Here is a 56,788-nt window from a genome sequence, read left to right on the forward strand (position 1 = left end):
TGGTTGTCTAATCGCATCCCGTTAGTCAAGGTGGCCTGGGCAAGCGACATCGTCCGATCGTGTCCGCCAGGTGGTGTGTAGCTCGGTGGTAGCGAAGCCGCTCGCGAGCGCGCCCCCAAAAGCGCCGTAGGGAGCGGGCGGCGTAGCGGGCGGTCATATGGCGCGTTCTCGGTGTTCGCTCAGTGCTTCATTTTGACGTGAGGCAATCGTATGTCGGGAACATGGTTGTCTCCGCGGTCGGTACAAGCCCGCCGCATCATGGTCCTCGCAGGCAAGGTCTTCCTATGTTTTATGCGCAGTCTCTAGGAGCTGCCGCCACGTGAACGGAATGACCCGACCTACGTCCACGACAGGGACGCCTCGTCGCGTCAGAAGGATGACGCGCTGAGAGAGTCATCGGCTGTCAGAGCTTCATTATACGATGGCGCTGGCCGATGGGTTGAAGATTTCCCCTGTCTTGAGCATGGTATGCATGATGACCGCGAGTTTCCTGGCGACAGCCACTGCGGCGCGCTTGAAGCCAAGCCGTTCGCGCAACTTGAGCCCCCAGTCTTTGAGGCGGCTTTCAGTCCTGGCGCCGGTTCGTGTCAGCATCACGGTCGCGGCTTCGTAAAGCAGCGCGCGCAAATGGTTGTCGCCTCTCCGTGAGATATGACCATCATAATCGACCTCGCCCGACTGATAGCGGCGTGTGGTCAGCCCGAGCCAGGCGCCGACTGAACGCGAAGTCCGGAAGTTTTGCGGATGCTCGATGGCAGCGACGTAAGAGATCGCCGTGATGGCACCTATGCCGGGAATTGTCGTCAACAGCTTCGCCGACTGGCTCTGCCGCGCCGCTGCGAGCAGTTGGCGATCAAGAATTGCAGCACGCTTGCGGATGTCGCGCCACGCATCGAGCAGCGGCAAAATGATCCGTGCAAGGTTGTCATTCCCAGCGACAAGCTCTCTCACATTGCCATCGAATATCCGACCTTTTCCTTCGGGGACAATGAAACCGAACGTCTTCATGACACCCCGGATCTGATTGCCGAGTTGCGTTGAGATGTGCACGAGCTTATCGCGGGCCGCCACCAAGGCGCGGGTCGTCATGGCGTCGAACGACTTGACGCGAACCGCTTTGTAGAAGCCGGCTTCGGCCAACTGGGCCAAGCCATCCGCATCATTGGCGTCAGTCTTGTTGAGCGTCTCGTTCAATACCTTTTGCGCGTGCCGCGCTTCTATGCAGATCGCCGGAATCCCCTCGTTCGTTAGCGCATGATAGAACCAAGTCGACAACGGCCCTGTTTCGAAGACGACACGCCTGGCATGCGGCGCATGCTTACGGATCGTCTCTGCCAGGAGCTTCGGGTCCGAAGGACACTTTCCCCGCCAGATCCGCTTTCCGTCCTCTCGGATCGAAATCGCGGTATCTTTCAATGAAACATCAAGCCCGATATATTGATTCATGGTTGCTCTCCGTTTGATGTTGGGCCCGGTTCGAATCGAGAGCCCGTTTTTCCATCTTATCGGGGGCAACCACCCCAGCCAGCCATCATCTATAGAAATAGCCTGGGACGATCGCGCCGCGATTACCCCATGTTCTATCATGCACTGATGGCCGAAGGGGTTCCCGCGATCTGCATCGAAGCGCGGCACGCGCAAAAGATATTGCACGAGACGCTCAACAAGACGGATGCCAATGATGCGGATGGCCTGGCCCAGATGGCCGAAGCCGGCTTCTACAAGGCGGTCCGGGTAAAGGCGTTTGACAGCATGCTGACGCGCACCCTGGTGGCGGCCCGCAACCAGCTTTTGAGCATCTCGACCCAGCTCAGCAACCAGATCCGCGGCCTGATGAAAACATTCGGCCTCATTGTTTCCAACGGAAAGGGTAGGGTGTTTGATGGCAAAGTGAGGGAGCTATTAGCTGGGAATGACGACCTTGCAGCGATCATATTGCCCCTGCTTGATGCGTGGCGTGACATCCGCAAGCGCGCGGCCGATCTGGATCGCCAGCTGCTCGCAGTGGCACGGCAGAGTCAGCCGACGAAGCTCCTGATGACGATCCCGGGTATCGGCGCCGTTACGGCCGTCTCCTATGTTGCCGCGATTGAAGATCCAGAAAACTTCAAAACGTCGCGCTCAGTTGGTGCCTGGCTTGGGCTGACAACACGGCGCTACCAGTCAGGTGAGGTCGACTATGACGGCCACATCTCGCGAGGAGGCGACAGCCATCTGCGGGGACTGCAGTATGAAGCGGCAACGGTCCTCCTCACGAGGACCAGACCCGGCAACGAAAGCAGTCTCAGGAGCTGGGGGCTGAAGCTGCGCGAGCGGTTGGGCTTCAAACGCACTGCGGTGGCGGTCGCCCGGAAGCTTGCGGTTATCATGCACAGCATGCTCAGGACAGGAGAAGTGTTCAACGCCTCGGCTGACGCCGCCGCTTAAGCGACAACCAGCCTTCCTCCCTCAGCGCGTCAAACCTGATTTGAGGCACTGAGCGTCCGTGCTGCGGACGTAGGTTGGATCATTCCGTATCGTTCCCTGCAACGTAATAGAGATTGCGCCGTTCACATAAGGAAGATCCTACCTGCGAATACCCATCATGCGGCGACATTTGTCGACCGCGAAGACAACCCTGCTCCCAGCACCGGACAGCTCTTAAGGACATGGCCGCTGAGGGCCAAACCGACAATTCGGATTGCGCCGCGTTGCCTTCCTTCAACCCGGTGAGGATACCGCATGCTCAACCCCTCTTGACGGACGGAATGCGATTATACAACGGAACCATGTTCCATGGTCGCTCAACTTGCCGCCGCCGACATGGCCCTGTCGTCTTGGCAACAGAGAGCCCGTTTCACGCTTCAGGATAACAAGGTTATTCACAAACCGAGGCGACACACGGAAATGCCGAGACGCCTCGCGATGGGTGTTACCNTCTTCAACGAACGCAACAACACGGGAACGCAACTCGATCGGATGTGATTTGCCCATGACCGGTCTCCTTCCAGCTACGAAGGAATCACAAATCGGCCGATTCGAGAACCTGAATCAAAAAACGGGCGACGCGCTTTAGAGTTTCAATGGACGATCTGAATGCGGATCTGTTCCTTCGCCGCGTATTCGTGGCAATCGCCGGCAGCATCGCCGACGAAGATCACATCGCCATCGGAATCGAACAGGCCCCAGCAGGCTTCGTCGTCGAGGTAGACTTTTCTGACATAGCCGAAGGGTTCGGCATCGAGGACGACGCTGGGTGCATCAGGAACAGCCGCAAGTGTTCGCATGGATAACTCCATTGAGTCGTTTCTGTTTTAGTGCAAGCTTATATTGCACTTTGAAGCTGACCTGGGGCTATCCTTAGAAATCGGGATGGGAAACTGAGGTTGACGAGCGGACGGATTGGAGTCGACCGAATCACCCGAGTGGTCTGTTTCCGCCCCTTCGCCGGAGCTGAAGCGCATTGCCGCGGGCAATCAAAATCCTTATCTAGCACAGGCTGTCATCACCAAAGGATTTTCTCATGGCCGCCGATCTCAAGGCTCGTCCCCGTCCCGTTGGAGCAACCGCCGTTCTTGGTCGCACCGGCTTTCCACATGTCACCTCGGCCACCAAGGGTGAGCTCGATATCGTCACCGGCACCTCGCAACCTGGCTTCAATCCGCTCGACCTCCTCTATGCGTCGCTGTCAGCCTGCCTGGTCCTGAGCGCGCGCATTGCCGCAAGCCAGATGGGCATGCTCGACCGGATCACGGAGATCACGGCCGACGTTACTGGCGAGAAGGCAAGCGAAGGCCCGTCGCGTGTCCAAACATTCAACATCGCCTTCTCGATCAAGGGCGACCTCGATGAAGAGACGCGCCTGAAGATCGCCCATGCGGCGGAAGAAATCTGCACGGTCAGCAACACAATTCGCGGGGCGCCTGAATTCTCGACCGTCATTTCCGGCTGATAGGCTCGGTGCTGCAAATTCGCATCGGCGGGCAATAAGATTGCGCTTTTGCCTGCCCCTGTCGCTCCTCGGCTATCACGACACCATCGCTTCTGATAGGTCCGTTGCTCGCCGCCGGTCGTCAGGCGGTCAGAACGCATCGAGAGCTAATGTCGCAGGCCGCTTCCACCGTCGCAGAAACCCCCGCATCCAACCGTTTTCCCCTCGCCGCCCTGATCCTCGGCGGCGCGGCGATCGGCGGCTCGCCGATCTTCGTGCGGCTGTCGGAAGTCGGGCCGATGGCGACGGCCTTCTGGCGCGTCGCCCTGGCGCTGATCCCGATCTTCATATTCTCGCTTGCGAAGGGCAAGGATGCCGGCTCGAAGCCTGAAAAGCTATCCGACTATGCCCTGCTGGTCGTGCCGGGTGTCCTGCTCGCCATGGATCTCGCGGCCTGGCACCTCTCCATCACCATGACGTCGGTGGCCAATGCGACGCTGCTTGCCAATCTGGCTCCCGTCTTTGTCACGGTGATCGGGCTTCTGTTTTTCGGCGCAGTCGTTACCCGTGTCTTCGTTCTCGGGCTGGTATTGGCGCTTTCTGGCGTGGTTGTCCTGAAGGGCGGTCCTGCGGCGCTTGGCAATGGCGACCTCAGCGGCGATGGCGTCGCGGTCATCGCAGCCGTGTTCTATGCCGGCTACATCCTGGCAATCGGCAAGCTGCGCAGCCGGTTCGATACGGTCCGCATCATGCTCTGGAGCACGGCGTCGGCTGCTGTCTGCATCTTCCCGATCGGCTTCTTCTACGAAGGCCACATGCTACCGCCGACGGCCTATGGCTGGGCGATCGTCTTCGGTCTTGCCTTCGTCAGCCACGCGGGCGGGCAGGTGGCGATTGCCTATGCGCTCGCCTATCTGCCGGCCGCCTTCTCCTCACTGACGCTGCTGCTGCAGCCGGTCGTGGCGGCAATCCTCGCCTGGGTTCTGCTCAGCGAACCGATCGGCCCGATGCAGGCGATCGGCGGGGCAGTGGTGCTCGCCGGGATTCTGGTTGCCCGGCGAGGCTGATCTCAAATCAGGCGGCGGCCGCACGGGCGACGCGACGCGCATCGAGGATGGCGAGCGCCTCGTCGACCGTTGAGGCAAGCTCCGCCTTGTCGCTGTTGCAGGTGCCCCAGGCCTCGATGAAGCTGCTCGTCTTGCCGTAGCTGTTGTCGAGAACGCAGTGATCGGCGCCCAAGAGCACGCACATGATATGCCCGTGCATGCGATCGGTGATGACCTGGCGCGCCGAGCTCAGCAGGGCGACGCCACGGTCGAAACGCTGCTGCGCCCGTTCGCGATAGGCAAGCTCCGTCATCCGCGCGCGGCCGCCGATACGGCCGGTCAGAAGGCCCTTCAGGATCGCGGCGTGCTTCGTCTGGCGCTGGAAATCGGCAGGCTCGTCGGGCCAGTCCGATTTCACGGTACCCGGACGCAAGGTTGCTGCCGTCAGGTCCTGTGCGGTGCCGACTTCCTGGTCCTCACGCAGATTGAGCAGCAGCTCGTGCTGCGGCGTCGGTCGAGTGACCGGACCGATGCAGAAGGCCATGTCCGGGCAAAGCCGCGTTTCGCACTGGAACCAGCGCTGGGCAAATTCCAGGCTTCGCTGGTCGCGAACGAGAAGCGTGAACTGACCGTGGCGCTCGATCGCACGCGCGGTGCTGTCGACATTTGCCTGCTCCTTGAAATGGATCGTCTGCGGCATCTGGACGATCGGGCGGCCCTTGTGCTTGTCGAGCAGGCCTTCGCGGAACTGGCGGTAGCCGGCCCAGATGTCACCGAAATTGCCGCCGCCGTGCAGGAAAATGCGACCGCTGCTGATCGCGCCGAGCATCCGGTCTTCATCATAGGTCGGGATCTCGGTCACGTAGGTCGGGCGCGTACGTTTCTTGTCGAAATAGGCAAGCTCACCGAGCCAGATGGCGCTGTCGCCAATATTGTAGTGGTTCGGGAAGTCGAGAAGCGCAAAACGCTCGGACGGATCAAAGAGGTCGGAAAGGCAATTGGCGATCACGCCCTGCAGGCGGTTGATGATCGTAATATTGGATTCCATGAAATGCTCCTTGTTTACGGACACTCGGGTCCATGCAAGCGGCTAGGCTTCGGCCTGTTTGCGGAATGGGTTGAGGGACATGGCAAGCGCGATGTAAGGGCGGATGACCGAGCGGCCGAAGATCGGCAGGAACGCCAGGTAAATCAGTCCGCCCAGGCCGATGCTAAGGCCAAGCGCGAGCCAGCGGTTTTGAATGTGCTCTACGATGACCGGATGCGCGAACCACACGCAGACGGCCATCAGTGTCGCGCCGCAGAAGGGCAGGGCGACGGCCTTCAGCGTGCTTTTGGCGTCTATATGCGCGTATCGCTGAAGCACATATTGCTGATAGGGCATCGTCAGCCAGGCACGCAGCGTATAGCCCGCAGCAACGGCGACAACGCCGTAGGGGACGAGCAGCCAGGTGAGGATCAGCGTCGTCACGAGCTGCAGGGCGGCGACGGACAGGATCGATTCCGCCCGGTTGACGGCCGAGAGCGCCGACGAGGCAAAGAAGTTCGTGACGAAGGGAACCGCCATCAGCACGAGGACGGTGGCGATATCGCCGGCATTGCCCCACTTGTTGCCGAAGAGCAGCGCGATCATGTCGTTCGACAGGGCGCCGAAGCCGAGCAGCAGCGGGATGGTTCCGAGCGCGGCTGCACCGACGATCTTGTTGTAGGCGTTGCGGAAGGCCGTGTGGTCGTTCTGCAGGCGCGACAGCGTGACGAGCGATACGCTGCCGATCGGGGCCAGCACCGCTTGGCCGATCAGCTCGATCAGCCGCCAGGCAATGCGATAGCGGCCGACTTCGACCGGGCCGAACCAGCGCGAAATGAAGATATCCTGCACGCGGGCGAGCAGCATCCACATCAGCTGGGTCACGACAAGGCTGATGCTGAAGAGGAAAACGGACCGGAACATCGGCACATTGAAGCGAAACTTCGGCATCCAGGGATAGTAGAACCAGCCGAGGAGCACGGTCACGGCGGCGTTGACCGCGGTCTGCGCAACGAGCGCCCAGACGCCCCAGCCGAGAAAGGCGCAGACGACTGCGGTAATGCCTGAGAGCAGGCTGGCGGCGATTGCCTGCCCGGCGAGGCTCTTGTGGCCGAATTCACGGGCAAGGCGCGCATTGTGGATGACGGCCAGCGACGAAATCGGAAGCAGTGGTGCCAGCCAGCGCAGAATGCCTGAAACCGATGGATCGCGCACCAGATCGCCGTAGTAGGGCGCGAAGAAGAACACCAGCGAGGCAACGATGGCGCTGAAGGCGATCGTCGCCCAGAAGGCGGTATCGGCAAGCTCCTCGTCGAGATCAAGCTGGCGCGTGACCGCATCGCCGAGGCCTGCATAGGCAAGCACGCGGCCGATTTCCACGAAGAGGCTCGCAAGCGCGAAGGTACCGAAATCGCCGGGCCCGAGAATGCGTGCGAGGATGACGAAGATCACGAAGGTCGCGATTGTGCTCCAGGCCACGCGAATGACCGACCAGAGGACGGAAAGTGCGGTTTTCTTCTTAAGCTCGGCGTGCGCAATTGCCGTATCGGCCATGCATTATCCAATCGAATTTGGCTCGCGAAGAGTCGCGCGGTGATTCTGTTGGCGGCGAAGCGAAACCTCAGGCGGGCTGCTTTGCCTTCGGCGCTCGCCAGTAAGCGAGCATGCCGGTCAGGTTGTCACGAAGCTGGCTGCGGTAGGTCAGGCCAAGTTCCTCGTTGAGTTTTCGGCGCCCGATGGCCTCCATGAGCGCCTGGCGGATTTCCCAGCGCAGCATGCCGCGCATGTTCGAGCGGCGATCGAAGAGATATTTGGCGTACAGCGCTCCGTTGCCGAAGGCGTAGCCGGTCTGGAGACGTTTGATATCCGCGAGTTCACGCCGTCCATGGAAGTGTTTGACGGCAAAATCCGGCAGATATTCGACACGCACGCCGGCATTGAAGGCGCGGTGCACGTAGTCGGTGTCCTCACCGGAGCGGAAAGGGGAGCCCGCCCCGAAGCGAGTATCGAAAAAGCCGATCTTCTCGACCAGCCCATGGGGAAACGCCATGTTCGCGCCATGAATGAAGCCGCCGGCATGCAGCTCGCTGCTCAATACCGCAGGTTCCATCTCGGGCTTGATCGTGACCGGCAGGTCGCGTGTGTCGCCGAGCTCGATCCGCCCGCCGCGCATGACCATCTCGGTATCCGAGCTGAAAAGCGCTGCGAGCGTGCTGAAATAGTCGGGGAAAATCTCACAGTCGTCGTCGGTAAAGGCGAGGACACGGCCTCTCGCGGCGTTGAGGCCCGTGTTGCGGGCGATGGCGAGGCCGGGTTTCGCTTCATAGATCAAGTTGGTCTTGATCGGCGCGGTCGACGCCCATTGGCGGACGACGTCCGACGTCTCGTCCGTGGAGCCATTGTCCACGAAGACCAGTTCAAGTCTCAGATAGTCTGCCTGGCGGGCGGCAATAGAAACGGCATCCAGGCAGTTCGTTAGTCCATAGGCCCGATTTCTCGACGAGATGATCAGGCTGATGTCCACGGGCCGAGGAGGCATGCAAATTCCCCTTCTGCGATCGATGTCGAGGCGAGGATAGGGCTGGGACCCCGCTTCGGCAAGGAGCATTTTGCGCTGCAGCAAAATAGAACAGTTGGAGCAGTTCGCAGACGAATGTGGTAATTTCTTGCCTTCTGTATCGCTTAAGGCAATCTAAATATAGATTTAAAAGATAAATGCTGAATTCTGGGGATAATGTAAGTGGAAATAATTCGTAGAAATTCATAATTCTAGTTTCAAAAATATATAGTATGATCAAATTGAGAAAAGATATGTAAAGATGTCGATGTATATTGTATAAAAAAATACAGCAGCGTCGAAATATATTTACACCGTATAAGTGTTGCAAACAGTCATGGCATTGCTTTCAATTTCTGGAAAAGAGACGGGCACGTCTTCATGAATAACAAATAACCGAGGGCCTTTGCGCAGTGGCGTTCATTGTTGACGTTTAGCACGAAGCAGAAAGGTACAACCGTCGGGAACAGCAGACCTTTGTTCGCTATCGTCAAGCGCGAGTTTGTGAAGGCTTGTTTGTCTTTGCTTTGAAACGTTGCTTCCGAACGCCGCAAAAGGACGGAATTGCAGGCGTGTCCGCGCGCGTCGGTGCATGAATGCAGGGGAACGCAGGGCCGGTGCCGCCCCTGCGAAAAAGCCCTTCCGAGCTAGTTGATCTGCTGTGCCAGCCATTTCTGGATGATCGAAACATCAGCGTCGCCGAGATCGTGTCCGCCGGCGATGACATCAGAGTCGACGGTCGCTCCCGATTGTTTCAGCCGGGTTTCGAGGTCGCTGGCATATTTGCCGTAAGCATCCGTCTTGCCGCTGATGACCAAGAGATCCGTGCCTTTGAGATCGGCGTGCGGATAGTCCTTCAGGACCGGCATGGAGCGCAACAGCACAGCTTTGTGCACCAAATTCGGATGCAGATAGAGGAGCGAGTTGAGCAGGTTCGCGCCGTTGGAATAGCCGACATAGACGATCTTCTTCGGATCCAGGCCGTAGGACGATACGGCTCCCTCGATGAAGGCGGCAAAGGCCTCGGCTTCGTTCTTGATATCGTCCTGGTCGAAGGAGAACGGCGTGATGCGCTTGTACCAGCGCGGAATGCCTTCCTCCGTCGCCCGTCCGCGCACGCCAAGCAGCGTGGCACGCGGGGCAGCCTCGTGCAGCAGGGGCATCAACGTCGTTTCGTTGCCGCCTGAGCCGTGCAACAGCACGAAGACGCTGCCGTCAGGATCCGGCGGCGTATAAAAGCGGTGCACGAAGGGCAGGTCGCGGTAGTTGATGCGGGGCTCGCCGGGCATCGAAAATTGCGGCAGTACGACCTTCAGATCCTTGAGATCGGTGATTGGGTCCTTGGGAACGAAAAGCTTGGTGCCGAGCGTGGCCCGCGGCTCGTCCACCATCATGCCGGGCTTGTCTGTCGCCAATTCGATCAGTGTGCCGCCTGGCTCGCGGGCATAGAGCGATTCGAAATACTTGCGATCGTGCAGGTTCGTCGCCGACGCGCCGCTTTCCTTCAGGGCATCGTGCACCTTGTGAAGTTGCTTCTCGTCTACGGCGCGGAAGGCGACGTGATCGGCCGTCCCGGTACCGGGCGCGCCGGACCAGAATCCCTGGGCATTCCTGATGTCGACAATATCGCCCGATTCCGAGACAAGCCGGTCGATATTGCCGCGCGTTTCCTGGAAGCGGTAGCCGAAATGACGCTCCGCGAAGTCACGGCTTTCGGCCGGTTTCTCGGTGAGCATGGTGACGCCGCGTACCCGCTGAATGGCGTGTTCGACCGGAACACCCGCGCCGTCCCAGGTAGCGGGCGACTTCAGATCACGGGCGCCGGCGAGCTTGACGATGATATTGTCGGGGTCCTTCAGCCGCAGCACAGGTTCGCCAAACTCATCGGCCGGGCCTTCAGAGCGAAGTCCGAAACTCATGCAGCGGGTGAGCCAATAGCCGATGCTCGATGGATCGATCGCAAGCGACAGCTCACCGATCTGGCTGTGGCCGACGCGGCCGGGTGAACCGTCTTCCCATACAAGGAAGGTCACCAACGAGCCGGGGCTGCCAACGCCGTCCCCGTAGAAGAGATGAAGCTGCGTGGCGTCTTCGAATCCGGCGGTCTGCTTGACCAGCCGCATGCCGAGAAAACCCGCGTAGAAATCCACGTTTGCCTGCACCTTTCGGGTCAGGAGGGTCACGTGATGGATGCCAGATACCATTGAATACAGTCCGGATGGATTGGGAGGCGTCGCCATCGCCAGCATTAGTGCAAGTATAAACGTCATGCCGTTATAATTGGGGTTTGCCTCGAAGGTTCCGCATAAAGAACTAAGCTATCTCCACGCGCCTGCAAATTCAAACTGTCCAGTCCGTCCAACACTTCGCGGAATTGCTGAAGGGTCGGCGGCTTGAGCATGCAGGTGGATGCTGCCATCGAGCGCGCGCAGGTTTTGCTCGCGCGGCCGTGAGGCCAAGCCCCGCGCCGGCGGGTCGCCCTGCCTGCGGCAGCTTCCAGAAGGCGTCGAAGATCTTGTCCTGATAGGTGGGGTCGGTACCAGGCCCGGCTCTTCAACTGGTCGCCGTCAAGCTTGCCGGCCAAGTCGTCGAGCAGGATTTCCGCGTACATCGCGATGTCTCGCGGCGGCGATTGCAGATCGTGCGAGGCGATTGCCAGGAAGCGCCGAATGCGCTCCTCGTTTTCAGTCGATTCAATCGGTTGCTCGGACGACATGCTGCAGAACCTCCCAGTCGGGCGAGAATAGAAAGAGGGCGCCGGTTCCGCAACCGGCGCCCTCATTTCGTTTCATCTCACTAGCACTCAGCCGGCGGTCTTGCGCGGCTGGCCCTCTTCCGGAGGGATGATTTCTGCTTCGGGCTCGGCCGCAGCAATGGCCTTGCCGTGGCGACGACGCCAGTCGCCGAGGAAGAGCAGGATCGGTGCTGCGATGAAGACCGACGACGCGCCGGCAACGAGAATGCCGAAGACCATCGGGATCGCGAAGCTTGAGACCGCGCTGCCGCCCCAGATCGCCATCGGCAGCAAGGCAAGAAACGCCGTCGCGTTGGTGTAGAGGCTTCGTGCGAGCGTCTCGTTGATCGACCGGTCGATGATCTCGCGCAGCGGCATCGACTTGTAGAGGCGCATGTTTTCACGCATGCGGTCATAGACCACGACCTTGTCGTTCACCGAATAGCCGACGAGCGTCAGGATGGCTGCGATGGCTGTCAGGTTGAAGTCGAGGCCGGTCAGCGCGAAGAAACCGATCGCCTTGGTCACGTCGAGGATAAGCGTGACGATAGCGCCGACAGCGAATGGCCATTCGAAGCGATACCAGATGTAGAAAAGCATCGCCAAGCTTGCGATGACGACCGACAGAATGCCGGCCCAGGCGAGCTCGCCGCTGACCTTCGGACCGATGACATCGGTGCCGGTAACGGTTGCCGACGGGTCGATCTTGACGATCTCGGCCTTCAGCTTTTCAACGGCTGCCGTCTGGGCTTCTTCCCCACCTTCCTGACGCTGCGCACGCACCGCCATGGTGTTGTTGTCGCCGTAGGTCTGGAGGGAGACTTCGCCGAGGCCAAGGCTGTTCAAGCCTTCGCGGAAGCGGCCGAGATCGGCGGCCTCCTGCGTCTTGACCGACATCTGGATCCCGCCGCGGAAGTCGACGCCGTAGTTGAGACCCGGATGGATGAAGAGGACGACCGAGGCGATCGACAGAAGCGCCGAGACCGTCACGCCGAAGAAGCGAGCCTTCATGAACTGGATATGGCGGCCGTAAGGGTTGAACATCATCGGGATCATCGGCTTGATGTTCAGGACCTTCAGCTTACGACGGCGTGTGATCTCGATCATCGTGACGCGAACAAAGGCGACAGACGTGAACATCGAGATGATCAGGCCAAGCGCCATGGTCACAGCGAAGCCGCGGACCGGGCCGGTGCCGAACCAGAACAGGATGGCCGCTGCGATCAGCGCCGTCATGTTGCCGTCGATAATCGTCGAATAAGCGCGGCGGAAGCCGGTATCGATGGCAGCGAACGCGCTCTTGCCCTTGCGCGTCTCTTCGCGGATGCGCTCGTTGATGAGAACGTTCGCGTCGACCGCAAGACCGATACCGAGGACGACACCCGCGATACCTGGCAGCGTCAGCGTTGCTCCGACAAGCGTCAGGGCCGAGAAGGTCAGGATCGTGTGGATGAGCAGCGCGAAGTTCGCGAGGAAGCCCCACGTGCCATACAGGATGAAAATGAAGGCTGCGACAAGCGCGAAGCCGACGAGACCCGAATAGATACCCATGCGGATAGCGTCCGCGCCGAGGTCGGCACCGACGGTGCGTTCTTCGATGACGGTCAGCTTGGCAGGCAGGGCGCCGGCGCGCAGCATGGCGGCGAGCGTTGTTGCGCTGTCAGCCGAGAAGTTGCCCGAAATCTGGCCGGAGCCGCCGGTGATCGGTTCGCGGATGACAGGTGCGCTCAGCACCTTGTCGTCGAGAACGATGGCGAACGGATTGCCGACGTTCTGACGGGTGATGTCGGCGAATCGGGTTGCGCCGGCGCTGTCGAAGCGGAAGCTGACGACGGGCTCATGCGTATTCGGATCGAAGCTGACGCGCGCATCCGAAAGACGGTCACCCGAAATCTCGACGCGGTCGAGAACTGCAAAGCTGTTGCCCTGCTCATCCTTCAGCATCGTCACGCCCGGTCCCGGAGCGTTGTTCGGAGAAAGCATGTGGAAGGACATCTTCGCGGTCGAGCCGAGAAGCTGGCGAAGGCGAGACGGGTCCTGTGCGCCCGGGAGCTGCACGAGCACGCGGTTTCCGCCGATGCGCTGGATCGTCGGTTCGGCGACGCCGACCTGGTCGACGCGCTGGCGAATGACTTCAAGGCTCTGCTGGACCGCGGAATCGACATTGGCTGCAATGCCGGCCGGCGAGAAGGCGACGAGGATATTGCTGCCGCTGGTCGTAACCGAGAGATCGGACTGGCCGGCGCTGAGGCCGGTGGCAATCGCATTGCCGAGCGTCTTCAGCTGTGTGACCGCATCGTCCGTCTGTGCCGTATCCGTCAGGGTCACGACGATCTGGTTCTGATTGCGAACGACTGATTTCGTCTGGATGTTCTTCTCGCGAAGGACGCGGCGGGCATCCTGCAGGAGCGACTGCAGGCGCTCGCGGGTCAGGTCCGCTTCGTCAACTTCGAGAACGAGGTGCGAGCCCCCGCGAAGGTCGAGACCGAGCGAAACCTGGTTATGCGGCAGCCACGAGGGCAGACGCGCGAGGGTGGATTGCGGCAGTGCGTTCGGCAGAGCGATCAGAATGCCGAGGAGAATGATCACCGTATAGGTGAACACCAGCCATGGTGAATTACGCATGTTGTTGTTTATCCTTGATAACGCTTGAGCCTGCGCTCCTCGCGCTGGCGGCGTGTCTTAAAAGCAATGGAAAGCGCCGGACCGGCGCGCATTCATGCCGAGGCCGCAGGCGGGCCGTGCGAGTCGTAAGCCCTCGCATCGGCGGCGCGAAGCGCGGGATGGAAGGTTGCGAGGGGCTGCTCACCGCCAAGGCGGAGCTCGATATCAGGCGTCGCGCCAATGGCTGCTGCGCCGGGGTCGTAAGGGACATGTTTGGGAGCCGCCTTGCGCTCGGCGGTCAAAATGCCGCGGACGGTATCGCGAGCGCTCAGCTGCAGCGGCTGGCCGTCCTTGGCGGACGAGGAGACCGAGTTCGCACCGCGGCTGGGGACGATGACCAGATTGCCGCCGAACAGAAGGCCAAGATAGGCGAAGACGGCAATGACCAGCGAGATCGCAACACGACTGCCCATGCGGCGTGCGTCGAGCCTCATCTCGTGATCATCTGGATTTTCAACCTCGTACCGGCTCAACGGCGCAAAAGTCTCTCATTCTTTATCGGGAGAAGGCGTGTCCTCGACTGCAATTGTAGCAGTGTCGGCCTCATCTTCATAGCGCACACTGTCATGATGCACTTGGGCGAGCCGGTCAACCATGCCCATGGCGATTTCGCGTTCGCCCATGATAACAGTGTCTGCACCGTACTCCAGCAATTCATCCACTTCGGCGTCGGAATGCGCGCGGGCGACGATCAGGAGCGAAGGGTTGATGGTGCGCCCTTGGTCGGCAACCCTGCACGCCTCGAATGCGTTGGGGATGGCGATGACGAGACTGCGGGCGCCGGCGATGTTTGCGAGGTCGAGCAGCTCGCGCGAGGCGGCATTGCCGCTGATCGCTTCGATCCCCTGATCCCGCAGTTCGCCGATGCGGTTGCTCGAGTCCTCGATGACAAGGAAGGGCGTGCCCGATGATTTGAGGTTTTGACCGACGATGCTGCCGACACGGCCGTAACCGACAATGATTGCATGCCCGCGAAGCGCCGTCGGCTGCCTGTTCTCCTCTTCCTCTGGCTCGGGCTCTTTAGCAGGCTCTGGCACATTCGTCGCTATCGGCTCTTCGCGCTTTGTCCGCTCCAGCACGCGGCGCAACCGATCGCAGGCGTAGAACAGCAGAGGGTTGAGGATGATCGAGATCAGCGCGCCGGCAAGGATGAGGTCGCGCCCCTCCTCGGGCAGCAGACCGAGCGAGACGCCGAGTGCGGCCAGGATGAAGGAGAATTCGCCGATCTGCCCAAGGCTCGCCGAAATCGTCAGCGCCGTGCCGACAGGTTTGCGGAACAGTCGTACGATCAGGAAGGCGGCGATCGACTTGCCGACCACGATAATGAGAACGGTGGCCAACACTGGCAGCGGTTTATCGATCAGGATGTTCGGATCGAACAGCATGCCGACCGAGACGAAGAAGAGGACCGTGAAGGCATCGCGGAGCGGCAAGCTTTCCTGGGCGGCGCGCTGGCTGAGTTCGCTCTCGGCCAGAACCATGCCGGCAAAGAAGGCGCCGAGCGCCAGCGACACGCCAAACAGCTTCGAGGCACCGAAGGCAACGCCGAGCGCGATCGCAAGCACGCCGAGGCGGAACAGTTCGCGGGATCCAGTGTGCGCGATGCGGTGCATCGTCCAGGGAATGAGGCGGCCCCCGAAAACCAGCATCACCCCGACGAATATCACGACCTTGACCAGGGTCATGACGATGATGCCGCCCATGCCAAGGTCGAGGCCGAGGAGCCGGCTGATCGCGGCTGAAAGCGGCTCTGCCGTCGCATGCTCTCCACCGCCGATGCTGGCGGCTGCCGGGATCAGAACGAGCGCCAGGACCATTGCGAGGTCCTCGACGATCAACCAACCGACCGCGATCCTGCCGCGATCGCTATCGATCAGCCGTCGCTCCTGCAGTGCCTTCAAGAGGACGACTGTCGAAGCGACGGAAAGAGCGAGTCCGAAGACAAGGCTCCCTCCCGTCGGCCATCCCATGAGCGCCCCCAGTCCCCAGCCGAGTAGCGTGGCAAATCCAATCTGCACGATGGCGCCGGGTACCGCAATGCCGCGAACGGAGAGGAGGTCTTTCAGGGAGAAGTGCAGTCCGACGCCGAACATCAGCAGGATGACGCCGATCTCGGCCAGTTCAGGCGCAAGGCTTTGGTCGGCAACAAAGCCCGGCGTATGCGGGCCGGCGAGAACGCCTGCGACGAGATAGCCGACCAGAGGCGGCATTCGGAGCCTGTGGGCGAGCGTGCCGAGAATGAACGCAAGCACGAGGCCTCCGACGATTGTCGAAATCAAAGGCGTATCGTGCGGCATCATTCTCTCCCGAACTGGAAATCCCGTTTAAAACATGACATATATGGCCTATATCAACCAATATGGGTGGTTTGACATTATGGGTCAAGGCGCAAAGGAAACAATTCTGACCCCGGCATTGTGCCGGGCCGCTCGCGGATTGCTTGGCTGGACGCAGCTCGACCTCGCGGAACAGGCCGCCGTGTCGCGCAGCACCATCCGTGACTACGAAGGAAAGCATCACGATATCCATCGTGCAACCGAGGCGCAGTTGCGTCTCGCCTTCGAGCGAGGGGGCGTCGTGTTTGTGGAGGTGGAGGGGACGGGAACATGCCTTGGCCTCCCGTCTACCCCGAAGTGAGGTCCTATTTGCCGGTCAGGCAGGCCGGCGAAATCCTGTAGGAAAAGATAGTCTTGCCGCGGTAGTAGCCTTCCGTCGGCTGCCAGCTGCGGACCAGCTCAGGCGTTTGGGCGCACTCGACCGGGTGTGTCGTCACAAAAAGCACGTCGTCTGCAACGTCGCTCGGCAGCGCAAAGGTCTGCTCGTAATAGTTGTCAGGCGCGTCGACGGGCGGCTGCGCGTAGATACGGACAGGATCGTTCCTCAGCGTGTGGAACATGTCCGCCAGGAGATCGCGGCTGTCGCTGACAATGATCGAGGTGCCGGACTGCCGCGCCAGCTCGCCAGCCTCGCGGCTGATCGCGCTACGGCCGAGATAGCGCTTCATGATCTCGCTGCCGTTCGGCAGCACCAGCTGGTGCGCAAAGATCGCGGCAAGAGGAAACAGAAAACTCGCCGTGCCATTTATGGCAAGCGACAGGCGCAGGCCCTTGGGCCAGAGGCGGTCAAGCAACCACACGGCAAGGATCGTTCCCGCGATATAGGCCGTCACGCCCCAGTTGGCATAAGCCTTGGCCACCAGCGCCTGGAAGGTGATCAGCACAACGACAGGGATAGACAGCCAGATCAGCAGCTTTTCCCTAGGCTCGCTCTTGCCCTTGAGTGCGCGGACAACGGCCCAGAGCATCGCGGAGAATACGATCGGCCCGACGACGCCGAATTGCGCCGCGAAGAATTCCAGGCCGCCGGCCACATTGACGCCGAGCTTGCTCCAATGCGCGATGTTGGTGGTGTGACGGACCGTTGTTCCGTCATGGGCAAGATTCCACCAGAGATTTGGCGCAGCAACGACAAGCGCAACGATGACGGCTGTGAAAAAATCGCGCCAGGCGATGCGTGCGCTCGGAAGCAGAATGAGCGCGATCAACCCGCCGGGAACGACAAAGAGGATCGCGTACTTCGAGAGGAAGGCGCAGCCGACGGCAAATCCCATGAGGATGGAGAGGCCGACGGAACGCTTCTCGGTCAGGCCGAAATAGGCCCATAGTGCCATCGTCAGGAAAAAGAGAAGCACGACATCGGTCGAGAAGAACACAGATGACAGGGCAACGCCGGGCAGGGTGATGAAGGTCGCGCCGGTCCACCCTTCAATCCTCGGTCCGACAAAGCGGTTGGCCGTCTTCATCAGCATGATCGCGGTCGCCATGTAGATCAGCGGTCCGCTCACCCTGATCCAGTAGATCGACGTCGATCCTGCAAGCTCCGTCATGGCTCGAATGACCCAGGCGATCATCGGCGGCTTCGAGTAGTAGCCGAAATCGAGATTCTGCGACCAGAACCAGTATTGCGCCTCGTCGACGAACAGATCGGTCGTGTCGAAATGGAGGGTGATGACTCGCCAGAGCGTCACGCCAAGAACGATGAGGAGACCAAGTCTGGCAGACATGAATGCAATTCCCGCTGAACTCAAATACCGCAGTAAAGCCAAAGATTAACGCACCGGCATGCCGGTGCGTTTGACCACTCGTTACAATCTGGTTGTGGAATTTTAAAGGACGCGCAGGGCAACCTGACTGCGGGTCGCTTCGATACGGTCAAGCAGCGCAACGGCTGCGAGAACAGCGATCGAAAGAACGCACGACCCCAATCCGAAAACAATCATTGCCCAATCCTTCTGACGTCATGTCACGGTTATTTCTGGGCATATACCACAAAGCTTGCCTAGGACTGTAGCAGCGCCGCAACGCAAGCCCAGTAATTCATAGATGGTTATTGGGGCCTGCTGGAAAGTCGACATTCATAAAATACGCATTAACCTTCAGGCAAGGAATTAACCATAAACATTGCATGACACGTCGGAATGGGAAAACTTACTCGTTCCCACCAGGCATGACGCCGCACCGCCGTACCGGTCGATCCGGAATCCATCTCATCAAGCAGCTCCGAAGCAGAATCGACTGATCGGGAGGCTTCACGCCGCCGGCTGCAGCCGAGGCAAGCCACCAATCAGCAGCGTGCACGCTGCGCGGAGCAATAGTTTAATGACGGGCAAGCGCCCGGCATGTGGTTGGGGACAGGTGTTGGGGCAGGAAATGCCATCAGATCAGGCTCGAGGAGCGCAGGCAGGCAGCTTGCATGAGAGGCTGCGCTTTGCCGGTCTCGACGCCGAACACTGTGATTTGGTCCGGCGCCACCGTCTCGACCTTCAGCAGCATCTGACCGCCGGTCTGCGTGACCTTTTTCAGCGTTTTCAATCGTTTCCAGACGCGGCGCGGAATTTCGAGAGCGAACGTCAGGTCGAGCGCCTCCACGACCTGCAGGCCTCCCACTGGGATGTTCTGACCGATGCGCGCTTTGACAGCCTTTATGCTGAGCGTGTGAAGGTTCTGTCTGATTCCGAAAGCAAGATGGGTCTCGACCCGCGCTGGCATGTCGCGGGTCATGGCGTTGTTCTCGAGCATATCATCGGCGGCCTCGCAACCGAGTTGGCCGGTCGCTCCTTCCTGCCGAGCAGCCGTCGTCGGGCCAAGGAAATCTCCGACCTCATGTCGGCGATCATTCGCCTCGTGATGGTGGATGTCGAGATTGCCGTATCCTTGCGTTTCAATGCCTTGCGGGCCACCCAGCAGCGTGCGCTTGCCGATCAGCGCGCCAGTGACAAGGCGGACGTCGCACGCGTATTCGCCGATGTTATCAATGGCCTTGCCACGCGCGACCTCACGGTTCGTGCGACCATCGAGGAAGACGGCGCCCATCGGGATATCGCGCAGGCGCTCAACGGTGCGCTCGATGCCGTCCAGGCCGAATTTCAGGCGATCGCCGAAAAGACGGCGGTTGCCGGAACCTCCGTCCAGACGCTTGGCGATGCGTCGAAGCAATTCGCCGGAAACGCGTCCGTTCATGCCCAGCAGTTGCTCTCCTCTGCAGCTGCGCTTGCCGATCTGTCGGAAAGCGTTCGCCACGGCGCCGCGGGTAGCCGGGCTGCCGAGCAGGCGGCGGCCACGACCCGCGCCGCGGCCGAAGAAAGCGGCCAGGTTGTCGGGCGCGCGATTGCTGCGATGGCGGATATCGAACAGTCTGCCGAGCGGATCGGACAAATCATCGGCGCAATCGACGAGATTGCTTTCCAAACCAATCTGCTGGCGCTGAATGCTGGCATCGAAGCCGCGCGCGCCGGCGATTCCGGACGTGGTTTTGCCGTGGTCGCGCAGGAAGTACGTGCGCTAGCGCAACGCTCGGCGGACGCGGCGCGCGAGATAAAGACGCTAGTGAGCACCACCAAGTCGCAGGTGGATGCCGGCGTCCAGATGGTTGGACGTACGCAGGATTCGATTGGCAGCATCGTTCGCCAGGTCAGTGAGATCAACACGGCGATCGCGATGGTCGCTAATCAGGCCAGCGAACACGCTGCGAACCTCGATGTCGTGACAGCTGACGTGAAGGGCCTCGGCGCCCAGATGACCGATAACGCGGCTTCCGCATCGCGTTCAGCCGAAGGCGCCGACTACCTGCACAGTGTCATCGTCGAACTCGGCCAAACGATCCGCGAGTTTCGTATTGCCCGGCAGAACGCCGAGCCCGCGCGCCCCCCGCCGGTGTTCTCCCCGGCGATCGGCATCAGGCGGACCGCCGATGTCGTGGCTGACGACGAGGACTTCGGATTTGTGCAGCCGGTCGCCTCGGCCGGAGGGCGGATTGTTTACTAACGGACCGGTATATGAGCGCCGCTCACATACGTTGAGCAGTAACCAGGAGACAAGGAAGAGCTGATGGCGGCAAGGAAAACTGGGAAAACGCTGAACCTGTCAGCGGTGCTTGATCTGAACGAAGCAACCATGCTTCGCGACAAGCTCGTCTCGTTGCGCGGCAATGATCTGGCCATCGACGCGTCCGCGGTCGAACGCGTCGGAGCCCTGAGCGCGCAGGTCCTGATGGCAGCCGCCAAGACCTGGGACCAGGACAAGCTCGCCTTCACGTTCAGCAAGGTTTCGGACGCATTTCAGAAAACCATGCAGCTGATTGGTGTCGATATCCATCTGCTCGCCAAGGAGATCCGGCAATGAAGAAAAAAGTGCTTACCGTGGATGATTCACGGACCATAAGGAACATGCTTCTCGTGACCCTCAACAATGCGGGCTTCGAGACGATCCAGGCTGAAGACGGCGTCGAGGGCCTCGAGGTTCTGGAAGAATCCAATCCTGATGTCATCGTCACCGACATCAACATGCCGCGCCTTGACGGTTTCGGCTTTATCGAGGGCGTTCGCCGCAACGACAAGTATCGTGCGATCCCGATCCTGGTCCTGACGACCGAAAGCGATGCGGAAAAGAAGAACCGCGCGCGCCAGGCCGGCGCCACCGGCTGGATCGTCAAGCCTTTCGACCCTGCCAAGCTGATCGATGCCATTGAGCGTGTAACCGCTTAAACCCAGGATTTTCTCCTATGGATATGAACGAAATCAAAGAGATCTTCTTCCAGGAGTGCGAGGAGCAGCTCGCCGAACTGGAATCCGGTCTTCTGAAAATGAATGATGGCGATCGCGATCCGGAAACCGTCAATGCGGTGTTCCGTGCCGTCCATTCGATCAAGGGTGGCGCTGGCGCCTTCGGTCTGGATGATCTCGTCGCTTTCGCGCATGTCTTCGAGACCACACTTGATTGCGTTCGTTCCAACAAGCTTGAGCCGACACAGGATGTCCTGAAGGTCATGTTGAAGTCGGCTGACGTGCTGGCCGACCTGACCAATGCCGCCCGCGACGGCGGCAGCGTCGATGAAAGCCGCAGCCGCGGTCTGGTGAAGGAACTGGAAGCGCTCGCCAACGGCGAGCTGCCTACCCCGTCCGCTGGCGTGGAAGCTCCGGTGGCTAAGCCAGCGCCTGTCGCCGCCACTCCGGCCCCCAAGCCGACCGATGACAGCGGCTTCCAGCCGATCCCCTTCTCCTTCGACGATTTCAGCGGCGAGGAAGAGGTCGGCTCCGATCTGCCGACTTACGAAATCACCTTCAAGCCGCGTTCGGACCTCTATTCCAAAGGCAACGACGCGACCTTGCTGCTGCGCGATCTCTCCCGCCTCGGCGAGATGAGCGTCTACTGCAACATGGATGCGCTGCCGGGTCTCGACGAGCTCGATGCGGAAGCTGCCTACTTCTATTGGAACATCACGCTCAAGACAGACAAGGGCGAAGATGCGATCCGCACGGTCTTCGAATTTGCCGAGTGGGATTGCGACCTGCAGATCACCGCAGGCGAGGAAAAGGTGACTGCCCCCGACGCCGAAGAACTGCCGATGATCCCAGTGCCCTTCGACCTGTCGATCCTCGATGATGGCGCGACCGAGGCACCGGCCGAGCAGCCGAAGGCCGACGTGGCCGCTGCGGTTACTGCCGCCGAGACTGCTTCCAACGTCACGCAGATGGCCGCCGCCGCTGCTCGTGTCGAGAAGAAGGAATCGGCTGCCGCCGCTGCCGCAAGTGCAGCTGTCGCCGCCCAGAACAACGCCGCTGCCGGCGCTGGTCAGACCATCCGCGTCGATCTCGACCGCGTCGATCGCCTGATCAACCTCGTCGGCGAGCTCGTCATCAACCAGGCGATGCTTTCGCAGAGCGTCATCGAAAACGACACGACCGGAACGTCATCCATCAACATGGGCCTCGAGGAGCTGCAGCAGCTCACCCGCGAGATCCAGGATTCGGTCATGGCGATCCGCGCCCAGCCGGTAAAGCCGGTCTTCCAGCGCATGTCGCGCATCGTTCGCGAAATCGCCGACATGACGGGCAAGACGATTCGCCTGATCACCGAAGGTGAAAACACCGAAGTCGACAAGACGGTCATCGACAAGCTGGCCGAGCCGCTGACGCACATGATCCGCAACGCCGTTGACCACGGTATCGAAACGCCCGAAAAGCGCGCCGCCGCCGGCAAGAACGTCGAAGGCACGGTTCGCCTGACGGCGAAGCACCGCTCTGGCCGCATCCTGATCGAGCTCGCCGATGACGGCGCCGGCATCAACCGCGAGAAGGTCAAGCAGAAGGCCATCGCCAACGAGCTGATCCCGGCTGACGCCAACCTGACCGACGAAGAAATCGACAACCTGATCTTCTTGCCGGGCTTCTCCACCGCCGACAAGATTTCCGACATTTCCGGTCGCGGCGTCGGCATGGACGTCGTCAAGCGCTCGATTCAGGCGCTCGGCGGCCGCATCAACATCACCTCGAAGCCAGGGCAGGGCTCCGTCTTCACGATGAGCCTGCCGCTGACCCTTGCCGTTCTCGACGGCATGGTCGTCACGGTTGCCGGCCAGACGCTGGTTGTCCCGTTGACGGCGATCGTTGAGACGCTGCAACCGGAAGCCGCCGCGATTCATTCCTTTGGTGCAAACCATCGCCTGATCTCGATCCGTAACAGCTTCTGCCCGCTGGTCGATGTCGGTCGCATCCTGAACTTCCGTGCCACGCAGGCTAATCCTGTCGAAGGAGTCGCTCTTCTCGTCGAATCGGAAGGCGGCGGTCAGCGCGCGCTCATGGTCGATGCGATCCAGGGGCAGCGCCAGGTCGTCATCAAGAGCCTTGAGGCGAACTACACGCACGTTCCGGGTATCGCTGCGGCGACCATCCTCGGCGACGGTCGCGTGGCTCTCATCCTGGATGTCGACGCGGTCGTGGGAGCTTCCCGCGGTCAAGCGTTGAGGCAGGAAGTGTCGCTGGCAGCTGTGGGGTAAGCTATGTCGTATGCCGTAAAAAGTCTGAAGGATGGGGACCGCGAGTTGATCGCGTTCCGCATCGGGGATCAGGAATTTTGCGTGAATGTCATGTCGGTGCGCGAGATCCGCGGATGGACGCCGGCAACGGCGATGCCGCACTCGCCCGGCTATATGAAGGGCGTCATCAATTTGCGCGGTGCGGTGCTGCCGATTATCGATCTGTCGGCTCGCCTCGGCATGCCGGCGACTGTGCCGACGGCGCGACACGTCATCATCGTAGCGCAGGTGCACCGCAAGGTCGTCGGTCTGTTGGTCGATGCCGTGTCCGACATTCTGACCGTCACTGAAGACAATGTGCAGCCGACACCGGAAATCGCATCTGAGCTGCAACGTCAGTTCGCGCGCGGCATCCTGGCGATCGACAAACGCATGATCTGCCTGCTCGAGCTCGAAGCCATTTTCCCCGAAACGGAAAGCGAAGCCGCATGAATGTTCTGAGTGCAAAAGACATGCGGCAGGGAAACCCTGACGAGGTGTTGGCAAGCGGAGAGTACCCGCTGACGCGCCGCGACCTCACGGAAATCGCTGCGATGATCTACTCGGATGCAGGCATCTTCCTGAACGAGACCAAGGCCTCGCTGGTCTACTCGCGGCTGTCGAAGCATATCCGCAATCTGGGCCTTTCCGGATTTCGGGAGTATTGCGCGCTCGTTTCTTCACCGGCGGGTGCGGCGCCGCGCCGCGAGATGCTGTCGCATCTGACGACGAACTTCACGCGCTTCTTCCGCGAGAACCACCACTTCGAGCACCTTCGGGACCATGTGCTGCCAGAACTGCTGCATCGCGCGAAGATGGGCGGTCGGGTTCGTATCTGGTCGGCTGCCTCGTCGGATGGCCAGGAACCCTATTCCATCGCGCTCACCGTCCTGTCGATGATGCCCAACGTCGCCGACTACGATTTCAAGATCCTGGCGACCGATATCGATCCGAAGATTCTGGCGATCGCCCGTGCCGGTGCCTATGACGAGAGCGCGCTCGAAACCGTGTCGCCCGCCATGCGCAAGCAGTGGTTCAGCGAGGTCGAGGTCCAGGGGCGGCGCAAGTTCCAGGTCGACGACCGCGTCAAGCGTCTGATCACCTACAACGAGCTGAACCTGATGGCGCAGTGGCCGTTCAAGGGCAAGTTCGACGTCATCTTCTGTCGGAATGTGGTGATCTACTTCGACGAGCCGACGCAGATGAAGATCTGGTCACGCTTTGCCGAATTGCTGCCTGAGGGCGGCCATCTCTATATCGGCCATTCCGAACGCGTCTCCGGCGACGCCAAGCATGTCTTCGACAATATCGGCATCACCACCTATCGCTACACGACCAAGGGCGTTGGGAGGAAGGCATGAGCGCACCGGCCAAGGTTCTCGTCGTCGACGACTCCGCCACGATGCGCGGCCTGATTACCGCTGTTCTCAGCGCCGATCCCGAGGTCAGCGTCATCGGTCAGGCAGGCGATGCGCTTGAGGCCCGCGAGGCGATCAAGAAGCTCAATCCTGATGTCGTAACGCTCGATATCGAGATGCCGAACATGAACGGTCTCGACTTCCTCGAGAAGATCATGCGGCTCCGCCCGATGCCTGTCATCATGGTCTCGACGTTGACCCATCGCGGCGCCGATGCCTCTCTGGCGGCGCTTGAGATCGGCGCGTTCGACTGCGTCGGCAAGCCGCTCCCGGGCGATGCGCGTCCCTTTGGAGATCTTGCCGAGAAGGTGAAGGCTGCCGCCCGCTCGCAGCGACGCCAGTACGCTCAGCCGGCTCCGGTTGCTCCGCCACCTGCTGTCGCTGACTTCCGCGTCGGCCGCAAGATCGTCGCGATCGGTTCGTCGACCGGCGGCGTCGAGGCGTTGATTGCGGTGCTGCAGAAGTTCCCGGCAAACTGCCCGCCGACGGTTATCACGCAGCACATGCCGCCGACCTTCACCAAGAGCTTCGCGGAACGCCTCAACCGGCTTTGCGCGCCCGTCGTGCAGGAAGCGACCGACGGTGCGCGCCTGGAGATCGGGAAAATCTATCTTGCACCAGGCGGCGAGCGCCACCTGCAGGTTGCCAACGTCCATGCGCCATGCTGCCGCCTCATCGAACGCGATCCGGTGAACGGTCACCGGCCATCCGTCGACGTGCTGTTTGACTCGGTTGCCGAACTGGCAGGCCGCAACGCGGTCGGTGTGATCTTGACCGGCATGGGACGCGACGGTGCCGCCGGCCTCTTGAAGATGCGCCACGCCGGCGCGCGTACGCTCGGCCAGAACGAAAAGACCTCAGTGGTCTACGGCATGCCGAGGGTTGCCTACGAGCTCGGCGCCGTCGAGCAGCAACTGCCCCTCAATGCCATCGGCGAAGAAATTTTGAAAATGACAGCCGCCCGAAAGGAAGGAACTGACTAATGTCTATCGCAGAGAAAATCAAAGTTCTGATCGTCGACGATCAGGTCACGAGCCGTCTGCTGCTCAGCGACGCTCTGACCCAGCTCGGCTTCAAGCAGATTACGGCCGCCGGCGATGGTGAGCAGGGCTTGAAGATCATGACCCAGCAGCCGCATCATCTTGTCATCTCCGATTTCAACATGCCGAAGATGGATGGCCTCGGCTTCCTGCAGGCTGTTCGCGCCAACCCGGCGACGAAGAAAGCCGCCTTCATCATCCTGACGGCGCAGGGTGACCGCGCACTCGTGACGAAAGCGGCCCAGCTTGGTGCCAACAACGTTCTCGCCAAGCCCTTCACGATCGAGAAGATGAAGGCGGCTATCGAGGCCGTATTTGGAGCATTGAAATGAACCTCGATGTTGCGGCCCGCCGCGTTCATATCATCCAGGGCGAATGGAAGGTCCTGAATGATCCGAGCGCGGTACTGACGACCATCCTTGGCTCGTGTGTGGCTGCATGCCTGCGAGATCCCGTGGCAGGCGTTGGAGGAATGAATCACTTCCTTCTGCCAGGGACAGGAAATATGCCGATGACGGGCGCAGACGCCACGCGATATGGCGTCCACCTGATGGAATTGCTGATCAACGGTCTACTGAAGCAAGGGGCGCGTCGCGACCGCCTGGAGGCCAAGATCTTCGGCGGGGCGAAGACGATCTCGACATTCTCGAATGTCGGCGAACAGAACGCCGCCTTTGCGGTGCAGTTCCTGAAGGATGAAGGCATACCGGTCGTCGGCTCCAGCACCGGCGGGGAGCACGGGCGCAAGCTCGAGTACTGGCCGGTCTCGGGACGCGCTCGGCAGTATCCGCTCACCGGTGCGGAAACGCAGAGAACCGTTGCGCTTGAGCAGCGTCCGGTCGCTCCGCAGAAACCCGTCGAAAACAGCATCGAATTCTTCTGAGGGCAAGGACCTTACTAATGACTGTGAATGCCATGACAGAGCAGCCGTCGCCCGCCGAAGCCCTGCCTGATGTCCTGATGCGTATCGTCGCGGAGTTGCACGACGTCGCGTACCTGATCGAGCGCATCGAACCACAGCTCCTCGACGTCGGGGGCGGCGAACTGCTGAACTCGCCGGAAAGCATGAAGGTGATGCAGGGAATTGATCTTGCCGTGCAGAAGACGCGCGGTCTTGCCGAGTTCATAGATACCATCACGGGCGAGATTCCGCAGGACTGGTCTGTCGATGTCGCAACGGCCCTGAGCCTGGTGAAGCTCAGTGAAATGCAGCGCGCTCTGAGCGGGGCGGCGCGCTATAGCAGTGTTCAGCCGCTGGCGAAGGCAGCCGGAGACTTCGACTTCTTCTGATCCGGCCTGCTCGCACCCTCCGAAACGTTCGCACAAGTTTCGGCACCTATTGTCCACATGAGGCAACAAGCCTGCTTTGTCTGGATGGTCGTGCGAGAACAGAATGAATCTGTTAAATCAATTAGTTCAAATTTTTAAGAACTTCAGTTCGCTAGGACGGAATCGCTTGCTGGCGTTGGCCGGCGTGGGTGTCGTTTCCGTGGTACTCATCCTGGCGGCGGCCTTTTTGGTCAATAAGCCGGCCCAGGAAACGCTTTATGTCGGGCTTGATACGCCCGATCTGAACCAGATCAGCATTGCGCTCGCCGAGGCAAATATCGGTTTCCAGGTCGGAACGGATGGCTCCAGCATCACAGTTCCCGCCGGTATGACCGGCAAGGCGCGTCTCCTGCTCGCCGAGCGCGGCCTCCCGAACAGCGCCAACGCCGGCTATGAACTCTTTGACAACGTGGGCTCTCTCGGCCTGACGTCGTTCATGCAGGAAGTCACGCGGGTTCGCGCGCTCGAAGGTGAAATTGGCCGCACGATCCAGTCGATCTCCGGCATTACGGCAGCACGCGTCCATATTGTCATGCCCGAGGTCGGCAACTTCCGCAAAGCCGAACAGAAGCCGACCGCTTCCGTCATGATTCGCGCAAGTGTCGCGGCCGGCCGCACCGCGGCGACTTCGATCCGCCACCTTGTTGCGTCTGCCGTTCCCGGCCTCGATGTCGCCGATGTTACCATCCTCGACTCCGCAGGCCAGTTGCTCGCTTCGGGCGACGAGGCCAGCAACAGCTCGCTGAACCGTTCTCTGAACATCGTCCAGAACGTCCAGGGCGAAGTTGAAACCAACATCGACAAGGCACTCGCGCCCTTCCTCGGCATGGATAACTTCCGCTCCAGCGTCACCGCGGAATTGAATACCGATAGCCAGCAGATCCAGGAAACTGTCTACGATCCGGAATCGAAGGTCGAGCGCTCGATCCGCACGACCAAGGAAGCCTCTCAGTCGCTGCAGAAGCAGTCCGACAACGCGACGACGGTCGAGCAGAACATCCCGCAGGCGGCACCGGACTCGGGCGGACCCAACGGTCCCGAATCGCAAGACAAGTCCGACAAGAAAGAAGAGCAGACCAACTACGAGATCAACAGCAAGACCACTGCCACGACGCGCAACAGCTACAAGATCGAAAAGCTCTCCGTTGCAGTCGTCGTTAACAAGGGGCGCATTGCTCAGATGGTCGGCGAGCCGGCGGACCAGGCAAAGATCGATGCCTATCTCGCGGAGATGCAGAAGATCGTGGCATCCGCCGCTGGCATCAACAACAATCGCGGCGACATGGTGACCGTTACGGCCATGGACTTCCTGGAGAACCAGCTTCTCGAGGAAACCGGCGGCGGCGTCCGTGTCATGGATATGCTGAGCCGCAATCTCGCAGGCATCATCAACTCGCTCGCTTTCGTCGCAGTTGCCTTCCTTGTGGTCTGGATGGGCGTCCGCCCGATGATCCGCAGCGTGACCGGCAACGGCGCCGCGGTCATCGGCGACACGTCGCCGGAAAGCGCCGGCCTCGAACTTCCCGATTTCGCTCCGGCGGGTGGCGTGGGCACCGGTGCTGCGCTCATGGATGGCTTCGGTTCGGACTTCGGGTTCGACAGCACTGAGGACCTGCTCAGCCTCGGCGACGACGACGGCAACTTCAATCGTCGCGTCAAGGAAGGCCCGGAACGCAAACTGGCGCGCATGGTCGAGATCAACGAGGAGCGCGCCGCGAAAATCCTCAGAAAATGGGCGGTCGACAACGCCGCGTAATGAAAGGCCGGGCAACCGGCCTTTTTCTTTTGCCCGTCTACTGCACCGCGATCGGCACAGTTTTGCCATCGCTCGGGCGCGCACGCGAAGATTTCTGAGGATAGGCTTGACACTGGGCTGAAATAGCTGCGCGTTTTACGCGAATCGTATTGTCAGGATTCCCCGAATCACTTTAATTTTAGAATTCATTAACAAGCGGAATTTCCGTGCGAATCAACGCACAAAGTGCGGGCGATGTAAATCCCGAGAACTCGGAGATGGCGAAGTTTACCACCTAGTGTAGTGTTGGATGGTTCGCGGAGGGGGCGCAATTTGCTCAAGGGCCGCGGATCGGGTTTCTGTCGTAGTGGTTCGCGGCCGCGGGGTTTTTGCCAATGGATATGCAGATATTGCAGGCTCTGAAGAGCGACACGCAGAAGGCAAACTTCGTTGGCATCGCAGCGACAAACCTGTCTTCGCGTGACGAACTGATCGCGCAGCTCTGCGAGATTTCGAGCACGGGGCGGTTGCAACCCGGCCTGCGCGCCCTGACCGACTATGTCGGCGCCTCGCACTACCTCCTGGCGCGGGCGGATCTGGTTCAGGAAGCGGGGCTCGATTTCGTGGTCTCGTCTGACTGGCCGTTCGATCTTGTCACCAATCTGGCGCATACCTTCGTTGGCGGCTTTGCCCGTGCGACGGAGATCGAAAAGTGTATGCAGCTGTTCCAGCCGCATTTCGCGCTCCTGCCGGATTCCGCGGATGCGCCAGACGGCGCCAGCCGCCAGTACTGTTCGTTGATGTTCAACATCGGACGCTCGCGCCTGGTGCTGATGTTCCTGTTCGATGACGGTTTCATTCTGTCGCAGGAGCGCTTGCGCGACGTGGGGCTCTTGTCCGCCTATTTCACGAGTTTCCTGCAGTGCGGCGCCGCCAAGGCCGACCGGGACTTCGAGCTGACCGATCGCGAACTGGAATGCCTTTTCTGGATCGCCGAGGGCAAAACGAGCGATGAGATTGCGATGATCCTCGGCATCTCTCGCAACACCATCAACAACTACATCACCAGTGTCATGCGAAAGACGGCGACGAAGACTCGTTCCGAGGCCATCGCATTCGCGGTCAGGAACAATCTCGTCTAAGGGGACGGCGTTATGGGGCAGTCGTCCGGTCGATCGATAGGAAATTCGGAAACAATGCGCGGCGTGCGGGTCAGCAAGGTCGCTAGTCGGTCCGACCTGTTTCCGCGTCTCATCGGCATGCAGAAGCTCGCCGACGCCCAGAATTTCGCTGTCTATCGAATCAGCGGTGCCGGCGTCCCGGGAAAGCAGCGTTTGGTCTGCGAACTGGAAAACTGGGGATCGGTGAACAGCGGCTTCAGTGGCGCATTCCTCGACGCTCATGGCGAGGCGCTACTTGATCATATCGAGAAGTCGCTTCTTCCAGTCGTATGGGCTGGCGGGCTTGATCGCGCCGCTCCGGGGCCGGCAAGCATTGCACCTTTCATGACGCGCCTGAAGGGCGGCCTGGCTCCCTTTTCCGGCATGGCGTTTCCGGTGCGCCTCGGCGCCGTTGGCAACGGCTTCGTTGTCTTTACGGGCGATGATCTCGAGCCGGCCAGCGATATGATCGTCGAACTGCACGTGAGATCGTGCCAGATCATGATCGACCTGCTTTCGCTCGACGAGCGCCGCGTGGCGGCTGCCGAAGCTCTCAGCGAACGCGAAATTGCCTGCCTGCAGCTTGCTGGAGACGGGCGCATCAGCGAAGAGATTGCAGAGAAGCTTGGTCTCTCGGTGCATACCGTCAACGCCTATCTCGGTTCGGCAACGATCAAGCTGGATTCGGTCAATCGAATCCAGGCGATCGCAAAGGCCATCCGTCTTGGATATATCAGCTGACGAGAAGCCGTGTGGGCTTTAGCCCGCCAAAGCCTGCAATGGTTCGACGTTATAGCGTGCGTCGCGCAGGCTTTGCTCGAGGAAAACAGTGTTTTCGTCGGGATCCGCCGAAGGGTTCTGGAACGCGATGTGGTTGATCTCGATGCCGGCGTGCGCCTCTGCAAGCATCAGCTGCGCATAGATCGTGACGCCGCGCGGCTTGATCTCAAGGTCGATGACCACTTCGGGCTTGCCGCCCCACTCTAGCGTGTAGCTGCCGCCATGGCCGAAATTGACCGTGCCGGGGTGGAAGAAGAGCTCGGCCGCTGACGATACGAGATCGGAAAGATTGCCGTAATACTCGAAGCGCAGAAGAGAGATGAGATCCGAGGCGTCCAGAAGCCGCAATTCCGTGGCAACGGGGCTGATGGCTTCAGCCAGGATTTTTTCACGCTGGGCAGAGTAGGGGCATTTTTTCATTCGGCTATCTTACCCGTTTGTTCTTGGCTTGCGCCGCGTAAACCCGATGGATGAGTTCCGCGACTGCCTTATAGAATACAGACGGTATGACACTATCGACCGAGACTTGCGCAAACATGGAGCGCGCGAGCGGCGGGTCTTCGAAAACGGGGATCCCATTCTTTTCCGCGATCTCCCTGATTTTCAATGCAATTAGGTCTTGCCCCTTGGCGACGACGACAGGCGCGTCGTTTTCCTCACGCACATAGCGCAGGGCGACGGCAAAGTGAGTCGGGTTGGCGATTACGAGCGTCGCGCGATCGACATTGGCAATCATGCGGCGGCGGGCACGGTCACGCATGAGCGAGCGCTGGCGGCTCTTGACGAAGGGGTCACCCTGCGACTGCTTGTTCTCTTCCTTGACCTCGTGCCGCGTCATCTTCAGTTCGGTGAACCAGTGGTAGCGCGTCCAGAAGAAGTCGGCGATGGCGACGACGGCTGTGGCGATCAGGACGACGATGGTGATCTTTTGCATCGACGTCATCATCCGCGTGAAGATCGTTTGCGGATCGGAGAACATCGCATCGATCGCGCTGAAGTATTCGCTCTTCAGCGCAAAGAACATGACGACGCCGACGATCACAATCTTCGTCAGCGATTTGCCGAACTCGATGAGGCCAGGCAGGCTGAACAGCCGCGACCATCCCTTGGCGATCGAAATGCGCGAAAACTGCGGCCGTATGCGCTCGAGCACCGGCGTTGGCAGGTTCTGCGAGATGGACGCGGCAACGCCAAACGCCATGAACAGGATGAAGGCGGGCGCGAGGAAGGCCGCCGAAACCCAGGCGAGGTGAACGAACAGGGAGAGCGCGTCCGGCCCGGTTTCGAGTTTCCATTGGTCGGGCTGCTCGAAAATGTCCTTCAGCGCCTCGCCGACCTTGCTGAGCCCACTCGGCAGGAAGAAGATGATATAGACGAAGGTGGCAAGCACGGTGGCAAACAGTGGCACCTCGCGCGAGAACGGCACGTTGCCTTTCTCGGCAGCGTCGCTTTTCTTCTTCGCTGTCGGGTCTTCTGTTTTGCTGTCCTTGTCGTCGTCGGCCAAGGCCGAAGCCCTCCATCAAAAAGAAACGGCCGCGCCAGGGCGCGGCCTTTCCTAGAAGGTATCTCCCTTTCGCCGCGGCGATCAACCGCAGCGGCCGGGAAGAGGTGCTTCGTACACAACAACAGCGGCTTAGGCCGCGGCCGAGCCTTCGCCTTCGGTCTCCTTGAGCTGGATTTGCCCGGAGTTTGCCAGGCGAATCGCTTCCTGGGCGATGGCGCGCCGGGCGATTGCGATTTCGCGCGGATTGATGCCAACGGTGCCGCTCTGCAGATCCGATTCGATCATGCGGCGCTGGCGCGGGCTGATCGATGCGAGGACGGCCTCGCGCATGTCGGCAGACGAGCCGCGCAACGCCATGGTCAGGATGTCGGACGAGATATCGTTCATGAGCATGACGCGGCTGCGCTGCGGCATGAGCATGAGGTCGTCGAAGAGGAAGATCTTCGGACGGACCTTGTTGACCGATTCGCGGCTGATCGATTCGAGCGAGGTGAGCAGGGTATCGACCTGCGGCTTGTCCATCTCGTTCATCAGTTCCGCAACCTTCGTCGAGCCGATCGAATTCTTCTCGGCGTCGATCTCTGCCAGCAGGCTTAGCACCTGCTTTTCGATGATCTGCGCGGCCTTGGGGCTGACGGCCTTGAGGTTGACGGTACGGTTCATGATGTCCGCGCGGCGGCCGTCCGGAATCTGCATCAGAACCTTGGCGCCGAATGAGGAGGGCATCATGGAGAGAATATAGGCGACAGTCTGCGGATGTTCGCGCAGGAGGAACTTGCCGATGAAGGCCGGGTCGCCTTCGCCGAGGCGATCCCAGATCGACGTCTCGTATGCCTGGAAGGTGGTGCGACGGCCAAGCAGGCTGTCGACTTCGTCGGGCGTGAGACCCTCTTCAAGGATGCTCTCGATCGCCTTGGCATTATCCATGAGGCCTGCACCCTCGGTGAACAGGTCCTCGAATTCGGCGACAAGTCCGAGCAATTCATCCGGCGGGATCGCACGCAGCGTTTGCGCCGAGCCGATGATCGTCTGCAGCTCGGCCTGCGTGAAATATTTCAACAGCCTGCCGGCGACCCCTTTCCCCATGGCGAGGAGAACGGCCGCCGCCTTTTCAGCCTGGGTCAACGGTTTCTCGGCTAGCGCGCCGCCGAAATCGTCAAAGTCCATCATGGTCTAACCTCTCCGTCCCTGCACCGGGATCAGGTTTTCTTTGTACTCAGAACTTCTATCAGTTTGACGCCGAAACGCGTGTCGTCGTTTTCCAGAACGGTGATCTCGCCGCGAGCGATCTTGCGGCCGTTCACCATGATTTCGACCGGCTCACCGATCTTCTTGTCGAGCGCGATGGTTGCGCCCTCGTTAAGGTTCATCAGGCCGGCGACCTGCATGCGGCTGCTGCCGAGCATGATCTGAACGTCGATCGGGATATCCATGATCAGGTCGAGGTTCGACTGCATGGCGCTGCCGAGCGGGGCAGGTTCGGAAGCGATCGCACCAAACGAGCTGTCGCCGAAGTTGGCAGAGCCACCAAAATCGGATGTTGCGCCGAAATCGTCGCCACCAAATGCGGGCTCTGCCGCATCTCCGAAACCGCCGCCAAAGGTTGACAGGTCGGTGCTGCCGCTAAAGGCGTCGGCCTCTCCAGCAAAATCCGGCAGGCCGCCGTCCGCGTCGGTCTTCAGGACGCCGCGCAGGTCATCGATGGCCTGATCAAGCTCGGCCTCGTTGCCCGGGAGCTCCATTGAAAGGTCACTGTTCTTGGGTGTTTTCTTCGTCGCCATGAAATCACTATTCCAGTTGAAACTTGCCTCAAGCTGCCGTGGCAGCCCGGTTGGAAAATGGGCTAATTCATCAAGTGGCGGATGAGCTCGTCATCCGAATTAATCGTATCCTTCACCCGGACGGTATAATGTTCGCCCGAACGTCCAAACTCGCAGATGTACAATTCCTTGCTGTTGGCGCTGACTTCGACGCGGACGTCGCCGCGGTCGTGGAAGGGGATGACATCGCCAGCCGCAAGTTTCGAAATGGTCCGCAGCGTCAGGTCCTGCAGACGGATCTTTGCGTCGAGCGTCACCGGCGAGCGGCGCACCTGCTCGCTGAGCTGATCACTCCATTCGGTCGATTTAGCCGACTGGCCCTTGGCCTTCGGAGCCGTCACCGTCGTCTTCAGCAGGGCAGCCTGGGGAACGATCAGCGAGAAATCCGAGGTGATGCCGGAGAGCGTGATCGACATGTTGATCGCGGCAGCGAACTCGTCGGGCTTGTCTTCGGCCGGCTTGATCCGTGTTTCGAACGCATGCGGAAACTCAAGCACTGGCTCGAAGCCGCCAGGCGCGTTCACTGCCGAACGAAGGACATTGGCGAACTTGTCGAAGGCCATGACCGCAAGCTCGAGCTCGATCACGGAGAGCAGGCGATCCGCCGGCTGCTCGACGGCGTCTGCCGCCGCACCCAGCAAGTGTTCCATCAGGGTGATGATGAAGCTGTTGCCGCAGGCAAGCGTAATGTTTGGTGACCAGTTGCGGAGCGTCGCATCGACGAGCGTCGTATTGTCGCCGAGGTTGGCGACCAGCTCGTTCTTGTGCCCGCTGTCGCAACCGAGATAGGCCACTTCGACGTCGAGGTTCGTCTCGCTCTTGATGATGTCGGGCAGAAAGACGACGTAGACTTCGCCGAATCCGCTGCAGATCTTCTCGACGGTGGCCTTGTCGCCCAGCCTGCCGGTCAGTTTGGCAAGAAGGGCTTCGCCCATGAGGGGTTTCTTGAGGGGAGCGTTCATGACCGTTTACGCCGCCTTGTTCTCGCCGCCGGGATTCATCATTTCCTGCTCGACCGCGTCGATCGAAGGACGCTCGTAGGCCGAAATTGTCTTGCGGCCGTATTCGAGCGCGACCTGCGGCACCGAGCCATTCATGTAGGCAAGCAGGGTCTGCTTGACGATGACGTAGAGGCGATGCTGCTTGGTGCGGACGATCTTGATCTGGGAAATGATCGGCGAACACACGCAATAGGACAGGATGATGCCGAGGAAGGTGCCGACGAGCGCCGAGCCGATCAGGTGGCCGAGGACCTCAGGCGAATCGTTGATGTGCGCCATGGCCTTGATGACACCGAGAACGGCGGCGACGATACCGATCGCGGGGAAGGCGTCGCCCATGATCTGGATGGCGTGATAGGGCTTCATCTTGTCGTGAAGGATCGTGTTGATCTCTTCGTCCATCAGTGCTTCGATCTCATGCGAGCGGGCATTGCCGATGATGATCAGCCGGACGTAGTCGCAGATGAACGCCGTCAGTTCCTTATTCTTGAGGATCGTCGGCGCGGACTGGAAGATCGAGGATTCGGCCGGATTGTCGATATGGGCTTCGATCTCGTTGCGAGACTTCGTGCGAAGATCGCGCATCAGGGAGTAGAGGACACCAAGCGTATCGAGATAATTCCGTTCCTTCGGCACCGTGTGCTTGAAGGCTTCGACGAGCGCCTTGCCGGAATCCTTCACCACCTTCATCGGGTTGCCCATGACGAAGCTGCCCAGGCCGGCGCCGCCGATGATGACTAGCTCGAACGGCTGCCAGAGCGCGTCCACGTGGCCACCCATCGCCATGAAGCTGCCGACGATACAGCCGCAGGTAATCACAAATCCGATAATGATATTCATCGTCAGTCCAAACCTGATCGTTATTTTCAACTCAACGGATAGGGCTGCTGGCTTGCGTGAGGCTGATGATAGTCCCTGCAAATCAAGCTTTTGCATGCCAGCTTCGCGCAAGCATTTGCTGTCAGCTTGTCGGTGACGAATGGGCATCCGTGCCCGTTTCTGAGGTGCCGCCTCAGCGAAATTCGTGGTCGAACCGACTGCAAACACCCGGATTTCGTACCGTTCATCGCCAATGCAGGAGTCTATCGGGATGCAATCCGGTCTTTATGTTTCTTTGTCGTCGCAGATCGCACTCGAACGTCGCCTCACCACCATCGCCGACAACATGGCGAACGTGAACACGACGGGCTTCCGCGGGACGGAGGTGAAATTCGACGAGATGCTCGGCGAGACCGGCAACAAGATCAATGCGAAGATCGCCTATGTGTCCCAGGGCAACGACTATCTCTCCGGCGATACTGGCGAGTTCGAGCACACCGGAAACATGCTCGACTTCGCGATCAAGGGGGATGCCTGGTTCTCGGTCGACACGCCGGCCGGCAAAGTTCTGACCAAGGATGGCCGCTTCACGATGAAGGAAAACGGCGAGCTCGTTTCCGTTCGAGGTTACCCTGTTCTCGACGCCGGCGGTGCGCCGGTGACGCTCAACACGGCTGCTGGCGAACCGAAGGTCGGCTCTGACGGATTGATCTACCAGGACGGCAAGCAGGTCGGTTCGCTGGGTCTCTTCGAGGCCGATATCAGCAAGGGCTATCTGCGCTACGAGAATAGCGGCATCATGACGACCGAGCAGCCACGCGCCGTCACCGATCGTTTCAATGTCGGTGTCCGGCAGGGCTATCTCGAAAATTCCAACGTCAACGCGATGCGCGAAATTACGCAGCTGATCGAAGTCAATCGCGCCTTCGAGAGTATGACGTCGCTCTCGAAGGACAGCGAGACTTCGTTCAGCGAGGCGATCAAGACGCTCGGCGGCAGCCGCTGAACGGGGCCTGAAGCATGAGCAATACGCCGCTCACCGAATCCGACCTTTCGCCGAAGCTCACGCATCTCGCGGGGCTCGTGTCGCGCTATTCGAGCCCCGAATTCCTGGTCGCCCCCGGCGGTCACGTCCAGACGATCGCGGCCGGCCACTACACCGTGACCGGCCTGTCGCGCCATGTGCGGCTCGGAGAATTCGTCGCCCACAAGTCGCCGACCGGCATCCACCTCGGCGAAGTGGTTCGCGTCGAGCCTGAACTGACCTATGTCTGCCCGATCGAGCCGGGCGAGCCGATCGGCATCCATGATACGGTCATCCGCAAGGGTGCATTCCGCATCTCTCCGGCGGACAGCTGGTGCGGGCGCACCATCAACGCGCTGTGCGAGCCGATCGATGGCCTCGGTCCCATTGTCGAGGGGCTCGGCCGCCGCTCCATTTCGAACACGGCGCCGCCGTCCATGACGCGGAAGCGCGTGGAGACAGGCTTCAAGACGGGCGTTCGCGCTATCGACATTTTCTCGCCGCTCTGCCTCGGCCAGCGCCTCGGCATTTTCGCAGGCTCGGGCGTCGGTAAGTCGACGCTGCTGTCCATGCTGGCCCGTGCGGATGCTTTCGACAAGGTCGTCATCGCGCTTGTGGGTGAACGTGGCCGCGAAGTGCGCGAATTCATCGAGGACACGCTTGGCGACAACATGAAGAAGGCGATCGCCGTCGTCGCGACGAGTGACGAGAGCCCGATGCTGCGCAAGATGGCGCCGCTGACAGCGGTCACCATCGCCGAGCATTTCCGCGATCAGGGCGACAACGTGCTCTTGATCGTCGACAGCGTTACCCGATTTGCCCACGCGATCCGCGAGGTCGCGACTGCGTCGGGTGAACCGCCGATCGCCCGTGGCTATCCCGCCTCGGTCTTCACCGAGCTGCCGCGCCTGCTGGAGCGTGCCGGACCCGGACCGGAGGGGACCGGAACGATCACCGCGATCATTTCCATCCTCGTCGATGGTGACAACCACAACGACCCGATCGCCGACTCGACGCGCGGCATTCTGGACGGCCACATCGTCCTGCAGCGTAGTCTGGCGGAGGAAGGGCGTTACCCACCGATCGATCCGCTGGCCTCGATCTCGCGTTTGGCGCGCAAGGCCTGGACCCCGGATCAGGAGAAGCTGGTGTCTCGCCTGAAGACGCTCATCCACCGCTTCGAGGAAACACGCGACCTGCGCCTGATCGGCGGCTATCGCCCGGGCGCCGATCCTGATCTCGATATGGCGGTCAGGCAGGTACCGATTATTTACGATGTTTTGAAACAGTCGCCCGGCGATAGCGATTCGAGGGATGCCTTTGCCGATCTGGCCGGCGCCCTGAAAGCCGCGGCCGGCATCGGCGGCCAGCCGAGTATCCGCAGGTAGAGAGGCGCGACGTGACAGATTTCGATGACGATGAGAAGATCGCCCCGCTGAAGCCCCTGCGGCGCAAAACCGTCTTTCTCGACCGCGCCCTGACAATTACCGGCCTTACCCTGGCGGCGGCGTCCGCCTTCTTTCCGTGGTACGTCTTCTTTAACGAGGACAAGTTCGGCATCAATGTCGCGCAGGGCGACCGGACACGCGACCTTCCCGACTGGCCGGCACGAAACGTCTTCAGCGTTTCGCCCCTCGCGATGGCCAACAAGAACCGATACGACAAGAAGCCCGAGATCCCCGTCGATCCGCTGACGACCGCGACGGTCTCCAACATTGGCAAGGAAGACGATAAGGGTCCGCCGGCCGAGGATCAGCCGTTCCCCGGTAAATCCGGCTTTCGCCTCCTTCACGTGGCAAACGGCCGTGCCTTGATCGAAGATACCTCAGGCATGTACGTCGTTCAGGTGGGATCCATTCTGCCGGACGAAAGCCGGTTGGCGACGCTGGAGGAACATGATGGCAAATGGGTCATCATCACCTCCAAGGGCGATGTCTATCAGCATAATTGAGCGTGCACCGCTCTCAAGCGCATCAGTCGAAGGCTCCACCGGATACGGTCGGAGCCTTCGTCCCGTTATGGGAGTGCGCGCCCGGCAGCCACGGAATGTCGGACCGCATTCTCCGTAAGTCTGACGCAAGATTACCGTCCTAGGTTCGCCCCAGTAAAAACGGAGAGTTCCCATGCAACCGATTCAACTTTTCGACTTGGCGTCGCGGCAGGCCGAATGGCTGACGATCCGTCAGGAGGTTGTGGCCGGCAACATCGCGAACGCGAATACGCCGAAATATCGCGCCAAAGACATCACGCCTTTCCAGGCCACCCTCGACCGGTCGGACATTACTATGGCGCGCACGAATGCTGCGCACCTGACCGGCAACGATCTCGGCACGAAAAGCGACATCGACGTCAAGGACGCGGCCCTTGACCAGGAGATCGGCGTGCAGGAGTCCGGCAACACGGTCGGTCTCGCCGAGGAACTCACGAAGTCCGGTGAAATCAAGCGTCAGTACGATCTGAACACGTCGCTCGTAAGCTCGTTCAATCGACTGATGCTGATGACAGTGAAGAGCTAAGATCATGGATCCTTTGTCAGCAGCACTCAAAATCGCGGGATCCGGGCTTGAAGCGCAATCGACGCGCCTTCGCATCGTGTCCGAAAACATCGCCAACGCACGCTCGACCGGCGACACGCCCGGTGCCGATCCCTACCGTCGCAAGACCATCACCTTCGGCGAAGCGGTCGATCGCGCCAATGGCGTCACGACCGTCAACGTCAAGAAGTTCGGTGTCGACGAATCGAAGTTCATCACTGAATTCGACCCCTCCAATCCGGCTGCGGACGAGAAGGGCATCGTCAAGCTCCCGAACGTCAACATGCTGGTCGAGATGGCCGACATGCGCGAAGCAAACCGTTCGTATGACGCCAACCTGCAGACCATCAAGCAATCCCGCGACCTGATTTCGTCGACAATCGACCTTCTGAAGAGCCAATAATCATGATCAACAACGTCAATAGCGTCAGCTCCCTGTCGATGACCCGCGGCCTTGCCGCCATCGAGAAGGACCGCTCCACAGCTTCATCGGCGGCAGAAAGTGCTGCAAACGACGGCGGCTTTGGCGCGGTTCTCACCAATGTTGCGACGGGCGCCGTCAATACCCTCAAGAATGCAGAAAGCATGTCCTTTGCCGGCATCAAGGGCACCGCGACGACGCGTGAAGTCGTCGATGCCGTCATGCAGGCACAGCAGACCCTTCAGACTGCGATCGCCATTCGCGACAAGGTCGTTTCGGCCTTTCTCGACGTTACCCGCATGCAGATGTAATTGATTTGAGGACGAAGCCATGAGAGCGCTTGCCATTGCTGCGACGGGTATGGATGCCCAGCAGACCAATCTTGAAGTCATCGCCAACAACATCGCGAACATCAACACGACCGGCTTCAAGCGCGCTCGCGCTGAATTCACGGACCTGTTGTATCAGACCGAGCGCGCCAAGGGCGTTTCGAACCGCGCGAACCAGGCGATCGTACCTGAAGGTGCGAACATCGGTCTCGGCGTCCAGACGGCCGCCGTCCGCAACCTGCACATCCAGGGCGAGCTTTCGCAGACCGGCAACGACCTCGACGTAGCGCTTATTGGTCGCGGCTTCTTCCAGATCCAGGCGCCCGATGGCACGACGCTCTACACGCGCGCTGGCGCGTTCAATAAAAACGAGACTGGCCAGATCGTCACCACCGACGGTTACCTGGTAGCGCCTAATATCACGATCCCGCAGGGTTCGACGCAAGTGACCATCAGCCGCTCGGGCGAAGTTTCGGCGAAGCTGCCGGGCGACACCGATCCGACCGTGCTCGGCCAGCTGCAGATCGCCGACTTCGTCAACGAGGCCGGCCTTCAGCCTCTCGGCGACAACCTCTTTCAGCAGACACCTGCGTCGGGCGATCCCGTGGTCGGCACGCCCGACGAAGAAGGCTTCGGCTACATGAAGCAGGGCTACCTCGAATCGTCGAACGTCGACCCGGTGAAGGAAATCACCGAACTGATATCGGCGCAGCGCGCCTATGAAATGAACTCCAAGGTCATCACCACCGCCGACGAAATGGCCTCCATCGTCAGCAAGAACCTGAAGTAATCGGGAAGGGCCGAAACATGATGTTTTGCCGGGTCAAAGGTATCCTCGGATGGGCGGCAGCCGCCGCCGTTGCGATCACCGCATTTGCCATGCCGCAGGCAGCAGCCGCTGCCGGCATGGGATATGCCGTCGTTCCGACGACGACCATCTACCCCGGCGAAACCGTTTCCGGCGCCCAGCTCCAGGAAGTGGAAGTGACCAACCCCAACCTCAAGGGCGACTATGCAAAGTCGATCCGCCAGGTCGAAGGGATGATTTCGAAGCGCACGCTCCTGCCGGGGCGCACGATCTCCGTCTCGGCGCTGCGAGAGCCCTATACCGTGACGCGCGGCTCCTCGACCCGTCTTATCTTCACGCTCGGCGCGATGACGATCTCGGCGGCCGGCTCGCCGCTCGAGGATGGTATGACGGGGCAGCTCATCCGCGTTCGCAACATGGATTCCGGCGTGATTGTCAGCGGCACCGTGCTCGCAGACGGCACCATACACGTGGCCGCAAAATGAAGATGTTTTTTCGCCTATTCGTAGCCCTCGCGTTTCTGTCTCCGAATGTCCTGGCCGTCACGCCCGCTGCGGCGATGAACTCGCGCATCAAGGACATTGCCTCCCTGCAGGCCGGACGCGACAACCAGCTGATTGGCTACGGTCTGGTCGTCGGTCTTCAGGGCACCGGCGACGGTTTCCGCGCTTCCCCGTTTACCGAGCAGTCGATGCGCGCCATGCTGCAGAACCTCGGCATCTCCACGCAGGGCACCCAGTCCAACGCGAAGAACACCGCAGCTGTCATGGTGACAGCAAATCTGCCACCCTATGCCAGTCCCGGCAGCCGCATCGACGTGAACGTCAGTTCGCTTGGCGACGCGACTTCGCTGCGCGGCGGCACACTGATCATGACGTCGCTGTCGGGCGCCGACGGCCAGATTTACGCTGTCGCGCAGGGCTCGGTCGTGGTCTCGGGTTTCACCGCCCAGGGCCAGGCCGCGACGGTAACCGAGGGTGTGACGACCGCTGGACGGGTGCCGGGCGGCGCCATCATCGAACGTGAACTGCCCTCGCGCTTCAAGGATTCCGTCAATCTCGTCCTGCAACTGCGCAACCCGGACTTCTCGACGGCGATCCGCATTGCCGATGTCGTCAATGGCTATGCTTCCACTCGCTTCGGCGGCCCGGTAGCAGAAGCCAAGGACGCGCAGGAGGTCATCGTCCAGAAGCCGAGAACGGCGGATCTGACGCGCCTGATGGCCGATCTGGAGAATCTTATCGTCGAGACTGACACGCCGGCCAAGGTCGTGGTGAACGAGCGAACGGGAACGATCGTCATCGGCGCGGACGTGCGCGTGTCGCCGGTTGCCGTCAGCTATGGTACTCTCACTGTCCAGGTAACCGAGACACCGCAGATCATTCAGCCAGAGCCGTTCTCGCGCGGTGTGACCGCCGTGCAGCCGCAGACCGACATCGCTGCGCAGAAGACGGGCGGCAAGGTTGCTCTGCTGGATGGGCCTGATCTCAGGACGCTCGTGGCGGGTCTCAACAATATCGGCGTCAAGCCGGATGGCATCATTGCCATCCTCCAGGGCATCAAATCAGCCGGCGCGCTGCAAGCGGAGCTCGTCCTGCAATGATGAAGAATATGGCCTTGTCAGACTTGCTTCAGCGGCTTGCACTGCCTGCGATGGCCGTCGTGGCGTTGTCCATTCCCGGCGCCTTCGCACAGGAACAGCCGTCGCCGAGGGGTGAAATGACATCGCAGGAGGAGATCAAGCAGTTCTGCACGAACATTGCCGATCCCGCGCGCGACCAGCGCTATCTGCTGCAGAAGCAGGAACTCGAGAAGCTTCGCGCCGACGTCGATTCCCGCATTGCGGAAATGAGCAAGCGCAAAGAGGAATATCAGGACTGGCTGAAGCGCCGTGATGATTTCCTCAAGCAGGCCGAAGCGGGCCTCACCGATATCTATAAGAAAATGAAACCGGACGCAGCCGCATCACAGCTGCAAGAGGTGAAGATCGAAGTGGCGGCCGCCGTCATCATGCGGCTGAACGCGACCCAGTCGAGCTTGATCCTCAATGAGATGGATCCGCAGAAGGCCGCGGTCATCGCCAATATCATCGCCAGCGCGTCCGATCCCAATACGTCGAAGGACCCCTCATGAACATGCGTTTCCCGGTCGCGATCGCCGCCGTCGCCCTTCTTGCAGGCTGCGCATCGCCGCAGGCTGTCAATGAGATCGGTCGCGCCCCAGCCATGAGCCCGATCGGCAGCGGCCTTGCTTATGGCCAGACGCCGCAGATGGCGCTTTATCCGAAGCAGCCGCGCCAGGTCGCGCAGGGCTATTCTCTCTGGAGCGACTCGCAGGCCGCCCTCTTCAAGGATGCGCGCGCGCTGAATGTCGGCGACATCCTGACCGTCGATATCCAGATCAACGACAAGGCGAAGTTCGAGAACGACACCAGCCGCAGCCGGACCAACTCGAGCGGCCTGAACTGGGATGTGAACGCCAACGTCATGGGTTGGAATCCTCAGTCGAAGACCGATGTGACCTACGGTTCGGATACCAGTACCGACGGCAAGGGCAAGATCGACCGGTCCGAGACGCTGAAGCTCATGGTCGCCGCCGTCGTCACCGGTATCCTCGAGAACGGCAACCTCGTGATCAGCGGTTCTCAGGAGGTTCGCGTCAACCAGGAGATCCGCATTCTCAACGTTGCCGGTATCGTGCGCCCGCAGGACGTGAACTCCGACAACCAGATTTCCTACGAGAAGATTGCTGAAGCGCGCATCTCCTACGGCGGTCGCGGCCGCCTGATGGAAGTACAGCAGCCGCCGCGCGGCCAGCAGGCCGTCGATCTCTTCTCGCCGCTCTGAGGCACACATCATGGCAGAGACAGAAACCGCTGGGGGCCAGTCGAAAAAGGCCACAATAATGACGATCGTCGGGCTTGCGGTCCTGACGCTGCTCGGCGCCGGCGGCGGCTGGGTGGTCGGTGACATGGTCGCGCCCAGCATCAAAGGCGCCGAGCAGGCGGAACAGGCCAAGGCAGCCAAGGACGAGGCCGCGCAGAAAAAGGAAGGCGAGGCGGGCCTGCCTCGCATTTCGACGGAAGCCAACAACATCGTTCAACTCGAGCCCATCACCACGAACCTTGCCTATCCCTCAGAAAGCCTAGTTCGCCTGGAAGTCGCGCTGCTCTTTAACGGCCCGCCGGACGTCAAGGTCGCCGAGGATGTCCATCAGGACATCCTCGCCTATGTCCGTACGGTTTCGCTGCAGCAGATCGAGGGACCGCGAGGCTTCGAATATCTTAAGGATGACATCCAGGAGCGTGTTGACCTTCGCGCGCAAGGGCGCGTATCGAAGGTCATGTTCAGGACCTTCGTCGTCGAATGATTCGATTCATATTGTTATTCGCTGCCATGATGGCGGCACCGGAGCTGGCCCATGCGCAGCAGCTCCCATCAAACCTTTTGAACTTGCCGGTCGACGGTTCGGTTGCGGCATGGATCATCAGAACATTCGGCCTGTTGACCGTTCTTTCGGTCGCTCCGGGCATCCTGATCATGGTGACGAGCTTCCCGCGCTTCATCATTGCATTCTCGATCCTGCGATCGGGAATGGGCCTGTCTTCCACGCCCTCCAACATGATCCTCCTGTCGCTCGCGTTGTTCATGACTTTCTACGTCATGCAGCCCACGTTCGATCAGGCATGGCAGACCGGCGTCCAGCCGCTCCTGTCGAACCAGCTCGACGAGCAGCAGGCGGTGGCGCGTATCGCCGAGCCCTTCCGGGGATTCATGGCGAACAACACCCGCGACAAGGATCTGGCGCTTTTCGTGGATCTGGCGCGCGAGCGTGGCCAAACTGTCGAGACCGGCGAGAAGATCGACTACCGCGTCCTCATTCCGGCTTTCATGATTTCGGAAATCCGCCGCGGCTTCGAGATAGGCTTTCTCGTCGTCCTTCCTTTCCTGGTCATCGATCTGATCGTCGCCACCATCACCATGGCAATGGGCATGATGATGCTGCCGCCGACCTCGATCTCGCTGCCATTCAAGATTCTCTTCTTCGTGCTCATCGACGGCTGGAACCTGTTGGTCGGAAGTCTGGTCCGCTCGTTCCACTGACGAGGTTTCGCGGCTTCACACTCCACACAACAAAAGGCCCGCTGGCGTTCACCGGCGGGCTTTTTGTTGTGTGGGGCTTCCATCTAGTCGAAGCTGAAGAATGGCTCCGTGCGCGGCGGCAGGGCCGGAACGTCGATGTGGTCAGGGTCCAGTCCCATCTTGGCGCGCTCCACCATGACCTCGTAGGACTTCTCGAGGTGGAGCGTGAAGCGTTCCGCATCGAACAGCGGCATGATGCAGGCGTTCTGGCGAATGCGCTGCTTGTAGTCGGCAATGCGCTCCGGGCTGCTCGCGAGCTCGACGGCCATGTCCTCGTAGGCCTTGATGTCGGCGGCGACGAGTTCCGGCAAGCCGATTGCGTTGAGCAGACTCTCGGTGACGCGGGAAGCGAAATTGGTGCCCTTGACCGTCAGGACTGGCAGGCCACCCCAGAGCTGTTCGGAAGTGGTTGTGTGGCCGTTGACCGGGAAGGTGTCGATACCGAGGTCCGCCATCTGCTGGCGATCGATGTGCTCTTCGTAGGATACGCGGGGGCAGAAGATCACTCGCTTCGAATCGATCCCCCTCCTGTTCATATAGTTCCGCAAGTTGGCCTCGGTACGCGGTGACGAAAGCATAAGCCAAAGTACGCTGTTCGGCGTGCGCTTGAGAATGTTGCACCAGACGTCGAGTATGTCCGCGTTGATCTTGCGGTTTGCATTGAACGAGGCAAAGACGAATGCATCCTCCGGCAAACCGACCTCAGCGCGTGTTGTTGGCCTCGGCTTCGGACGGTTGGCGGGATCATTGGGCTGATAGCTGTCCGGCATGCGCACCAACTTCTCGTAATAGTGCGCTTCACTGCCCTCGGGCAGCACGAAGCGATCGCCGATCGAGTAGTCAAGATCGATGTCCGTTACCGTGCCCGGGAAGCCAAGCCATGTCGCCTGTATTGGCGCCCCGCCATAGTTTAGTATTCTGGACCGTCCGCCGAGTGTGTGCCCCTTGAGATCAATCAGGATGTCGATCTGCCGCTCACGAATGGCTTGTGCGGCTTCTTCATCGGTCATGTCCCGGACGATGCATACTTCGCCCCACTGTGAGCGATCGACAGTGCTGGCCTCATGTTCCAGGTGTTTCTCCGCGGTATGGCAGAAGAGCGTCACCTCGAACTTGTCTCGGTCATGCAGCTCGAGGACGCGGCGCAGCAACTTCATGGTCGCATGCCCAACCCAAAAGTCCGAGGAGAGATAACCGATCCGAATTTTGTCTCCCCATGAATGGGGAACGGCTTTGCGCCGCGCGGCTGCCTCCTTCAGGGGAAGCGAAGGAGTGTGGGAGGCGCGCGCATTGAGCGCCTCGTTGCCACACCAATGGAGGTTGTAGAAAGGGTTGTCGCGTTCCAGGAAGCCCAGGTCGCCCTTTTCGAGCATTCGCTGCACGGACTGAAACTCCCTTGCGACCAAATCGAAATCGCACACCTCGCGCGCGAAAACGAGCAGGAGCAGCCGGAGCGATATGATCTCCGGAAACTTCTTGAAGAGATTGCGGATAAGCGTCTCGTTGGTCGCATCCAGAATGTCGTCGCCGACCATTCGCACGGCGAGGCGCGCATGGTCCGGGTTGCTGCTCTTGGAAATGACGTCGCGGTAGGGACTAACGAGATCTTTTCGGCCCTGCTTCAGATGAATGTTAACAAGCACGCTGGCAAGGTCGACGTCGGACCTAGCGAGAGACATGAGACGAAGTGCGTAAAGCAGGGCCTGCTCCTCGTCGCCGCAAGCAAAATACAGAAGCGCGGCTTCGCGCGTGTAAAGCGACTCCTTGTTGCTGTCGAGTTCGCCCGCCAACGCATAGGCACTTGCCGCCTCCGATTTGAAGCCGAGTTTCAGCAGGTTCTTGGCAAGCAGGACGTACGTTTTTACATCCTTCTGCGTGTTGATGATTTGGTTCAGCGCTTCAAGCGACTTGAGATACTGTCCCTTTTGGTAGTCTTTCGAAGCCGCTGCAAACGAAATATTGGTATTCAAGAGCCCACCCCATTCGGAATTTTGTCGACGAGCGCCAAGGCCACGCGCGCGCAGGCCATATTGCGCCTAGTTTTGCTCTATCTAGACACACCAAGCTTGCTTGAAGCCGACGTGTTCCGCTGGGTCGGGCGCCTATGGGTGTTTGGACACCGTTAACCACATCGTGGACCTGACGCCGTTTCATCAGCCGTTTTAATGAGTTGGCAATGAATGGCTGCAAAATTGTTCCCGACATGACGGGTTTGGTTGCTCAAGAGAAACGGCACCGAGTGGCATGAAGCTGGTCCGTCATCGCCGGTATAGAAGTCCGGTATGTCCTCCTTTTGTATTTTGTTTTTGGGGACAGACTTATGACAAGCATTAACACCAACAACTCCGCCATGGCGGCACTCCAGACGCTGCGCAACGTCAACAAGGGCTTGAATAACACGCAGAACGCCGTTTCGTCTGGCCTGCGCGTCGGCAAGGCTGCCGACAACGCTGCCTACTGGTCGATCGCCACGACGATGAAGTCGGACAACAAGGCCCTTTCGGCTGTTTCCGACGCCCTCGGCATGGGCGCCGCCAAGCTCGACACNGCNTANACGGCTGTCGACAGCGCCATCGANNTCGTCGGCGAGATCAAGGCAAAGCTCGTTGCAGCCAGCGAAGCTGGTGTCGACAAGACCAANCTTCAGGACGAAATCACCCAGNTGCAGGCACAGCTCTACAGCGTTGCCCAATCCGCTTCGTTCAACGGCGAAAACTGGGTCAACAACNCCGGCGGTACCGTCANCGTCGTTTCCTCCTTCGTCCGCGGCACCGGCGGCACGGTCTCGATCAAGACCACCGACTATGTGCTCGGCACGGCCAACACCCTGTTCAACGGCACGACCACCGGCGGNATTCTTGGTGGGACCGGCGCAAGCTCCGGCCAGTCGGTCTACGGCTTCACGATCGGNANNANCACGACCCANGNCGNNATCGACAACCTGCTGACGGACGTCGAAACCACGCTGAAGAACATGACCACNCTCGGTTCGCAGCTCGGTTCGCTCCAGACTCGCGTCGACATCCAGTCGGACTTCGTGTCTTCGCTCAGCGACTCGATCGACTCCGGTATCGGCCGCCTGGTNGACGCCGACATGGAAGAAGAGTCCTCCAAGCTCAGCGCCCTGCAGACCCAGCAGCAGCTGGCGATCCAGTCGCTGTCGATCGCGAACTCCTCTTCGCAGAACATCCTCTCGCTGTTCCGCAGCTAATAGCAGGAGCGCCCGCGGGCGCTTCAAACCGATCGAAGCCGCGCTCCCCCGAGCGTGGCTTTTTTATGTTTGTTAACTCGGCGTTAACCAAACTCATGTTTTCTGCCGTCAACGAAACGGTATGTTAACCAAGCTTAAGAAGCGGTTAGCGGGCATGAAGCTGATTGCCGTTCCCGGTGGCGGACCGGAGTGTCCTTTTCAATATTTGCCAGCCAAGGACCAATAATTTCATGACCAGCATTTTGACGAACGTCGCGGCAATGTCCGCCCTCCAGACCCTCCGCGGCATCAATGGCAGCCTGGAAGAAACGCAGAGCCGTGTTTCGTCAGGCTACCGCGTCGCGGAAGCCAAGGACAACGCTGCCTATTGGTCTATTGCGACGACGATGCGCTCGGACAACAAGGCGCTGTCGGCCGTCTCCGACGCGCTTGGCCTCGGCGCGGCGAAGGTCGATACCGCATATTCCGCCATGGATAGCGCCATCGATATCGTCAGCGAGATCAAGGCCAAGATCGTAGCCGCAACGGAAAAGGGCGTCGACAAGACCAAGGTTCAGGACGAAATCGCGCAGCTGCAGCAACAGTTGCTGAGTGTTGCGCAATCTGCTTCCTTCTCCGGTGAAAACTGGGTTGCAGGCAATACAACGAAAAGCGTGGTCTCCTCGTTCGTCCGCGACGCGAATGGACAGGTGTCCGTCCAGACGACAGAATATTTCCTCGATGACTCGACCAGCGGCAACGTTCTGTTTGGCATGACGACAACCGGAGCAATCGACACTGCGACTGGTATCATCGGAACCTCCTCGGGCAGCGTTGGCTCGATCTTCAGCATGGACATCACGAGCTTCAGCGACAGCGATATTAACCTGGCATTGACCACCGTGGAAAACGGCCTCAGCGCGCTGACGAAGGCGGGTTCGCAGCTCGGTTCGATCTCCACCCGTATCGATCTTCAGGAAAGCTTCGTTTCGAACCTCAGCGACTCGATCGACTCGGGCGTCGGACGCCTCGTTGACGCTGACATGGAAGAGGAATCGAGCAAGCTGACCGCGCTGCAGACGCAGCAGCAACTGGCGATCCAGTCGCTGTCAATCGCCAACAACAGCGCACAGAACGTCCTCACGCTGTTCAAGGGCTAAGAACGCCGCCAGCCACGAAGTGAGACCGAAAGCCGCGTCGCGAGATGCGGCTTTATCTTTGTTTTTGAAGCGATAATCAAGGTTGCGCGAGGCTTGCGGCACCGACGCCGTAGCCCTTGCGCCGGTCCGGAGCCTTGGTTACCTTCGCTTAACAGTTGATTTGTTTTAGCGACAAACCGGCCTGGAGGATCCAGTCGGGGGCATGACGCCAGCTCAGTCGCTGCCGCTCGCCGGCCTGTCCCGTTTCCCTATTCAGAGCCAGAAAATGACATACAAAATTACCAGCTCGGCACAGGTGAACGCCCTCGCGGCGCTGCGCATCATCAACAAGGACGCCGCAACGGTTCAGCAGCAGGTTTCGTCGGGTTACCGCGTCGAAACGGCTGCGGACGACGCAACCTATTGGTCCTTTGCAAGCGTCATGCGCTCGGACAGCAATTCGCTGCAGAACATTCACGACGCGCTCGGCGTCGGCGCATCGAAGGTCGATACTGCCTATACCTCGATGGACAGCCTGATTGACCAGTTGGGCGAGATCCGCAAGACGCTGCTGACGGCGAAGGAAGCCGGCGTCGACAAGACGAAGCTTAATACCAGCCTCAGCGAGTTGAAGGGACAACTGCAGACGACGGTTCAGTCGACCAGCATCGCCGGCGAGAACTGGCTTCTTAACCGAGATGCCACGCTTCCGACCTCGCGATCCGTGATCGGCGGTTTCGTGCGCGGCGCGAGTGGTGAATACCAGATGCAAACCATCGATTTTCCGGCGGACCAGACCGTCATGATCGATATGACGGACGCCAATCGCGGACTGCTCACGAAAACGGTAGATGCGAACACCCTGAATTCCGACGGCACTGCGACGGCACGCAACTATTATCTGCTTAGCGCCGGCTCGACGACGCCGGCGACCGGAACGGAAATAAAGCTCGATAGCAATACGACGTCCGCACAGGTGGACGATATGATCGCAGTGGTCGATTCCCTGTTGTCGACACTGACGGAGACCGCGGCTGGCCTCGGCACGATGAGCGCGCGTATCGGCGATCGCGTTGCCTACACCGCGGACATGTCTGACTTGATCGACAAAGGTGTCGGCGCACTCGTTGACACCGACATGGACGAAACGGCGACCCTTCAGAAGGCGTTGCTTGCGCAACAGCAGATGGGCATTCAGACGATCTCGATCCTGAACACAGCCGCCAGCAAAGTACTGCTACTGCTGCAATAGTGAGGTGAGGCGCGGGTGAGCTTGTTGGGCCTCACCCTTCATCCTCGCGCAAGTTTGATTGCCTAGTTTCGATACAAAGGCGCAGTGCGGAAACCGTGCCTGATGAGTTGTCAGTTCATGATGGGGCGCGGCATGTCGCAGTCTTCTGCAGCGAGAGGGTGGATTCGGTGAGCGCGCTGCTTTCTCGGTATCTCAAGGATTTTGGAGAACCGGCCGTCGCCGCTCCCGTCGTGGATGCGGACGATTTCGCGAACGACTTTGGCGGCTTTGCCGATCTTGCCTCAGAGCCTGTCGTCGATCTCGAAGCAGAGCGCCACAATGCTCACGCCGAGGGCTATGCGGAAGCGACCGCCGTGTTGACGGAGAAGTATGAACTGGAAGCGCAAACGGTCGCCTTTGTTCACCAGCGCGAGGTCGAAGAGCTTCGCGACCGCTACGAGGTTGAGACTGCGGCGCTGGTCGCCTCCCGGCTTGATGCCATGGCGAGCGCGATTGCCGAGCTTGTCAGCGCGACTGTCGCAAGGGCGCTGGCCCCCGTAATGACCGATGTCCTGTCGCAGAAGGCTGCCGTCGATCTCGCCGGCATTCTTCGCGAGGCGGTATTGGAAGGCGATGTCGGCACCGTGACCGTCAAGGGACCTGCCCGGCTGTTCGATGTGTTGAAGGGTACTCTTGGCGAAAAGGCAGGTCTTCTGCGCCACCTTGAAACCGGCGATGTCGACCTGACTGTCGAATTTGGCGACGCCGTCCTTGTGACGCGCATGTCGGCCTGGGCGACGAGCTTGAAGAAAGTTCTGGAATGAGTGAGAGCGAAAACCACCATCACGGCAAGAACGAGATCATCATCGTCAAGCGGCATGGCGGCGGCGATCACGATGGGGCGCATGGCGGCGCCTGGAAGATCGCCTACGCCGACTTCATGACGGCCATGATGGCGTTCTTTCTCGTCATGTGGCTGGTCAACGCCGCGAACGAGGAAACCAAGGCCTCCGTCGCGACCTATTTCAATCCGATCAAGCTCTCCGACGAGAAGCCCACGCAAAAAGGCCTGAAGAAGCCTGTCGATCAGGCGGATGGCGATCAGAATCAGGAGAAGTCGAAGGAAAAGGAGGACAAGCCCAACGAGGGCGCGGCGGCGGCAAACGGCGACGACCAGACCTCGACATCCGGCGACCAAACGAACTACTCCGAAGCCGACTTCTTCGAGAATCCCTATTCGGTCCTGGCAGAAATTGCGCAGGAGGTCGGCCAGCAGGCAAACGTCAGCGCCAAGGGTGAGGGCGGCGCGAGCGACTCCGGTCCTGCAACCGGAGCCGACGGTGGCCAGGCTTATCGTGACCCGTTCGATCCCGACTTCTGGACGAAGCAGGTCGAAGTTACCCATGCCAACAAAAGGCAGCCGGCTTCGAAAGATGTTCCTGCTGATGAAGCAGCGGACGCCACGGAAGTTGCGAAGGCCGAATCCGGGAACCCGGCGGATCTGACGAAAGCGGCGGACGCCGGCGAGAGTCAGGAGGCACAAGCCGCAGCGACAGCAGAGGACAAGCCGCAAGCCGAGGCGCAAAAAGCCGTTCAGCAGAAGAAGGCCGAGGACCTGCAAAAGGAAATCGCGCAGCAGATCAGCGGCGTGGCCGGCAAGCTCGCCGAAGGCCTCACGGTTACGGCGTCGGAAGGCGGCCTCTTGGTCAGCATCTCCGATCAGAGCGACGATTCCATGTTCAATATCGGGTCGGCCGTTCCGCGCAAGGAAATGGTGCTCGCAATGGAAAAGATCGGTGAGATCCTGAAGAGCAAGCCGGGCGCAGTCGCCATCCGCGGTCATACGGACGGCCGTCAATACAAGGGTGAAAACGAGAACTGGCGCTTGTCCATGGATCGTGCCCAGGCGGCCTACTACATGGTCGTTCGGGGCGGAATCGACGAAAAACGCGTCTCGCAGGTTTCGGGCTTTGCCGATCGCATGCTGAAGGAGCCGGCCGATCCGTTCAATGCTGCCAACCGGCGCATCGAGATATTGCTGCAGGCGGATCAGGGATAATCCATGGTCCGTCACCACCAACGTCTTCTGCTTTTGCTTTTGGGGCTTGCGGTGAGCCCTGCTACCGGCGTGCACGCGGAAGATCAGGAGGACATTGTCCCTTACAAGATGCTCCGGTCGCTGCAGTTCGTGCAGGATTCCGTCGTGCTCGGGGATCACTCGGCTGCCGAGATGCAGCGTTTCATGCTCGGGACGATCGATCAGCGTCTACGCACGATCGATCCATCGGTTTTCGATGATGAGCGTAATGTCGATGCGGCTCTAATCTACGCGATGAGCGGTGGTAATCCGGAGACCCTCGAATATCTCGTCGCGCGCGACGTGAACGGTCACTTCGACAACCGGGTCAGCGACGTCCTGCGGAAATATCTGAGCGGCAAAGGCCTGCTTGTTGCAAAGAGCCTTGTCGAGACCGCAAACGAATACAAGGACAAGAAAATCGGTCCCTATCTGGCGCTGGTGGGCGGCAACGTCACCATTGCCAAGAGTCCAGTGGAAGCGCTGAAGCTGTATGATCAGGCTCGCCTCTATGCGCCGGGTACGATCGTCGAGGAGGCGGCGCTACGCCGCTCCGTGTCTATCTGCGTCGAAGCAGGGATGGTGGATAAGGGTCTCGACTACTCGCAGCGCTACGTGCGTCGTTTCCTGCATTCGCCATATGCCAGCCAGTTCGCGGATCTTTTTGTCAGCCTGCTGGTCAATCACGATCATGAGGTGAAGCCGGACGACGTTGTTAACATCCTCTCCTTCATGGACGAGGCCAGGCAGCGCGAGGTCTACCTCCGTATCGCCCGCGCGGCGGCGATCGCCGGCAAGGGCGATCTCGCACGGATGGCCGCGGCGCGCGCCCAGACGCTTGCAGGCGATTCTGATAACGCCTTTGGAGCGCTGGCGGATTTCTACGGCGGCATGGCGGCGATCCCGACCGACAAGATCGATGCGGCCACGAAGAACATCGAATCCATCCCCGAGCAGGAGTTGTCGCCGCGCGACCAGGCCCTAAGAGCCGCGGCAAAAGCTATTGCGGAACAAGTGCTTCGTCCGCCTGAACCGGCAAGCTTGACGCAAGCGACGACCCCTAAATCTAATGGCCAAGAAATTACTTCTGAACAGGCTGAAGCGGATCAGGGGGAGGTACCAAACCCAGTTCCAGGTCCCGTTGTGGGAGAAGCGGCGGGGGGGCCGCCGTCCGATGTTGGGGGACAGCAGGACGCCGACCCGTCATTCAACGCATTCGTGACGTCAAGCCGATCGCAGTTGGATGAGATCGACGGCCTCTTGAGCAAAGAGAGTAATTGAGATGATGGACATCAGTGTTTTGGGGGGAGCATCCGGAGCAGGGGCTGCCTCTGGCATTGGCCGCCAGACGGGCAGCGGTGGCGATGCGGATGCAGGCGGGTTCTCCGATGCCCTGAACAAGGCAAGCGGCGGAAAGCATGACTCCGCCGAACAGTCCACGGCCGGCCAGCAGGCAGGCGACGGCACCGATGGCAGTACATCCACTGCGCCGCGACGCCCAAGCACTCAGCCATTGATCGATCTCGGCAGCACATCTCTCGCTGCGCAGGCGCAGATGAAAGAGAAAGCGTCTGGTTCGGCGGACAAAGAAACGAAGACGACGGAACATAACGGCAAGCCTAAGGGCAAGCACGCTGATGAAGCCGATTTGCAGGATCTTTCGGATAGGCTGGATGATGACGCTGTAACGGTTCGAAAGGGCGCCAAGGAGACGAAGGCCGACGGTGCCGACGACCAGAAGGTCGCCCCGGACGATAGCGCGCTGTCTGATGTCCTGAGCTTACTCAAGCAAGTCCCGACGGACGGAACTGCGGCTGCAGCGTTCGCGGCGATGGCAGGCGCGAAGCCGGAAGGCAAGGTATCGACAGAACCGAAAGAAAAGTCCGTTGCCAGCGTCAAGGCCAAGGATGAGATGTCTGTTGACGCAGGTCTGACCGGCGTCGATACAACCGCGGACGTCCAGTTACCCGGCACTGAGGCCGAAGGCGGTATCGACGCGACGACATTCCGGCTGACCCGTGCCGATGGCCGTGGTCAGTCCATGGACATGCATCTTGGCGTTGACACGGATGCCGCCGAGTCCGGCGGCAAGGCTAACATCGAGAGCGTCTCTGTTCTGGATTCGCGCCGCTACATCGGCCTTGCGCAGAACACCAATTCTTCCGCCGTGACGGCCGCCATATCCGGTGATCAGGAATGGGCGCACGCCATGCAGGCGAGTTCTTCGCTGTCGAACGCCGCTGAGTGGACGAGCACCGGCAAGGTGGTGAATACACTCAAGATCCAGATGAATCCGATCGAACTCGGTCTCGTCACGGCGACGATGCGGCTGCAAGGCGACGCGCTCAACGTCGATTTGAAGGTCGAGACACCAGCTGCCTACCGGCAGCTCAAGGAAGACCACGGGAAGATCATCGAGGCATTGCGCAGCCAGGGCTTCGCGATCGACAACGTGACGATCAGCATGGCGCCAGTCGACCGTTCGGACACGGGCAACCAAGCGACCGCACAGGGCCAGGCGTTTGCCCAGCAAGGCCAAGGCGGGGAGGCGCGTGAGCGCCAAAATCACTCAGGACAGCGAACTGGCGGAGGCTTCAATGGCTCGGGCGAAAGCGGTGTTGAAAGCACTTCTTCTGGCGCCGCTGGCAGTAGTCGCACTGGCGACGTCTACCTCTAGCGCTGAAGCGTCGAACAGCGCCTGCGAGGTGGAGATTCAAGCCGCCGCACTGAAATACGGTATTCCGGAAGGCATACTCTATTCCGTGGGTCTGACCGAAACCGGGCGCAAGGGATCCCTCTACCCTTACGCGCTGAACATCGAAGGCAAAGCCTTCTTTCCGCCCTCCGAGCAGGATGCTCTGAGGCAGGTCGATGTGGCGCGCCGATCGGGCGCGAAGCTCATCGACATCGGCTGCATGCAGATCAACCAATACTACCATGGTGAGAATTTCCGGTCCGCGGAAGAGATGTTCGACCCCCGCCGCAATGTGGAATACGCGGCAAGGTTCCTGCGCAATCTCCACGACCGACACGAAACCTGGACGATGGCAGTGGCCCGCTATCACGCCGGTCCCAACAATGACCCTGCCCAGAAGCAATATGTCTGCCGGGTCATCGCCAATCTGGTCGCCACCGGCTACGGCAAATGGACTCGCAATGCGAGCACCTTCTGCCAAAATTGATTCAATCAAAACTAGCAGAAAACAGAACAAAACAGAAATGTGTCATATTGTGGCGAGAATCTGTCTCAATATGGCAAGGCAAGTCACATTTTAGACCTTGTTAACTTTTCCACGAAATTTTTGTGTGCATAATTTCGGACCGCTACTACATCTAGATCAAATCGCGCCTCAATTCTTAATCAACTATTAATTCCTGCCAGTAAGTTCCTACAGCTTGTCCCGGAATCGCGCGATTCGTACCCATAGAGCATCGAGGTACCACAAGTGATTCGGAGGCGGACGAATGATCGTAGTGGTTGATGAGCGTGAGCTCGTGAAAGATGGTTACACTTCACTTTTTGGGCGGGAAGGCATTCCTTCCACAGGGTTTGATCCACGTGAATTTGGCGAATGGGTTCAGACGGCGGCGGACGCTGATGTCGCGGCCGTCGAGGCGTTCCTGATCGGGCAGGGGCAGCAGACTTTCGAGCTGCCGCGCGCGATCCGTGACCGTACCATGGCGCCGGTTATCGCAGTCAGCGATCAGCCGTCGCTGGAAAACACCCTTGCACTTTTTGATTGTGGCGTCGATGACGTCGTGCGCAAGCCTGTGCATCCCCGCGAGATCCTGGCTAGAGCTGCCGCCATTCGGCGCAGACTGAAAGCGATTTCCAGCCACACGGATATCGGTGCGATCCGCGTGTTCTCCGACGGCCGCGATCCGGAAATTCACGGTGAGGTTTTTGCGCTCCCCCGTCGCGAGCGTCGCATCCTTGAGTACTTGATTGCAAACCGCGGTCGTCGTGTCACCAAGACGCAGATCTTCAACGCGATCTA

56 protein-coding genes and 1 pseudogene (1 of these 57 cut by a window edge) are annotated in these 56,788 nt (G+C 60.1%); 39 read left to right on the top strand and 18 right to left on the bottom strand.

Annotated features, from left to right (window positions below; all coding sequences use genetic code 11):
- Positions 1–414 precede the first annotated feature (414 nt).
- Positions 415–1,446 carry an IS110 family transposase gene (locus AF71_RS09715; RefSeq protein ID WP_169681168.1) on the bottom strand — a complete coding sequence of 344 codons (1,032 nt, stop codon included), beginning with the start codon at positions 1,444–1,446 and terminating at the stop codon, positions 415–417.
- A gap of 132 nt (positions 1,447–1,578) precedes the next feature.
- On the opposite strand from AF71_RS09715, the pseudogene AF71_RS09720 reads away from it, so the two are divergent.
- A pseudogene (locus tag AF71_RS09720) lies at positions 1,579–2,427 on the top strand (IS110 family transposase); the annotation flags it as partial.
- Positions 2,428–3,059: 632 nt separating this feature from the next.
- Here AF71_RS09720 and AF71_RS09725 read toward each other — a convergent pair.
- A complete protein-coding gene (locus AF71_RS09725; protein WP_018117010.1) occupies positions 3,060–3,266 on the bottom strand; it encodes a hypothetical protein in 207 nt (68 codons plus the stop codon).
- Between the two features lie 236 nt (positions 3,267–3,502).
- Between AF71_RS09725 and AF71_RS09730 the strand changes: the two genes are divergently transcribed.
- Both AF71_RS09730 and AF71_RS09735 read left to right on the top strand, forming a co-directional pair.
- Positions 3,503–3,931 (top strand): OsmC family protein, encoded by a 429-nt coding sequence (locus tag AF71_RS09730; protein ID WP_025660328.1) that lies wholly within the window; start codon positions 3,503–3,505, stop codon positions 3,929–3,931.
- A gap of 149 nt (positions 3,932–4,080) precedes the next feature.
- Positions 4,081–4,977, top strand: a complete 897-nt coding sequence (locus AF71_RS09735; protein ID WP_025660327.1) for a DMT family transporter — start codon at positions 4,081–4,083, stop codon at positions 4,975–4,977.
- Positions 4,978–4,984: 7 nt separating this feature from the next.
- Here the strand turns inward: AF71_RS09735 and AF71_RS09740 are convergent, their stop codons facing one another.
- The 8 genes from AF71_RS09740 to ybaL form a co-directional block, all read right to left on the bottom strand.
- On the bottom strand, positions 4,985–6,004 hold the full coding sequence (locus tag AF71_RS09740) for a polysaccharide pyruvyl transferase family protein (RefSeq protein ID WP_025660326.1): 1,020 nt from the start codon (positions 6,002–6,004) through the stop codon (positions 4,985–4,987).
- Between the two features lie 42 nt (positions 6,005–6,046).
- Positions 6,047–7,537, bottom strand: coding sequence for a lipopolysaccharide biosynthesis protein (locus tag AF71_RS09745; RefSeq protein WP_018859717.1), 1,491 nt, complete (start codon positions 7,535–7,537; stop codon positions 6,047–6,049).
- Positions 7,538–7,604: 67 nt separating this feature from the next.
- Positions 7,605–8,522 (bottom strand): glycosyltransferase family 2 protein, encoded by a 918-nt coding sequence (locus AF71_RS09750; RefSeq protein WP_025660324.1) that lies wholly within the window; start codon positions 8,520–8,522, stop codon positions 7,605–7,607.
- 665 nt (positions 8,523–9,187) lie between these two features.
- The gene (locus AF71_RS09755; protein WP_025660323.1) at positions 9,188–10,810 is read right to left on the bottom strand and encodes a VOC family protein; all 1,623 of its coding nucleotides are present in this window, start codon (positions 10,808–10,810) and stop codon (positions 9,188–9,190) included.
- The gene (locus AF71_RS09760) at positions 10,807–11,256 is read right to left on the bottom strand and encodes a hypothetical protein (protein ID WP_169681166.1); all 450 of its coding nucleotides are present in this window, start codon (positions 11,254–11,256) and stop codon (positions 10,807–10,809) included. Before AF71_RS09760 ends, AF71_RS09755 begins: the two co-directional genes overlap by 4 nt.
- A gap of 87 nt (positions 11,257–11,343) precedes the next feature.
- A complete protein-coding gene (secD, locus tag AF71_RS09765; RefSeq protein ID WP_169681171.1) occupies positions 11,344–13,899 on the bottom strand; it encodes a protein translocase subunit SecD in 2,556 nt (851 codons plus the stop codon).
- 92 nt (positions 13,900–13,991) lie between these two features.
- A complete protein-coding gene (locus tag AF71_RS09770) occupies positions 13,992–14,372 on the bottom strand; it encodes a hypothetical protein (protein ID WP_025660320.1) in 381 nt (126 codons plus the stop codon).
- Between the two features lie 54 nt (positions 14,373–14,426).
- Positions 14,427–16,235, bottom strand: a complete 1,809-nt coding sequence (gene ybaL, locus AF71_RS09775) for a YbaL family putative K(+) efflux transporter (RefSeq protein ID WP_025660319.1) — start codon at positions 16,233–16,235, stop codon at positions 14,427–14,429.
- Positions 16,236–16,269: 34 nt separating this feature from the next.
- On the opposite strand from ybaL, the gene AF71_RS09780 reads away from it, so the two are divergent.
- Entirely contained in the window at positions 16,270–16,575 is a 306-nt protein-coding gene (locus tag AF71_RS09780; RefSeq protein WP_018859710.1) for a helix-turn-helix domain-containing protein, read from the top strand.
- A 4-nt stretch (positions 16,576–16,579) separates the two neighbouring features.
- Here the strand turns inward: AF71_RS09780 and AF71_RS09785 are convergent, their stop codons facing one another.
- Positions 16,580–18,001: a glycosyltransferase family 39 protein gene (locus AF71_RS09785; RefSeq protein WP_018859709.1), complete on the bottom strand. Its 1,422-nt coding sequence runs from the start codon at positions 17,999–18,001 to the stop codon at positions 16,580–16,582.
- Between the two features lie 646 nt (positions 18,002–18,647).
- Between AF71_RS09785 and AF71_RS09790 the strand changes: the two genes are divergently transcribed.
- The 13 genes from AF71_RS09790 to AF71_RS09850 all read left to right on the top strand — a co-directional run bounded on the left by AF71_RS09790 (position 18,648) and on the right by AF71_RS09850 (position 30,712).
- Positions 18,648–20,261 (top strand): globin-coupled sensor protein, encoded by a 1,614-nt coding sequence (locus AF71_RS09790; protein WP_169681173.1) that lies wholly within the window; start codon positions 18,648–18,650, stop codon positions 20,259–20,261.
- A 63-nt stretch (positions 20,262–20,324) separates the two neighbouring features.
- Complete coding sequence (locus tag AF71_RS09795; RefSeq protein ID WP_018859706.1) at positions 20,325–20,618, top strand: STAS domain-containing protein; 294 nt, start codon at positions 20,325–20,327, stop codon at positions 20,616–20,618.
- The gene (gene cheY1 / locus AF71_RS09800; protein WP_007530053.1) at positions 20,615–20,980 is read left to right on the top strand and encodes a chemotaxis response regulator CheY1; all 366 of its coding nucleotides are present in this window, start codon (positions 20,615–20,617) and stop codon (positions 20,978–20,980) included. The genes AF71_RS09795 and cheY1 overlap by 4 nt, the downstream gene beginning before the upstream one ends.
- Before the next feature lie 17 nt (positions 20,981–20,997).
- Entirely contained in the window at positions 20,998–23,271 is a 2,274-nt protein-coding gene (locus AF71_RS09805) for a chemotaxis protein CheA (protein ID WP_025660317.1), read from the top strand.
- Positions 23,272–23,274: 3 nt separating this feature from the next.
- Positions 23,275–23,742 carry a chemotaxis protein CheW gene (locus AF71_RS09810; protein ID WP_018117028.1) on the top strand — a complete coding sequence of 156 codons (468 nt, stop codon included), beginning with the start codon at positions 23,275–23,277 and terminating at the stop codon, positions 23,740–23,742.
- Positions 23,739–24,650: a protein-glutamate O-methyltransferase CheR gene (gene cheR / locus AF71_RS09815; protein WP_018859704.1), complete on the top strand. Its 912-nt coding sequence runs from the start codon at positions 23,739–23,741 to the stop codon at positions 24,648–24,650. The genes AF71_RS09810 and cheR overlap by 4 nt, the downstream gene beginning before the upstream one ends.
- On the top strand, positions 24,647–25,690 hold the full coding sequence (gene cheB, locus AF71_RS09820) for a protein-glutamate O-methylesterase CheB (RefSeq protein WP_025660316.1): 1,044 nt from the start codon (positions 24,647–24,649) through the stop codon (positions 25,688–25,690). The genes cheR and cheB overlap by 4 nt, the downstream gene beginning before the upstream one ends.
- A complete protein-coding gene (locus tag AF71_RS09825) occupies positions 25,690–26,079 on the top strand; it encodes a response regulator (RefSeq protein WP_007530058.1) in 390 nt (129 codons plus the stop codon). Before cheB ends, AF71_RS09825 begins: the two co-directional genes overlap by 1 nt.
- On the top strand, positions 26,076–26,630 hold the full coding sequence (gene cheD / locus AF71_RS09830; RefSeq protein WP_018117031.1) for a chemoreceptor glutamine deamidase CheD: 555 nt from the start codon (positions 26,076–26,078) through the stop codon (positions 26,628–26,630). The genes AF71_RS09825 and cheD overlap by 4 nt, the downstream gene beginning before the upstream one ends.
- Positions 26,631–26,647: 17 nt before the next feature.
- The gene (locus AF71_RS09835) at positions 26,648–27,037 is read left to right on the top strand and encodes a hypothetical protein (RefSeq protein WP_062369605.1); all 390 of its coding nucleotides are present in this window, start codon (positions 26,648–26,650) and stop codon (positions 27,035–27,037) included.
- A 103-nt stretch (positions 27,038–27,140) separates the two neighbouring features.
- Complete coding sequence (gene fliF, locus AF71_RS09840; RefSeq protein ID WP_169681175.1) at positions 27,141–28,832, top strand: flagellar basal-body MS-ring/collar protein FliF; 1,692 nt, start codon at positions 27,141–27,143, stop codon at positions 28,830–28,832.
- Between the two features lie 374 nt (positions 28,833–29,206).
- Entirely contained in the window at positions 29,207–29,953 is a 747-nt protein-coding gene (locus tag AF71_RS09845; protein WP_018859700.1) for a helix-turn-helix transcriptional regulator, read from the top strand.
- A 12-nt stretch (positions 29,954–29,965) separates the two neighbouring features.
- Entirely contained in the window at positions 29,966–30,712 is a 747-nt protein-coding gene (locus tag AF71_RS09850) for a helix-turn-helix transcriptional regulator (RefSeq protein ID WP_169681177.1), read from the top strand.
- 18 nt (positions 30,713–30,730) lie between these two features.
- On the opposite strand, the gene AF71_RS09855 is transcribed toward AF71_RS09850, so the two are convergent.
- The 6 genes from AF71_RS09855 to motA all read right to left on the bottom strand — a co-directional run bounded on the left by AF71_RS09855 (position 30,731) and on the right by motA (position 35,916).
- Positions 30,731–31,171 (bottom strand): hypothetical protein, encoded by a 441-nt coding sequence (locus tag AF71_RS09855; protein WP_018117036.1) that lies wholly within the window; start codon positions 31,169–31,171, stop codon positions 30,731–30,733.
- 4 nt (positions 31,172–31,175) lie between these two features.
- On the bottom strand, positions 31,176–32,255 hold the full coding sequence (gene flhB / locus AF71_RS09860) for a flagellar biosynthesis protein FlhB (protein ID WP_018117037.1): 1,080 nt from the start codon (positions 32,253–32,255) through the stop codon (positions 31,176–31,178).
- A gap of 129 nt (positions 32,256–32,384) precedes the next feature.
- Positions 32,385–33,425: a flagellar motor switch protein FliG gene (gene fliG / locus AF71_RS09865; RefSeq protein WP_018859697.1), complete on the bottom strand. Its 1,041-nt coding sequence runs from the start codon at positions 33,423–33,425 to the stop codon at positions 32,385–32,387.
- A 29-nt stretch (positions 33,426–33,454) separates the two neighbouring features.
- The gene (gene fliN, locus AF71_RS09870) at positions 33,455–34,036 is read right to left on the bottom strand and encodes a flagellar motor switch protein FliN (protein ID WP_169681179.1); all 582 of its coding nucleotides are present in this window, start codon (positions 34,034–34,036) and stop codon (positions 33,455–33,457) included.
- Positions 34,037–34,098: 62 nt separating this feature from the next.
- Positions 34,099–35,037 (bottom strand): FliM/FliN family flagellar motor switch protein, encoded by a 939-nt coding sequence (locus tag AF71_RS09875; RefSeq protein WP_113472020.1) that lies wholly within the window; start codon positions 35,035–35,037, stop codon positions 34,099–34,101.
- A 6-nt stretch (positions 35,038–35,043) separates the two neighbouring features.
- Positions 35,044–35,916 (bottom strand): flagellar motor stator protein MotA, encoded by an 873-nt coding sequence (gene motA, locus AF71_RS09880; protein ID WP_018859694.1) that lies wholly within the window; start codon positions 35,914–35,916, stop codon positions 35,044–35,046.
- A gap of 250 nt (positions 35,917–36,166) precedes the next feature.
- On the opposite strand from motA, the gene flgF reads away from it, so the two are divergent.
- The 13 genes from flgF to fliP all read left to right on the top strand — a co-directional run bounded on the left by flgF (position 36,167) and on the right by fliP (position 45,114).
- A complete protein-coding gene (gene flgF, locus AF71_RS09885; protein ID WP_018859693.1) occupies positions 36,167–36,901 on the top strand; it encodes a flagellar basal-body rod protein FlgF in 735 nt (244 codons plus the stop codon).
- Between the two features lie 14 nt (positions 36,902–36,915).
- Positions 36,916–38,307 carry a flagellar protein export ATPase FliI gene (fliI, locus tag AF71_RS09890; protein ID WP_169681181.1) on the top strand — a complete coding sequence of 464 codons (1,392 nt, stop codon included), beginning with the start codon at positions 36,916–36,918 and terminating at the stop codon, positions 38,305–38,307.
- An 11-nt stretch (positions 38,308–38,318) separates the two neighbouring features.
- Entirely contained in the window at positions 38,319–38,870 is a 552-nt protein-coding gene (locus tag AF71_RS09895; RefSeq protein WP_169681183.1) for a flagellar protein, read from the top strand.
- Positions 38,871–39,042: 172 nt separating this feature from the next.
- Positions 39,043–39,435, top strand: coding sequence for a flagellar basal body rod protein FlgB (gene flgB / locus AF71_RS09900; RefSeq protein WP_018859690.1), 393 nt, complete (start codon positions 39,043–39,045; stop codon positions 39,433–39,435).
- Positions 39,436–39,439: 4 nt separating this feature from the next.
- Complete coding sequence (gene flgC / locus AF71_RS09905; protein WP_018116161.1) at positions 39,440–39,856, top strand: flagellar basal body rod protein FlgC; 417 nt, start codon at positions 39,440–39,442, stop codon at positions 39,854–39,856.
- 2 nt (positions 39,857–39,858) lie between these two features.
- Positions 39,859–40,185, top strand: a complete 327-nt coding sequence (locus AF71_RS09910) for a flagellar hook-basal body complex protein FliE (RefSeq protein WP_018859689.1) — start codon at positions 39,859–39,861, stop codon at positions 40,183–40,185.
- A 19-nt stretch (positions 40,186–40,204) separates the two neighbouring features.
- Positions 40,205–40,993 (top strand): flagellar basal-body rod protein FlgG, encoded by a 789-nt coding sequence (gene flgG, locus AF71_RS09915; protein WP_018859688.1) that lies wholly within the window; start codon positions 40,205–40,207, stop codon positions 40,991–40,993.
- Between the two features lie 17 nt (positions 40,994–41,010).
- Entirely contained in the window at positions 41,011–41,496 is a 486-nt protein-coding gene (gene flgA, locus AF71_RS09920; RefSeq protein ID WP_025660307.1) for a flagellar basal body P-ring formation chaperone FlgA, read from the top strand.
- Complete coding sequence (locus AF71_RS09925; RefSeq protein WP_018859686.1) at positions 41,493–42,614, top strand: flagellar basal body P-ring protein FlgI; 1,122 nt, start codon at positions 41,493–41,495, stop codon at positions 42,612–42,614. The genes flgA and AF71_RS09925 overlap by 4 nt, the downstream gene beginning before the upstream one ends.
- Complete coding sequence (locus tag AF71_RS09930) at positions 42,611–43,144, top strand: MotE family protein (RefSeq protein ID WP_018859685.1); 534 nt, start codon at positions 42,611–42,613, stop codon at positions 43,142–43,144. The genes AF71_RS09925 and AF71_RS09930 overlap by 4 nt, the downstream gene beginning before the upstream one ends.
- The gene (gene flgH, locus AF71_RS09935; RefSeq protein WP_025660305.1) at positions 43,141–43,857 is read left to right on the top strand and encodes a flagellar basal body L-ring protein FlgH; all 717 of its coding nucleotides are present in this window, start codon (positions 43,141–43,143) and stop codon (positions 43,855–43,857) included. Before AF71_RS09930 ends, flgH begins: the two co-directional genes overlap by 4 nt.
- A 10-nt stretch (positions 43,858–43,867) precedes the next feature.
- Complete coding sequence (locus AF71_RS09940; protein WP_018859683.1) at positions 43,868–44,380, top strand: flagellar basal body-associated FliL family protein; 513 nt, start codon at positions 43,868–43,870, stop codon at positions 44,378–44,380.
- Complete coding sequence (gene fliP / locus AF71_RS09945; protein WP_018859682.1) at positions 44,377–45,114, top strand: flagellar type III secretion system pore protein FliP; 738 nt, start codon at positions 44,377–44,379, stop codon at positions 45,112–45,114. Before AF71_RS09940 ends, fliP begins: the two co-directional genes overlap by 4 nt.
- A gap of 83 nt (positions 45,115–45,197) precedes the next feature.
- Here the strand turns inward: fliP and AF71_RS09950 are convergent, their stop codons facing one another.
- The gene (locus AF71_RS09950; RefSeq protein ID WP_112649598.1) at positions 45,198–47,123 is read right to left on the bottom strand and encodes a glycosyltransferase family 41 protein; all 1,926 of its coding nucleotides are present in this window, start codon (positions 47,121–47,123) and stop codon (positions 45,198–45,200) included.
- A 350-nt stretch (positions 47,124–47,473) separates the two neighbouring features.
- Here AF71_RS09950 and AF71_RS09955 point away from each other — a divergent pair, with 350 nt between their 5' ends.
- The 9 genes from AF71_RS09955 to AF71_RS09995 form a co-directional block, all read left to right on the top strand.
- The gene (locus tag AF71_RS09955; protein ID WP_169681185.1) at positions 47,474–48,364 is read left to right on the top strand and encodes a flagellin; all 891 of its coding nucleotides are present in this window, start codon (positions 47,474–47,476) and stop codon (positions 48,362–48,364) included.
- Positions 48,365–48,594: 230 nt separating this feature from the next.
- A complete protein-coding gene (locus AF71_RS09960) occupies positions 48,595–49,503 on the top strand; it encodes a flagellin (RefSeq protein ID WP_169681187.1) in 909 nt (302 codons plus the stop codon).
- A gap of 265 nt (positions 49,504–49,768) precedes the next feature.
- Positions 49,769–50,734, top strand: coding sequence for a flagellin (locus tag AF71_RS09965; RefSeq protein ID WP_192240781.1), 966 nt, complete (start codon positions 49,769–49,771; stop codon positions 50,732–50,734).
- 167 nt (positions 50,735–50,901) lie between these two features.
- The gene (locus tag AF71_RS09970) at positions 50,902–51,537 is read left to right on the top strand and encodes a hypothetical protein (RefSeq protein WP_025659528.1); all 636 of its coding nucleotides are present in this window, start codon (positions 50,902–50,904) and stop codon (positions 51,535–51,537) included.
- On the top strand, positions 51,534–52,772 hold the full coding sequence (locus tag AF71_RS09975) for a MotB family protein (RefSeq protein WP_169681189.1): 1,239 nt from the start codon (positions 51,534–51,536) through the stop codon (positions 52,770–52,772). The genes AF71_RS09970 and AF71_RS09975 overlap by 4 nt, the downstream gene beginning before the upstream one ends.
- 3 nt (positions 52,773–52,775) lie before the next feature.
- On the top strand, positions 52,776–54,071 hold the full coding sequence (motC, locus tag AF71_RS09980; RefSeq protein ID WP_169681191.1) for a chemotaxis protein MotC: 1,296 nt from the start codon (positions 52,776–52,778) through the stop codon (positions 54,069–54,071).
- 1 nt (position 54,072) lies between these two features.
- Entirely contained in the window at positions 54,073–55,467 is a 1,395-nt protein-coding gene (locus AF71_RS09985; protein ID WP_169681193.1) for a flagellar hook-length control protein FliK, read from the top strand.
- Complete coding sequence (locus tag AF71_RS09990; RefSeq protein ID WP_025659524.1) at positions 55,409–55,972, top strand: lytic transglycosylase domain-containing protein; 564 nt, start codon at positions 55,409–55,411, stop codon at positions 55,970–55,972. The genes AF71_RS09985 and AF71_RS09990 overlap by 59 nt, the downstream gene beginning before the upstream one ends.
- A 283-nt stretch (positions 55,973–56,255) precedes the next feature.
- On the top strand, positions 56,256–56,788 hold the 5' portion of the coding sequence (locus AF71_RS09995) for a winged helix-turn-helix domain-containing protein (RefSeq protein WP_018856802.1). It continues 139 nt past the right edge of the window; 533 of the gene's 672 nt are visible here — the first part of the coding sequence; the start codon lies at positions 56,256–56,258; its stop codon lies beyond the right edge, outside the window.

Source organism: Rhizobium sp. 57MFTsu3.2, from assembly GCF_012932765.1.
Taxonomy (GTDB): Bacteria; Pseudomonadota; Alphaproteobacteria; order Rhizobiales; family Rhizobiaceae; genus Rhizobium; species Rhizobium altiplani.

What these genes read in the sequence shown, in the direction of transcription:
- AF71_RS09715 (WP_169681168.1), bottom strand. Translation starts at nt 1,446, where the DNA reads ATGAATCAATATATCGGGCTTGATGTTTCATTGAAAGATACCGCGATT.
- AF71_RS09725 (WP_018117010.1), bottom strand. Translation starts at nt 3,266, where the DNA reads ATGCGAACACTTGCGGCTGTTCCTGATGCACCCAGCGTCGTCCTCGAT.
- AF71_RS09730 (WP_025660328.1), top strand. Translation starts at nt 3,503, where the DNA reads ATGGCCGCCGATCTCAAGGCTCGTCCCCGTCCCGTTGGAGCAACCGCC.
- AF71_RS09735 (WP_025660327.1), top strand. Translation starts at nt 4,081, where the DNA reads ATGTCGCAGGCCGCTTCCACCGTCGCAGAAACCCCCGCATCCAACCGT.
- AF71_RS09740 (WP_025660326.1), bottom strand. Translation starts at nt 6,004, where the DNA reads ATGGAATCCAATATTACGATCATCAACCGCCTGCAGGGCGTGATCGCC.
- AF71_RS09745 (WP_018859717.1), bottom strand. Translation starts at nt 7,537, where the DNA reads ATGGCCGATACGGCAATTGCGCACGCCGAGCTTAAGAAGAAAACCGCA.
- AF71_RS09750 (WP_025660324.1), bottom strand. Translation starts at nt 8,522, where the DNA reads ATGCCTCCTCGGCCCGTGGACATCAGCCTGATCATCTCGTCGAGAAAT.
- AF71_RS09755 (WP_025660323.1), bottom strand. Translation starts at nt 10,810, where the DNA reads ATGACGTTTATACTTGCACTAATGCTGGCGATGGCGACGCCTCCCAAT.
- AF71_RS09760 (WP_169681166.1), bottom strand. Translation starts at nt 11,256, where the DNA reads ATGTCGTCCGAGCAACCGATTGAATCGACTGAAAACGAGGAGCGCATT.
- secD (WP_169681171.1), bottom strand. Translation starts at nt 13,899, where the DNA reads ATGCGTAATTCACCATGGCTGGTGTTCACCTATACGGTGATCATTCTC.
- AF71_RS09770 (WP_025660320.1), bottom strand. Translation starts at nt 14,372, where the DNA reads ATGAGGCTCGACGCACGCCGCATGGGCAGTCGTGTTGCGATCTCGCTG.
- ybaL (WP_025660319.1), bottom strand. Translation starts at nt 16,235, where the DNA reads ATGCCGCACGATACGCCTTTGATTTCGACAATCGTCGGAGGCCTCGTG.
- AF71_RS09780 (WP_018859710.1), top strand. Translation starts at nt 16,270, where the DNA reads ATGACATATATGGCCTATATCAACCAATATGGGTGGTTTGACATTATG.
- AF71_RS09785 (WP_018859709.1), bottom strand. Translation starts at nt 18,001, where the DNA reads ATGTCTGCCAGACTTGGTCTCCTCATCGTTCTTGGCGTGACGCTCTGG.
- AF71_RS09790 (WP_169681173.1), top strand. Translation starts at nt 18,648, where the DNA reads ATGCCATCAGATCAGGCTCGAGGAGCGCAGGCAGGCAGCTTGCATGAG.
- AF71_RS09795 (WP_018859706.1), top strand. Translation starts at nt 20,325, where the DNA reads ATGGCGGCAAGGAAAACTGGGAAAACGCTGAACCTGTCAGCGGTGCTT.
- cheY1 (WP_007530053.1), top strand. Translation starts at nt 20,615, where the DNA reads ATGAAGAAAAAAGTGCTTACCGTGGATGATTCACGGACCATAAGGAAC.
- AF71_RS09805 (WP_025660317.1), top strand. Translation starts at nt 20,998, where the DNA reads ATGGATATGAACGAAATCAAAGAGATCTTCTTCCAGGAGTGCGAGGAG.
- AF71_RS09810 (WP_018117028.1), top strand. Translation starts at nt 23,275, where the DNA reads ATGTCGTATGCCGTAAAAAGTCTGAAGGATGGGGACCGCGAGTTGATC.
- cheR (WP_018859704.1), top strand. Translation starts at nt 23,739, where the DNA reads ATGAATGTTCTGAGTGCAAAAGACATGCGGCAGGGAAACCCTGACGAG.
- cheB (WP_025660316.1), top strand. Translation starts at nt 24,647, where the DNA reads ATGAGCGCACCGGCCAAGGTTCTCGTCGTCGACGACTCCGCCACGATG.
- AF71_RS09825 (WP_007530058.1), top strand. Translation starts at nt 25,690, where the DNA reads ATGTCTATCGCAGAGAAAATCAAAGTTCTGATCGTCGACGATCAGGTC.
- cheD (WP_018117031.1), top strand. Translation starts at nt 26,076, where the DNA reads ATGAACCTCGATGTTGCGGCCCGCCGCGTTCATATCATCCAGGGCGAA.
- AF71_RS09835 (WP_062369605.1), top strand. Translation starts at nt 26,648, where the DNA reads ATGACTGTGAATGCCATGACAGAGCAGCCGTCGCCCGCCGAAGCCCTG.
- fliF (WP_169681175.1), top strand. Translation starts at nt 27,141, where the DNA reads ATGAATCTGTTAAATCAATTAGTTCAAATTTTTAAGAACTTCAGTTCG.
- AF71_RS09845 (WP_018859700.1), top strand. Translation starts at nt 29,207, where the DNA reads ATGGATATGCAGATATTGCAGGCTCTGAAGAGCGACACGCAGAAGGCA.
- AF71_RS09850 (WP_169681177.1), top strand. Translation starts at nt 29,966, where the DNA reads ATGGGGCAGTCGTCCGGTCGATCGATAGGAAATTCGGAAACAATGCGC.
- AF71_RS09855 (WP_018117036.1), bottom strand. Translation starts at nt 31,171, where the DNA reads ATGAAAAAATGCCCCTACTCTGCCCAGCGTGAAAAAATCCTGGCTGAA.
- fliG (WP_018859697.1), bottom strand. Translation starts at nt 33,425, where the DNA reads ATGATGGACTTTGACGATTTCGGCGGCGCGCTAGCCGAGAAACCGTTG.
- fliN (WP_169681179.1), bottom strand. Translation starts at nt 34,036, where the DNA reads ATGGCGACGAAGAAAACACCCAAGAACAGTGACCTTTCAATGGAGCTC.
- AF71_RS09875 (WP_113472020.1), bottom strand. Translation starts at nt 35,037, where the DNA reads ATGAACGCTCCCCTCAAGAAACCCCTCATGGGCGAAGCCCTTCTTGCC.
- motA (WP_018859694.1), bottom strand. Translation starts at nt 35,916, where the DNA reads ATGAATATCATTATCGGATTTGTGATTACCTGCGGCTGTATCGTCGGC.
- flgF (WP_018859693.1), top strand. Translation starts at nt 36,167, where the DNA reads ATGCAATCCGGTCTTTATGTTTCTTTGTCGTCGCAGATCGCACTCGAA.
- fliI (WP_169681181.1), top strand. Translation starts at nt 36,916, where the DNA reads ATGAGCAATACGCCGCTCACCGAATCCGACCTTTCGCCGAAGCTCACG.
- flgB (WP_018859690.1), top strand. Translation starts at nt 39,043, where the DNA reads ATGCAACCGATTCAACTTTTCGACTTGGCGTCGCGGCAGGCCGAATGG.
- flgC (WP_018116161.1), top strand. Translation starts at nt 39,440, where the DNA reads ATGGATCCTTTGTCAGCAGCACTCAAAATCGCGGGATCCGGGCTTGAA.
- AF71_RS09910 (WP_018859689.1), top strand. Translation starts at nt 39,859, where the DNA reads ATGATCAACAACGTCAATAGCGTCAGCTCCCTGTCGATGACCCGCGGC.
- flgG (WP_018859688.1), top strand. Translation starts at nt 40,205, where the DNA reads ATGAGAGCGCTTGCCATTGCTGCGACGGGTATGGATGCCCAGCAGACC.
- flgA (WP_025660307.1), top strand. Translation starts at nt 41,011, where the DNA reads ATGATGTTTTGCCGGGTCAAAGGTATCCTCGGATGGGCGGCAGCCGCC.
- AF71_RS09925 (WP_018859686.1), top strand. Translation starts at nt 41,493, where the DNA reads ATGAAGATGTTTTTTCGCCTATTCGTAGCCCTCGCGTTTCTGTCTCCG.
- AF71_RS09930 (WP_018859685.1), top strand. Translation starts at nt 42,611, where the DNA reads ATGATGAAGAATATGGCCTTGTCAGACTTGCTTCAGCGGCTTGCACTG.
- flgH (WP_025660305.1), top strand. Translation starts at nt 43,141, where the DNA reads ATGAACATGCGTTTCCCGGTCGCGATCGCCGCCGTCGCCCTTCTTGCA.
- AF71_RS09940 (WP_018859683.1), top strand. Translation starts at nt 43,868, where the DNA reads ATGGCAGAGACAGAAACCGCTGGGGGCCAGTCGAAAAAGGCCACAATA.
- fliP (WP_018859682.1), top strand. Translation starts at nt 44,377, where the DNA reads ATGATTCGATTCATATTGTTATTCGCTGCCATGATGGCGGCACCGGAG.
- AF71_RS09960 (WP_169681187.1), top strand. Translation starts at nt 48,595, where the DNA reads ATGACCAGCATTTTGACGAACGTCGCGGCAATGTCCGCCCTCCAGACC.
- AF71_RS09965 (WP_192240781.1), top strand. Translation starts at nt 49,769, where the DNA reads ATGACATACAAAATTACCAGCTCGGCACAGGTGAACGCCCTCGCGGCG.
- AF71_RS09975 (WP_169681189.1), top strand. Translation starts at nt 51,534, where the DNA reads ATGAGTGAGAGCGAAAACCACCATCACGGCAAGAACGAGATCATCATC.
- motC (WP_169681191.1), top strand. Translation starts at nt 52,776, where the DNA reads ATGGTCCGTCACCACCAACGTCTTCTGCTTTTGCTTTTGGGGCTTGCG.
- AF71_RS09985 (WP_169681193.1), top strand. Translation starts at nt 54,073, where the DNA reads ATGATGGACATCAGTGTTTTGGGGGGAGCATCCGGAGCAGGGGCTGCC.